Here is a 57,671-nt window from a genome sequence, read left to right on the forward strand (position 1 = left end):
TTGCCGGCTTCCTCGCCGCCATCGCCGAGACCGCCCCGCCCGACTGGCAGCTCGACGCCCACCAAGCCCTCGCCGCCATCACGCTCGCCGACCTCGCCACCCGCCTCGCCGGACACACCCCGCACGACACCACCAACGACGGCGAGCTCGAGCTGTTCTAGGCAAATAGCGAGTTGGTCTATTTCAGAGCGGATAGATTTATTCGGCTCACAATTACGTGCTCGAAGCAGAAGTTCCCGCTTCCACCGGAAAATTCCGAGCGTCGACTGTACCTGCAAGCTGCAGAAGCCGAGGCGCCACGCAGCCCGCAAGTGACGTCGCCCTTCGGTGAAATATTGTGCCCGAAAAACCGGAATTAATCGCCGATTAACGCTTTGTTATGTACGATATAGTTCATTCGTTACCGTACATATAGGTTTCCGAGTCCAGCAGACCGGAACCGTCAGCCACAGCTGGCTGCCGCGCGCAACACGTGTTTTCGCGTCAGGCCGGGTGCGGGTCGTCTGCGCGGCCGCGAATGGATGACTTGAGGGGGGATCTGCGGCCGGCTTAACGGGTGGCGTGTTTCTGCACCGCTCCCATGGGGCTGGGCAACGGTAGGGGTGAACAAGCAGGGTTGCGTCGCGAGCCCGGCAAGCAGTGCCAAAAATATCGCATCGATAAGCAGTCTGTCCGCGAAGGGACGCTCCCGGGAGCGGGCGCAATGTGGGGGAATTTTGATGACGGATTCGGCACGCCGCCAAAGCTCTTTGAACGAGCGGCTCAATTTTATCGGAATGGACCAGAAGGCGCGTACTGCGCTGAGCAAGCTGCAGCCTCTTCTCAGGCAGTCGCTCGGACCGGCACTGGCCACCTTTTATGAAAAGGTGAAGGCAACGCCCGAAACGCGAAAGTTCTTCGGTGACGACCGGCACATGGCGGGTGCCAAGGGCCGCCAGGAGGAGCATTGGCAGATCATCGCGTCGGCCACCTACGATGACGCCTACGTGGATGCAGTCCTCAAGATCGGGCAGACCCATGCGCGAATTGGCCTCGAGCCCAGATGGTATATTGGCGGCTACGCGCTGGTGATCGAGCAACTGATCCACGCAATCGTGAAAGAGCAGTGGCCCAGCCTGTTGCAGATGAACAGGTCGCGCTCCGAAAGCGTGGCGGAATCGTTGTCGTGCCTGGTCAAGGCAGCCATGCTGGACATGGACCTGGCCATTTCCGTCTATCTCGAAACCTTGGACGAGCAACGCCGCAAGGCAGAGGAGGCGGGACAGGAGGGAATCAGGCAGGAGCGGACGATCGTGGCCAACTCGATCGGCGTCGGCCTGGCCAAGCTTGCGGACAAGGACCTGACCTATCGGATCGAAGCGGAGATGCCCGAGGCCTATCACCAGCTGCAAGGCGACTTCAACGCGGCGATCGAGCAGCTCGAGGCAGCCATGCAAAGCGTCTCCAGCCGGACAAATGCCATCCAGTCGGGAACCCAGGAAATGGCGACGGCAGCCAAAAACCTGTCACACCGGACCGAGCAGCAGGCTGCGAGCCTCGAAGAGACGGCCGCTGCCCTCGATCAGATCACGGCAACGGTCAAGACGTCGGCGGAAGGGGCGGCGCATGCACGCGAAGTCGTGATTGCCGCAGATCAGGACGCCAAGCAGAGCGCCCTTATCGTGCGCCAGGCCGTCGAAGCCATGGACGAGATCATGAAGTCGGCCCGACAGATCAACCAGATCATCGGGGTCATCGACGAAATCGCCTTCCAGACCAATCTTCTCGCGCTAAACGCTGGCGTCGAGGCCGCGCGGGCCGGCGACGCGGGCCGCGGCTTTGCGGTCGTGGCTTCGGAGGTGCGAGCCCTGGCCCAGCGTTCGGCGGAAGCGGCCAGGGAGATCAAGGAGCTGATTTCGGCTTCCACCACCAGGGTGGAAGGCGGGGTCAAGCTGGTGATGGAAACGGGCAAGTCGCTCGAACGGATCCTGGAGCAGGTAACCGACATCAACAATGTCGTCACCCAGATAGCCGTCGGGGCGCAGGAGCAGGCGACCGGGCTCGAGCAGGTCAACAGCGCGATCAACCACATGGATCAGGCCACCCAGCAGAATGCGGCGATGGTCGAGGAATCGACGGCGGCGACGCATTCGCTGTCGCAGGAGACCGAGCAACTGTCGGAACTGATTGGCCAATTCCAGGTCGGTCGGGCGAACGACAGCGATTACATTCGTCGCGAGTTGAGGAGAGTTGCACCGCACGCCTTCCGATCGGCAGCCACAAGGGCGATCCAAAGCTGATGCCGAGGGTGCTCACCCCACCGAAGATTGCCGACATTTAGGAAGAGCGCGGGAGCACGTCCGGACCGACGCGACCCGCGCTGCCCAATGATTGCCTTTTTCATCCGGCTTGTGACCCGGCCTCGTCGACCGGCGCCAAAAGCCGAGGCGCCGCCTCTATGCCATGGCGCGTCCTTCGTGATATGCCGCGCGCGAGTCAGGGGCCGAAGTAAGCTCGTCGTAGGGTGTGACATGCCGACTTTCAGACAGCTATACGACCGTTTGGGTGTCGGTCTTTGGGCTTTGGGTTTTTCGGTCGCTGCGATTCAGGCGGCCGTGACCCAGTCACGCGCCGTGGTACCTGTCTACCGACGTAGCGTGGACACCTTCTTCGCCCATCAACCGCTCTACAATGTCGAGCAGTCGATGGGCTTTCTCTATGCGCCAGCCTTCGCCGTGCTCTACACGCCCTTCATGGAGCTTGGGCCGGTCTTCGGCGACTTCCTGTGGCGGCTTCTCGGCTTCGCCGTGCTGACCGCTGCTGCCGTCAAGCAGGTGCGCAAGATCGAGGGACCGAACAGGATCTGGCTGCTGTCCTACGGCCTGTTCCTGGCCTTGCCTTTGTCGCTCGGCGCAATGCGCAACGGCCAGGCGACCGTTCTACTGACCGGCGCCTGCTGGCTGCTGACATTTGCGACGCTGGAAGGCCGCCGCGCCGAAGCGTTTCTGTGGGCATCGGTCGCGATAATCGCCAAGCCCACGGCGATCGTCATGATCCTGTTGTGCGGCGCCTTGCGTCCCCGGCTGATCCCGGTGCTGATATTGTCGCTGCTGTTCGTGTTTGCGATTCCCTACGCCTTCGCGCCCGTCGACTACGTCAACGCCCAGCATCACGAATTCATCCGTATGCTGACATCCATGGGCGTGGACAAGTCGGGGCCGTTCCGCACGGCCGACTTTACGGCCCCGTTCACGGCCATTGGCATGCCCCTCGCCGAATCCACCGCTACGGTGTTGCGCATCGTGGCCGCCGCGCTGACATTGGCGGCCGTCATCTGGTTCGACCGCCAGGCCGAGAAAAGCCTCGCCGCGCTGGCAATCTTCCTGGCTGGCGCGTTCTACATGACCGTGCTCAACCCCCGCGTCGAGACCAACACCTATGTCATGCTGGCGGTGCCGGCCGCAATCACGATTGCCTATCTGTGGCGGGAAGAGCAGAGCGGCGCGCTGCGCGTGGTCCTGTCGGCCGCGATTTTCCTTTGCGGCTTCAGCGGCGTGGAGCGGCATGTCCTGGAATTCCTGGACCTGTGGTTCAGGCCGATCGCCATGAGCCTCATTGCCCTGCCGCTGCTGTGGCGGCTGTGGGACAGGACCCGAAAGCGCACGGTTTCTGTCAGCTCCCGCGCCTATGGGTGAGCTGCGCTAGGGGTTGGGCATCCGCCTCCGCAGCGCTCACCCGCCAACGCAACCGAGCCGGATCAGCCGGCCAGATGGCAGCCGGGCTTGCGCTTCGAGGCGAGATATTCGTCGATGAGCTGGCGGTAGCGCGTGGCGCCGAAGCTCGGGAAATGCCCCCCATGGACGACCGACACGGGAAGCCCGTGCATGCGCTCCAGCGTCGCGACATAGTCGTCCACCAGCGAGTGATAGGCGTCGTCGATCAGCGGGCCGTCATAGACGATGTCGCCGGACAACAGGATGCCGGTCTTCTTCTCGAACAGCGCGATGCCACCCGGCGAATGGCCCGGCGTATGGATCACCTCGAAGGCCCGGTCGCCGAGATCGACGACATCGCCATGTTCCAAAACGCGGCCCGCCGGCGCCGGCAAAATGGCGTAGCGCGAGGCGTCCCAGCCTTCCGGCATGCGGTCGAACATCTCGTCGGTCGCGTAGCGGTCGGCGAGCGTCCATTCGTTTCTCGGATCGGCGAGGATTTTCGCCTCGGCGCGATGCACGCAGCGCTCGGGAAATTCATGGTGGCAGCCGATATGGTCGAAATGTGTGTGGCTCGCCACGCAAACCAGCTTGTGCTCGCTGACCAGCGAAACATGATCGCGCAGGCTGAAATGACCGAGCCCACTGTCGAAAAGAAGATCGCGGTCGCGCCCGCGCACATGCCAGATGTTGCAGCGGAAGAAGGGTTTTATCCAGGGCTCATGGATCAGCGTGACGCCGTCCCCCATGCGGATCGTCTCATACCATTCTTCCGCGCCGACCGTTGCGATCTCGGCCATGGATCAATCCTTGAGGCGAATGATGTGTTCGGGCCGGCAGGATACAGCAACCGTATCGCCCGACGCCACCGGAGAGCCCGTCGCCAGCCTGGCCAGGAAGGCGATGCCGGGATCGCGTTTCGAGGTTGCAAGCACGCGGCGGAAACTGCCTTGGAAGACGACGTCACCGACGACTGCCTCGCCCAGGCCCAAACTTCCCGCCGGCTCGCCGAGCAGCAGATGCTCCGGCCGGACAGCGAGCGAAAAGGTAGAGCCGGGTGTCGCCTCGCCCGGCAGGCTAATATCCCCGACCGGTGTGCGGAGAGTGATAATGCCGGAACGAGAGCCTGCGACCGTGCCGGAAATCACCGTGCTTTCGCCCATGAAAGTCGCAGAAAAACGCGTCGCCGGCTGCGAATAGACGCGCTCGGGCGCCCCTTCGTCCTCGATGCGGCCATCGTTCATCACCACGCAATGATCGGCGAGCGCCATGGCCTCTTCCTGATCGTGCGTAACATGGACGAAGGCTGTGCCCACGCTCTTTTGCAGCGCCTTCAGCTCGTCCTGCATCTGCCGCCTGAGTTTCAGGTCGAGCGCGCCGAGCGGCTCGTCGAGCAGCAGCACCGCCGGCTCCACCACCAGCGCACGCGCTAGCGCAACGCGCTGGCGCTGGCCGCCCGAAAGCTGGTGCGGCCTGCGGTCGAAGGCGTCAGCGAGGCCGACGAGCTTCAGCGCCGAGCGGGCGCGTTGGGCCCGGGTCGCCCCGTCCACGCCGCGCATCCTGAGGCCGAAGGCGACGTTCTTGCCGATGCTCATATGCGGAAAGAGCGCATAGTCCTGAAAAACGGTCGTGGTCGGCCGCTTCGCTGGTGGCACTGCAGTGCAATCCTCGCCGCGGATGAAGACATTGCCCTCGGTCGGAACGACGAAGCCGCCGAGGATGGAGAGCAGCGTGGTCTTCCCCGAGCCCGACGGGCCGAGCAACACCGTGTAGCTGCCGGCCTCGATGCGCAGCGAAACATTGTGCAGCACGCTTGCCTGCCCGAAGCGATGCGAGACGTTGCGGACATCGACCAGGGGCGCGTTCATGACTGTTTCCTGCGGAAGAGCAAAAGTTCGAACGCCACGACGAGCACGATCGAAACACCGAAGACGAGCGAGCCGACCGCATTGGTCTTGGGGTTGAGGCCGGAACGCAGGAGATTCCAGATCTCTACGGGAAGCGTGGTTTCGAAACGGGTCAGGAGGAAGGAAATCACGAACTCGTCCCAGGAGAAGGTCATCGACAGGAAGAAGCTGGCGAAGATCGCCGGCGCCATGACCGGCACGGTGACCAGAAGCAGCACCTTCCACTCGGAAGCGCCGAGATCGCGCGCGGCCCGTTCGATATTGATCTGGTGATCGCCCATCTGGCTGTAGATGATGGCAAAGCAGAGCGGCAGGTTGACCACGACATGGCCGATGCCCGCGGCCGCGAGCGACTTGGGAATGCCCACCCTGTTGAACAGCACCAGCAGGCCCATGCCGATGATCAGGTAGCTCACCGTCAGCGGCAGGGTGATCAGCCCGCGCAAGAAGGCCGAGCCCGGCAGGTAAAAGCGCGCAAAGCCCCAGGCACTCAGAAAGCCGAGCGTGACCGCCACCAGCGACGATCCAACGGCGACCAGAATGGAGTGCAGGAGGCCGGTGGTGAGCCGCGTATCCGCCAGCACCGCCGCATACCAGCGCGTCGAAGGCCCAGTGAAGGGTGGGATCGGGAACTGCGTCGCCTGCAGCGAAAACAGCACCAGCACCACGACGGGCAGGAAGATGAAGCCGTAGAGCAACAGCGCGTAGACCGTTGCCAGGATTTTTGCGAATGCCCGCATCGTCAGGCCCGCTCGATCTTCAGCCAGCGCGCCGAGGCGAGGTAAGCCACCGTCACGACCGCCATCAGTATGATCGCCAGCGCCGAGGCGAGCGGGAAATCGCCGCGCCGGCCGATCTGCATCATGATGAGCTGCGGCATCAAAAGCTCGTTGTTGCCGCCCAGGATCTGCGGCGTGATGTAGTCGCCGATCGCCAGCACGAAGGTAAGGAACGCCCCCACCACGATGCCCGGCAGGGTCAGCGGCAGGATGACATGGATGAAGGTGCGGACCGGTCCCGCGCCGAGATCGGCTGCGGCCTTGCGGTAGCTCGGGCTGAGCTGCTTGAGATTGGCGAAGATCGTCAGCGTCAGCAGCATGACGAAGAAATGCACGAAGCCGATCACCGTGGCGAGCCGCGTATTGGCGAGCTGGACCGGATCGGCAAACAGGCCGGACCCGGTGAGCACCCGGTTCACTACCCCGTTTTGCGCCAACACCAGAAGCCAGCTGTAGGAGCGCACCACATAGGAGGTCCAGAACGGCAGCACGGCCAGCATCAGCGCCAGCCGCTGGAAGCGCTCGGGCACCTGCTCTGCCAGAATCCAAGCCAGCGGATAGGCGAGCAGCACTGAAACCACGGTGACGATCGCGGTGACCTGCAGAGAATTCACCATCGCCCGCCAGTAGGAGGGGTTCTCGAAGAACTGCGCATAGTTGGAGAGCGTGAAGCTGCCATCCTTGGCCGTCACGCTCGTCAGCGCCATGGCCGCGAAGGGCAGGACGAAGAAGCAAAGCGTCCACAGGAGCGCCGGCGTAACCAGCGCCCAGGGCGTTGCTCTTTCCGAAGCAGGCTTTGTGCTCACGATGGCCGCCGGCTTATTGCGCCTGCAGCATTTCGGTCCACATGTCCTGCATCTTCTTGTCGAGATCGGCGTTCGGCGCGGGATAGGCCTGGGCGCGCGCCAGGAAGGCCGGCTGCTCGTCGAAGCGCAGCGTCTTCTTCTCGTTGTCGGTCAAAGCCGCCTTCTTGTTGGACGGCATGCCCCAATAGCAGGAGGAGGTGGCCAGCCGCGCCTGCCCTTCCGGGCTCAGCACATACTGGATGAACTTCAGCGCGAGATCCTTGTTCTTGGAATCCTTGAACATGGCCAGCGACTGGCTCCACAGGACGCCGCCTTCCTTCGGAATGGAAAAGTCGAGTGCGGGGTTTTCCTTGGCGAGACCCGCCGTCACCCACTCGCCGCCGCCGACCAGAATATCGACCTCGCCGGTCGCGAGAGCGGTCTGGCTGGCCGTCACCTCGCCCACGAGCTTGGCGTTGGCCTTCATCTTGAGCAGCTCTTCCTTGATCGCCGGCAGGTCGGCCTCGGTGAGGTCCGCGGTCTTCTTGCCGATCGCAAGGGCGGCCATCCCGATCACGGGGAGATAGTAATCGTAGATCGCGAGGCGGCCCTTGTACTTGTCGCCCGTCAGCGAGGACAGCGTATCCATGTCGGCCGGGTCGACCTTGGTCTTGTTGAAGCTGATCGTGTTGTAGCCGAACTTTTCCGTAATCGCGTAGCGCTTGCCGTTGACAACGGTCTTGTTGTCCATCTTCACTTCAGGGAACAGGTCGGCGAAGGGCAGCTTGTCTTCCGGCAGCGGCTCGAACAGCCCCTTCTCCACACCGCGCGGCACGTCGATGGAATCGATCACCATCACGTCCCAGTCGCCCGGCTGGGACTGGTCGACGATGGCAAAGCCGGCGCCGGTGCCTTCAAACTCCTTGACGTTGACCTTGACCCCGTTAGCTTCTTCGAAAGGTTGCAGAAGAGCGGGATCGGCATGGTCGCACCAGATCAGCGCGTTCAATTCCTGCGCAGACAGGGGGCTGGTCCCGGCCAGCATTGCGAGGGTTGATGCGGCTGCAGCAACGCGCATGCCACGCTTCAATGCAGATCGCAGATTGTTGGTCATTTAGAGTGTTCCTTCCTGCCTTCATGGCTTGTTGCAAGAAAATTGAAGCAATTCCAAAATTGAGTCAATTCTGAATTCGTGCCAGAGTGGGCCTGCGGGTCAGGTGAATATATGAGCGGATTGAGGGCCAAGCACAGGGCAGACCGGCACCGTCGCATTCTCGAGGCGGCGGCGGAGCTGTTTCGCGAAGCCGGATATGAGCGCGCCAAGATCGAGACGATCGCCGCGCAGGCCGAGGTTTCGGTCGGCACGATCTACAACTACTACAAGAACAAGGGCGACATACTGGTCGCCATCGTTTCGATGGAGGTCAACGAGGTCCTCCATGCCGGCCACGGCGTCGTCGCCAACCCGCCCGCCGATGTGCATGACGCGGTCGACACGCTGGTCGGCATCTATATCGAGCATTCGCTGATCTATCTCAGCAAGGAGATGTGGCGGCAGGCGATGGCGATTTCGACCCAGCAGCCCGAAAGCCCCTTCGGCCGCACCTACACCGCGCTCGACCATGCGCTGATCGACCAGGTCTGCGCGCTCATCGAGCGCCTGCAGGAACTGAAACTCATCGCCCGGGAGATCGACGGCCGCTCGGTCGGCGAGCTCATATTCAACAACGTGAACATGATGTTCATCGATTTCGTGAAGAACGACCCGGCAACCATAAGCGGCTTGCGCGCAGCACTTCGGCGCCAGAACCGCGTGCTGCTCAACGCGATTTCCCGCTGAATTCTGCCTATTGAATCCCGGATATGCTTCTCGGCACCACGGTTGCGGTTTGGTCCAGGTCTGGAGCCAAAAGGGCGTGACCTACGGCGTCATCCCTGCAGCTGGCTGACGGCAACACCAGACCGGCCGATCTCGCCCCCCACATCTCGGGCTCCGCCTGATAGACGGTGTCGACGGCGTTCTCGACCTTGTCCGCCGGCATGCGAAAGCCTCGGTTCAGGCGGACTTCCCTCGGCGACTTGCCGAAATGCAGCTTGATCTGGCGCGAGAAATGGAACGGGTTCTTGTAGCCGCAGCGATAGGCGATGTCGGATATGGTCAGGCCGGTGTGCAGGAGCAGAAAGTGCCCATGCTCGGCCCGCTTCTGCCAAAGGTAGCGGATCGGCGTCTCGCCGACATATCTGCGAAACAGCACGATCAGATGCTGCGGGGTCATGGCGATCGCATGAGCCAGACTGCCGACGCTGATCGGCAGCTGGAAATTCTCGTCGATGTGCTGCTTTGCGAGCAAGACCGGACGCGGCACGTCGAGCCCCGCTTCCAGCATGTGCGCTTCGTGGAAGAAGGCCATGAACAGCGACTGCCCCAGGGCGTTGCGCAGCATGTTGAGGCTGGTGCCAGACCCCGTTCCCAACTCAAGGCCGAACCGCTGCAGCGCCGCGATGCGCTCCGAAATCGCGATCCGCGTCGGCAGGTCGCGCAGGCGCAAGGCGACCGACTCCGGCAAGATCGCGGGCGACGCCTCGCACCATGACACCCGGTCGCGCCGGCCCCGTTCATACTCCGCCAGGTAGAAGCGCTCGTTGCGGAAGATGCCGCATTGCCCTGCCTCGAGCCTGATGACCGTGTCGTCGCAGGTGATCCGGGCTGCACCCTCGTGCACCATGACCAGACACACATAGCTTTTGGTGAGCGGTCCGAACATCCCGCCGGACTGGTAGCTGGCCTCGCCGAAGGCAAAACCGTGCTGGGCGTCGACGATCGCATGCATGGCCGGCTCCGCGTGGCTGCAACGCGATCCTACCCGGCTGCAGTCCCGTTTCAAGGGACGCTCGGCCGCCGTTCTTAATTCTGGATATGTTTTGAATTGGGGCCGACATTCCGGGCGCCAAAACCTTGCCGCATAGTCTTTAGTCGCGGACGCTCGACACCGAACCAAATGCTTGAGCGGCTTGCACTCGAGGCATCGAATTCAAAAGCAATAAATCTGCCAGATTCAGGTCAGCGAGCAGAGGGAACAATGAAAAAGACTAGCAGACGCGACTTTCTCAAATATGGCGGTGCCCTTGGCGCCGCCATGACTTTTCCGGCCCTCAGCAAGGCGCAAGCGGGCGAGGTGTTGAAGATCGGCGTCGTCAACGCCTCGCCGGCCGCCGAGATCGGCTGGAGCAAGCAGCATGCCCTCGCCCTGGATGCGGTGAAGGCCGAGATGGGCGACAAGGTCTCCGTCACCGTGCTCGACAGCATTTTCCTCCCGCAGGACGCCGAGCGCGTGTTCCGCGAGCTTGCCTCCTCGGGCAACAAGCTCATCTTCGGAACCAGCTTCTCGCTCGGCACGCCGATGCAGAAAGTGGCGCCGCGCTTTCCCAACGTGGCGTTCGAACACTGCTCGGGCATCGTCCACACCGCCAATATTGGAACGTTCGAGGCGAAATATTACGAAGGCGCCTTCGTGGCAGGTGCCGCATCGGGCCATATGTCGAAGTCGAAGAAGATCGGCTTTGTTGGCAGCTTCCCGATCCCCGACGTGGTTGGCCCGGCCAATGCGCTTCTGCTTGGCGCGCAGAGCGTCGATCCTGCCATCACCTGCAATGCCATCTTCCTCAACTCGTGGTTCGACCCGGGCAAGGAAAAGGAGGCGGCCAAGGTGCTCATTTCGCAGGGCTGCGATGTCATCTGCGCGATGACCGACACCGGCGCCAGCGTTCAGGTTGCCGGCGAGCAGGGCGCCTATTCGATCGGCTATGCCAGCGATCTGACAAGCTTTGCCCCCAAACATCATCTCACCGCCTTCATGCTCGACTGGTCGAGCGATTATCTGCGCGCGGTCAAGGGCGTCGTGGACGGCAATTGGAAGCCGGAGGTTCATTGGGACGGCCTGGGCGGCGGCGTGGTCAAGATGGCGCCGTACAACGCAGCCATCCCGGCCGATATTCAAGCCAAGCTCAAGCAGCTCGAAGTCGACATCGGCTCCGGCAAGCTCCATCCCTATTCCGGCGAGCTGAAGGACCAGGACGGCAACGTCAAGGTTCTGGCCGGCGCGGTCCTGCCCGATGCCGACATCCGCGGCATGAACTGGTTCGTCAAGGGCATGATCGGCAAGCTGGCTTGATGCTCCAAAAGCCGCAAGCCGAGGCTGAGAAAACAGCCTCGGCTTGCGATCTTAGCTGCACGCGGACGGCGTGGTCCGCCTATTCCGCCGCCAGTGCGGGCCGCTGGACGATTTCGGCAACGCTGTCGCGGGTCTCTTCCTGCGGCTCTGCCGGCTTCCTCTTTTCCCTGCCGAAGAACAGCGCATAGCCGGCCGGCAGCACCAGGATCGTCAGCACCGTGGCGACCAGGATGCCGCCCATCATGGAGTAGGCCAGCGGACCCCAGAACACGCCGCGCGAGATCGGGATCAGCGCCAGGACCGCCGTAAGCGCAGTCAGCATGATCGGCCGGAAGCGGCGCACCGCAGCTCCGATGATCGCTTCCGAGCGTTCCATCCCCGCCGCGATGTCCTGGTCGATCTGGTCGATCAAAATGATCGAGTTGCGGATGATGATGCCGAGCAGCGCAATCACACCTAGGATCGCGACGAAGCCGAAGGGTGCGCCGCTGATCAGGAGTGCGGTCGCAGCACCGATGATGCCGAGCGGACCGGTGGCCAGCACCAGCATCGCCTTGCCGAAGTGCTGCAGTTGCACCATCAGCAGCACCACGATCACCACCAGCATGATCGGCACCTTGGCGGCGATTGAATCCTGGCTCTGGGCGCTGTCCTCGGCGCCGCCCTGCACCTCGATCTTGTAGCCGGCGCCGAGGCTGTCGCGCAGCGGCTTGAGATCGCTGAAGAGCTTGGCGGTCACGTCGTTCGACTGCACCCCGTCGGGCAGCGTCGCGCGGACCGTGATGGTCGGCAGACGGTCGCGGCGCCATTCGATGCCCTGCTCCATGACGGGCACCACCTTGGCCACCTGCGACAGCGGCACGAAGCCGCCGAAGTCGGTCGGAATGTAGACCGAGTTGACCGCCGACAGCAGGTGCCGGTTGGCCTCCGGCTCGCGGGCCACGATCGACACCGTCTCTTCGCCATCGCGGAAATCGTCCAGCGGCGCGCCCGACATGGTGGCCTGCAGCATCTGGCGAATGCGCTGCGAGGAAACGCCCAGCGCGCGCGCCCGGTCCTGGTCCACCACCAGCTTCATCGCCGGCACCTGTTCCAGCCAGTCGTCATGGATCGCGCCGAGCCGCGGGTCCTCGGCGAACTTGGCCTTCACCTGATCGGCGATGCGGCGCACCTCGGCGCGGTCCGGCCCCATCACGCGCAGCTGCACCGGCCAGCCGGTCGGCGGCCCAAGGAACAGGCGGTCCACCTTGGCGCGGATCGAGGGGAAATCATCGGCCAGGATCTTGCGCATCTTGGCGATCAGGCGCTCGCGGGCCGGCTCGTCATTGGCCATCACCAGCAGCTGGGCGAAGTTGGGATTGCGCAGCTGCTGGTCGAGCGGCAGGAAGAAGCGCGGCGCGCCCTCGCCGATATAGGTGGCGATGAAGCGCTTGTCCGGATCGTCCATAATTCGCGCTTCCAGCGCCTCGGCCTGCTTCTCGACTTCCTTGATGCTGGTTCCCTCAGGCAACCAGAGATCGACCAGGATTTCCGGCCGCGACGACTGCGGGAAGAAGTTCTGCGGGATGAACTGGAAGGCGTAGAGGCTGCCGAAGAAAGCCGCCAGCGTCATGGCAAGCACCATGATCCTGTGCCGCACGGCCCAGCCCACGGTCGCGCGCAGACGGCGGTAGAACCGCGTGTCGAACACGTCGTGATGGCTGCCGGCATGCTGCCTCTGCCTGAGGATCATGTTGCCGAGCCACGGCGTGAAATAGACCGCCACGAACCAGGACGTGATCAGCGCGATGCCGACGACATAGAACAGCGAGCGCACATATTCGCCCGCCGTCGAGGCGGCAAAGCCCACGGGAATGAAGCCGGCGGTGGTGATCAGCGTGCCGGTCAGCATCGGGAAGGCGGTCGAGGTGTAGGCGAAGCTTGCCGCATCCACCTTCACCAGGCCCTCCTCCAGCTTTCGCTCCATCAGCTCGACGACGATCATGGCATCGTCGACCAGAAGCCCGAGCGCGATGATCAGCGCCCCGAGCGAAATGCGCTGCAGGTCGATGCCGAGCTCGTACATGATGGCGAAAGTGGCGGCGAGCACCAGCGGAATGGCGATGGCGATGACCAGGCCCGAGCGCCAGCCGATCGACAGGAACGAAACCACCAGCACGATCAGCAGGGCCTCGATCAGCGCGCGCATGAACTCGCCGATGGCGTCTGTCACCACTTCGGGTTGGTTGGAGATCTGGTCGACGGAAACGCCATAGGGCAGCGATGAGCTGAAGCGCTCGTAGGTCGCCTCCACATCCTTGCCGACGTCGGTAACCTTGAAGCCCTTGGCCATCACCACGCCGATCTGGACGCTGTCATGGCCGTTGTAGCGGTACTTTCGCGAGAAGGGATCTTCCAGGCCCGACGTAACGGTTGCGATGTCGCCCAGCCGCGTCACCTGGTTGCCGGCGCGCAGGCGCAGTTCACGGATGTCGTCGGCGCGGTTGACGTCGCCCTCCACCGAAATACGTACCGAATGCGTACCGGTGTCGACCGAGCCTGCCGGGTCGACATTGTTCTGGCCGGCAATCGCATTGCGCAGGTCGTTCAGCGTCAGGCCGCGCTCGGCCAGCACCTTTGACGAGACGTCGATATAGATGCGCTGCGGCTGGTCGCCGATGATGACGGCCTTTTCGACGCCCGGCGTCGCCAAGAGCATGTCGCGCGCCTGGATCGCGAACTTCTTCAGCTCGGGATAGCTGTAGCCGTCGCCGCTGATCGAATGCAGCGTGATGAAGGTGTCGCCGAACTCGTCGTTGAAATAGGGACCGTACAGGCCCTGCGGCAGCTCGTTCGATATGTCGCCGACCTTCTTGCGCACCTGGTAGAAGGCGTCCTTCACGTCGGCGGCGTTGGTGTCGCCCTTCACCTGCACGGTGATGATGGCGCTGCCCGCCCGCGTATAGGACTTCACCCAGTCGAGATGCGGCGTTTCCTGGAGCTTGCGCTCGATCTTGTTGACGACCTGGTCCTGCATCTCCTGGATGGAGGCGCCGGGCCACACGGCCTGCACGACCATCACGCGGAAGGTGAATTCGGGGTCCTCGCGCTGGCCCATGCGCATCAGGCCGAGCACGCCGGTGATGAGGATCAGCGCAAACAGGAAGCGGGCAATGCTCGGATGCCCGATCGCCCAGCGCGACAGGTTGAAAGGCTTTTTGTCCGGGCTGGAGCTATCCATGGCCGTGGTTCCGCGCTTTTTTCGGAGGGCTTTGGGTGTTTAGCGAACGACCTTGTCCGTTTCGCTCGCGGCCGAGCGCTGCTCGGCGTCCGGCAGCTTGACCTTCAGGTTCTCGGTCATGAACTGCGTTCCGGCGGCCACCACGAGATCGCCGGGCTGCAGCCCTTCGGCGATCTGCACGCCATCGTCGACGAAGCCCGCGACCTTGATGTCGCGCGCATGGACGGTGGACTGGTCCTGATTGACCACCCAGACGATCTGCTTGCCATCCTGCATGGCCAGCGCGCTGAGCGGAACCAATACGAAGCTCTGGCCGCCGGCGACGGCAGCCTCGATCCGCGCGGTCATGCCAAGCAGCACGCGCTTGTCCTCGGGCAGGCTGACGCGAACGGAAAATGTGCGCGACTGCTGGTCGGCGCTGCCGGCCACTTCCCGCACCTTGCCGTCGAGCAACAGCCCGTCATGCGACCAGAAGCTCACCTTCACCTGCTTGCCCGGCTGGAACTGGGCGATTTCCAGTTCCGGCACGGCGATCTGCACTTCCTTGTCGCCATCCACGGCAACCGCCGCCACCGGCGTGCCGGCGCCGACGACCTGACCGGTGTCGGCATTGATGGCGGTGACGATGCCCTTGCGGTCTGAGCGCAGCTCCGTGTAGCCGACCTGGTTCTGCGCCTGCTGCAGGCTGGAGATTGCGGCATCGCGCTGCGACACCGCCTGCTTGTAGGCAAGTGCGGCCTGGTCGCGTTGCGCCTCGGAGGCGAACTGCTTGGCAAACAGCTGCTCGGCGCGCTTGTTGGCCAGGCTTGCCGTCTCGACCTGCTTCTGGGCCGCTTCGAGATTGGCTTCGGCCGAGGTCACCCCAAGCTGGTAGTCGGTGGGGTCGATGCGCGCCAGAACATCGCCGGGCTTCACCTTGTCGCCGATATTGACGATGCGCTCGGTGATCTTGCCGGCGACGCGGAAGCCGAGGTTCATCTCCGTTCGCGCTCTCACCGCGCCCGAATATTCGAGCTCCCGCGTCTCGCCCGTCCTGGCGATCTCGACGACCTTGACCGGCCGCACGAGCTCGGTGGCGGATTCGGTCTTGGCCTCGGAACAGGCCGCAACGGCAGCACCGATGAGGACGACTGAAGCTATGCGCGCAAAGGGACGCACCTTCGCATTGAAGGTCTTGAACGAATACATCGTTCGCACTCCTGACTGTGTTCGGCTATCGAATGGCGGCCCCGCGGGCCGGTTCTATTTCTTCAGTGCCCTGATCACGAATTCGATCAGTTCGTCGGATGTCGCGCGATTTTCCTTCGCGAGACACTGGGCCACCATCTGCGGGTGGCAAAGCGAGGCCGTGGCCGCTCCTATGCAGCGTGCGGCCACCGCGGGGTCCTGTTCCCTGAACTCGCCCGCCTCGATGCCGTCCTTGATCATCTCGGCGACCAGTTCGTGGAGGCGGTCGATGTGCTTTTCGATGACGTGCCAGTCGCGCTCGATGGCCACGACGACCATCTCGTGCACCTTCTCCTGGTCGAGCATGGTTTCGAGGGTCAGGCGATGCTGCTCGCTCACGAAAAGGCGGATGCGGTCCTCCGCGCTGATCGGCTGCTTCGAGATGTCGAGCGCCATCTGGTAGAACTGGCCAAGCATGCGCCCGCAGATCGCCTGATGGATTTCCACCTTCGAGGCGAAGAAGCGGTAGATGTTGGCGGGAGACATTCCGAGATCACGCGCGATGTCGGCCACGTTGGTCTTGGCGTAGCCATAGTGCCGGAACAGGCGCTCGGCAGCATCAAGGATGCGCTCGACATTTTCCTGCCGGGCGGAGTCCATCTGGCTTTCAGCGATTTCGTTCATTTCAGGCGCTCGATTTACGACTGACGATTTTCTATTTTCGTCAGTGGTAATCCTTAAACCGTCCTTCGTCAAGCATTTGTGCAATGCAAAATCAATCAACAGCTAATCCAAAGCGCTTTGGATCCGCGGACGCTTTGGCAAGACTCCGCTGGACAAGGGTCCCGAGATCAAACGGTCAGGACGAGTGAACCCGTGCTGCGACGGGATTCAAGATCGCGATGGGCATCCGCTGCCTGGGCGAGCGGATAGCGTCGCGGTGGTTCGATCCGCACGATGCCTTGCCGCAGTGCCGAGAAGAAGCGGTTCACATGCGGCGCAAGCTTCTCCTGCGTATCGGTGAAATGCCCGTAGTTGGGACGCGACACGGTGATCGACTTCGACGAGAAGCGGCCGATGTCCCAATTGCCGACCGGACCCGATGCCTGGCCGAAGCTGACGAGATGGCCGCGCACGCCAAGTGCTGCGAGCGAGCCGGCGAAGGTGTCGTTGCCGACGGCGTCATAGACGACATCAGCGCCGCGCCCGCCGGTGATCTCCATCACAGCGTCGGCAAAATTCTCGCTCGTGTAGACGATCACATGATGGGCGCCGAGCCGCTCGACCAGCCGCGCCTTATCGTCGTTGGAGACGGTGGCGATGACGGTCGCGCCCAGATGCCGTGCCCACTGCACCAGTACCTGCCCAATGCCACCGGCCGCTGCATGGACGAGCACGACGCTGCCCGGCCGCACGGGTTGCACATCATGCAGCAGGAAGCTCGCCGCGACGCCTTTTAACAGCGCGCCGGCAGCGATCTCGTCGGAAATGTCGTCCGGCAGGCGCACCAGCAATTCCGGCAACATGTTGCGTCGCTCGCTATAGGCGCCGACCGGCGGACAGGCATAGGCCACGCGCTCGCCCACCGAAACGCCCGACACCCCCGGTCCAATGGCCTCGATGACGCCGGCCGCCTCCATGCCGGGCACGCCCGGCGGGCTGAGGAGGTCGAAATAGCCGGTGCGGCAATAGACGTCGATGAAGTTCACGCCGATCACCGTATGGCGGATACGCACCTCGCCGTAAGCCGGCTCGGACAGCCCGATCTCGCGGAACTCCAGCACCTCCGGCCCACCGTACTTCGCCACGACGATGGCCCGCGTGCGATCGGAGACTGCCGCTGAGACCGGCTCAACCGGCTTCGGCATGGCACGCGCGACGGCCGGTGCATCGACTGCCCTTGCGACGATCGGAACCTGCCGCTGCCCTACCGACAGCAGCTTGCGGATGGCGGCAAAGCCAGCGCGGTAGATGCCATCGGTCACCAGCCGGACCAGTTCATCGCGCCGGTTGGCGGGCGGATGGAATTCGGAGCGCCACTCCCAGAAGGTTCGGTTGCCATCGGTCACCGGTTTCAGCCGGATCGAGGCAACATAGCCCATCAGCGGCAGCGGCGATTCCAGCAGGCAATAGGTCAGCCGGCATTCTTCGTCGGAGAGCGACAGCAGTTGCTCACGCAGTTCGCCGCCGTCCGCGAGACGAAAGCGCCGCACCGAGCCGACCGCATCCACGGGCTCGCCGTTTTCGATGACGCTCGACGCAATCGCCGGATGCCAGCGGTCATGCCCGTTGAAATCGCGCAGCACGCGCCAGACCTCGTCGATCGGCGCGTCGATGATCGTGCTCTGACAGACCTGAACCATCTGGCGGTCTTCAGCGCGCGAACCGCTTCTTCAGCGCAGTGAATGCCGCCTGAAAAACACCCGTCCCGATCTGCTGGATCAGCGCGGCCTCCCGCTCCGGCGCACAGTCGAACTCCGCCTCCCATTCGCAGAAGGTGGCGTTGCCGTCGGTGATCGGCGTCAGCGCCAGCTTGGCGACGTAGTTCTCAACCCCCATCGGGCTTTCGAGGATCGAATAGGTGCACGAGAGATCGTAGTCCGAAAGCGCCAAAAGCCGCTCGCGGATCCGCCCGCCATCCTTCAGCGTGAAGTTTCGGATGCAGCCGATCTGGTCGGGCTGGGCGTTCTGCTCGATGCGGCTTTCGGCCACGAAGGGCGTCCAGTCGGGCAGGCCGTTGAAGTTGCGCACCACCTGCCAGACATCGGCCGCTGGCGCGTTCACCACCGAGGAGACATAGACTTTCGGCATTGGATTATCCCCCGATCACCTGGCGCCGCATCAACGATCGCGATCGTCGTCGCTGTCGTCCTTGCCGTTCTTGGTCTTGCCCTTCTTGTCGCGCGTCAGGCTGGAAATGTCCTTGGCGTCGCGCAGTACATCGGTCATGCGGCCGAGCGACCCGCCCTCGATGCCGATCTCCTTCATGAGATTGTCGATCATCGGCGCCTGCACGCGATAGCGGAGCGCGGAGTCGATCACCTCGTCGGTGACGTTGCGGTTGCCGCCGCCGGGACCGCCATGGATGCCGTCGACATGCAGGATCTTGATGCCGTCGATCTTCTCCATCGGCTTGACGCTTTCGCGCACGATGCCTTCGAGCCGTTCCAGGAGCTTGCCGCGCAGGCGGCCGGCGCGCGCCTCGTCGGTGAGCAGGTTTTCCGCCTCGTTGAGCAGGCGCTGACCCGCAGCATCGACCTCGTAGCGCTGGGCGGCGGCAAGAGCCTGGATTTTTTCGGCCTCCGCAGCCGCATTCGCGGCGATCTTCTGGGCCTCGGCAAGGCTCTTGGCGGCCTTCATCTCGGCTTCGGCAGCAGCCGTCACCCGCATCGCTTCGCGCTCGGCTTCGCGTGCTGCGGCGATCAGGTCGGTCACCTTGCGGCGCTCGGCGATTTCCTTCTCCCGAGCGGTCAGTGCCTGCTCCTCGGCCTGGATGGCTTTGGCGCGCACGGACTCGGCGGCGGCAATCGCGGAAGAACGCTCCTGCGTCTTCTTGGCGATGTCGATGGCCTTCTGGATTTCCGCCATCTCCACCTTCTGGTCGCGGTCGACAGCCAGCTGGCGCAGCTCGCGCTCCTTGACCAGCTTGGCTTCCTCGACGCCACGCTCGGTGGTGATGCGTGCCCGCTCGACCTCCTCGGCCGCCGCGATCTCTGCTTCCTCGAAGGCCTGGCGCTTGGCGATCTGCAGCGCTTCCAGATGCCGTTCTCGTTCGATCCTGATCTGGTCTAGCGCGCGCTCCTGGCCGATCCGTTCGGCTTCGGTCTGCTGGTTGGCGACGATCTCGCCGCGCCGCTTCTCGGCTTCCGCTTTGGTCACGTCGAGCGCTTTCTTGGCAAGCGCGATCTGGCGTTCGAGCTCGACCAGTTCCAGCGCCTTCTGGCGTTCGATCTCCATCTCGCTCTGGGCGCGCTCGCGCCCGATGCGGGCAGTTTCGAGCGAAAGCTCCAGAGCGATCTGCTCGCGCTCGGTCATCTCGCGCATCTTGAGCTCGGCCTCGTCGAGCGCGCGCCGGCGTGCGATCTCGCGGCGCTGGGTCTCTTCCTCGCTGCGGATGCGCTCTTCGGTGATGCTGCGCTCCTGCGCCAGGCGCGACTTCTCCACCGCCTCGCGCGCCAGAAGCTGCGCCTGCTCGGCCTCCTGGTCGCGCACCGCTCGCTCGCGGGCGAGCTCGGCGCGTTGGGCGGCGCGGCGGATTTCCACCTCGCGCTCCTGCTCCAGCCGCGCATATTCGGTCTCGCGGTCGATCTCCAGCACCTTGCGCTGGGTGTCGAGGTTCTGGTTGCGGATATCGACCAGCGTGCGCTGCTCGATCTCGTTGCGCATCCGGCGGCGGGTCTCGATGGACTCGGTCAGCTGCGTCAGGCCTTCGGCGTCGAAGGCATTGGACGGGTCGAAGAATTCGAGGCTGGTCTGGTCGAGATCGACGATGGCGACGCTTTCGAGCTCAAGACCGTTGGCGGCGAGCGATTCAGCCGCCAGCTCGCGCACCTTCGCAGCATAGTCGCGCCGCAGCTCGTGCATTTCCTCGAGCGTCATCTGGGCCGCAACCGTACGCATGGCGGCGGCGAACTTGCCTTCCAGCAGTTCCCGCAAGCCGCCCTCCTGCATGGTACGCCGGCCGAGCGTCTGGGCGGCTGCCGCCACGAGGTCCCGGCTCGCCCCAACGCGCACGAAGAACTCGGCGATCAGGTCGACTCGCATGCGGTTCTTGGTGATCAGCGCCGCCTGGTTCTCGCGCCGCACCTCGATGCGCATGACGTTCATGTTCACCGGGGTGATCTCGTGCAGCACAGGAATGACGAAGGCGCCGCCATTCACCACCACCTTTTCACCCAGGAAGCCGGTGCGCACGAAAGCCGTTTCCTTGGTCGAGCGCCGGTAGAGCCATCTCAGAATGTAGACGGCCACCACCACGGCGATGACCAAAATGATGAGCCACAGTAGCAAAGTGCCAAACGTCTGCGCGGCCATGTCCCTGTCCTCCCCGGATAGTCTGCGGTCAGCCGAAGGCGACCGACTTGAATTTTCTTGTCTGCTCGGTCAGCGCCCGCTCGGTGGGCAGCCGCTCCATCGACGACGCGCCATAGAAGCCGTGGCAGTTGGCCGTGTTCTTAAGCACGAACTCGGCATCCTCCGGCTCGGCCACTGGGCCGCCATGCACCAGCACGATGATGTCCTTGTTGACCTTCAGCGCGGCCTCGGACCACTCGTCGACCAGCGCAGGGCAATCCTTCAGCTTCAGCGCGGTTTCCGCCCCGATAGAGCCGCCGGTGGTCAGGCCGAAATGGCACACCACAATGTCCGCTCCCGCTTGGGCCATGGCTTTTGCTTCGTCGGCGTTGAACACGTAAGGCGTGGTCAGAAGGTCCTTCTCACGAGCCTTGCGGATCATGTCGATCTCCAGCCCGTAGGACATTCCGGTCTCTTCGAGATTGGCACGGAAGGTGCCGTCGATCAGGCCGACAGTGGGAAAATTCTGGACGCCGGCAAAGCCTATCGCCTTCACCTGGTCAAGGAAGTGGTCGAGGATGAGGAACGGATCGGTCCCATTGACGCCCGCCAGAACCGGCGTGCGCTGCACCACCGGCAGGATCTCGCGCGCCATCTCCATCACCACCTCATTGGCGTTGCCATAGGCGAGCAGGCCCGACAGCGAACCGCGGCCGGCCATGCGGTAGCGGCCGGAATTGTAGATGACGATGAGGTCGATGCCGCCGGCCTCCTCGCATTTGGCCGAAAGCCCGGTTCCGGCGCCACCGCCGACGATCGGCACGCGGCGGCGTTTCATCTCCTGGAATCTTTCGACCAGCGCGGATCGTTCGAAACGCGGCATTACGCTCTCCTCTGAAGCTTCGGCATCGTCGACTGGAATGCCTCTATGACCGCGTCCACGAAGGCCGCGTCGTTGATGTTGGCGCGCACGCGCTGGATGCGGCGCTGCGGCGACTGGCGCACCGTGCGCTCGATTGCCTCGAACAAAGCGTTGTCGGCCTCGGGATCGTGGAACGCGCCGCCCGCCGCATCGAGCATCGACACCCCGCCCTCGGGCAGCAGGAAGCGCACCGGCCCGCTCATTTGGTTGACCCGCGCGCCGATCCATTCGCCGAAAGCGCGGTTCTCGTCCCGCGTCGTGCGCATCAGCGTCACGTTCGGATTGTGGATCACAAATTTGCGGCTTTTGAACTTGTCGGGAACGCTTTCGCGCGAGCCGAAATTGACCATGTCGAGTGCGCCGACCGAGCCGATATAGGGCAGCCCGGTGCGGATCGCGGCACCGAAGCGGTCCTGGTCGGCCGGGAACACGCCGCCCACGATCATGTCGGCGACTTCTGTCGTGGTGAGATCGAGAAAGCCGGCGAGAAGCCGGGAGTCGCCCAGGCTTTCCATGGCGCGTCCGCCGGTGCCGGTGGCGTGGAAGACCAGGCAGTCATAGTCGGCTTCGAGCCGTTTTGTCACGGCCTGCACGGCAGGCGTCGTCACGCCGAACATGGTGATGCCGACCGCGGGACGCGCCAGCTTGCGCTTTTCTTCCCACGCCTGCGCATCGGGCAGCTGCGCCACCATGCCGGCCATCGCGTGCGCTGCATTGCCCAGCACCTGCTCGGTGATGGAGTTCAGCCCCTGAACGTCGGCCACGGAGTGGAACATCATGATGTCGGCGCCGCCGACATATTTGCCGACGTCGCCAGCCGCCACGGTCGAGACCATGATCTTCGGGATGCCGACCGGCAGCGCACGCATGCCGGCTGTCGCAAGCGTCGTGCCGCCCGAGCCGCCTGCGGAAATGATGCCGCCGAGGCGCGGCTCGCGCCCCACCCAGCGGGCGAAGGCCTCGGCCATGGCCGTGACCGACTTGCCGCGGTCGCCCGACATGACCTCGGAGGCACCATAGGGATGCATGCTCGCCACCTGCATGGCCGTCACGTCGACGCTCGACGGCTTGCCCGAAGTGGAGAGATCGACGGTGCGGGCCGGAATACCGAGCGACTTCAGCCGGTCGGCGATGAAGCGCAACTCCTTGCCCTTGGTATCGAAGGTTCCGGCGACCAGCACGGTTCGCCCGATGCGCTCGGAGAAGGGAATGGCGAAGACCTTCTTCAGGTCATCCTGCGGCGCGGCCTTCTCCACCGCCGCCTGCCGCATGGCCGTCACCGGCAGGTTCCAGCGGTTGGGCAGGCTGGTCACGGGGCGGTAGACGCCGTTCACCGACTGGTCGCCCTGCCCGTCTTCGCCGCCGCGCTCGATGCGGTAGACCTCGGCCAGTTGCTCCTGAACCTGCGCTGCCACGGCAGGCGAAACCGTTTCCTCGTCCGAATGCCGGCCGACGCCCAGCAGCCGCTGCTGCAGGTCGCGGTCGGCGGCTAGCGCCTTGGCGTCCATGATGCGGTTGATGCGACCGTTGACCATGATTGCAACGCTGTCGGAAACCGCGGTCGCCACGCCGATATTCTGCTCGATGACGAGGATCGCCATCTCACCTTCCTGGGCGAGCGTGATCAGCATCTGCTCGACCTGTTCGACGATGACCGGCGCAAGGCCCTCGGTCGGCTCGTCCATGACGAGCAGTTTGGGGTCACTCAGCAGCGCGCGGGAGATCGCCAGCATCTGCTGCTCGCCACCGGAAAGCTGCGAGCCGCCATTGCTGCGGCGTTCAGCAAGGCGCGGAAAAGTCTGGTAAACGCGCTCAACGGTCCAGCTCGCATCGCGGCGGCTGCCGGCGGCGAGCCGCAGATGCTCGTCCACGGTCAGGCTCGGCCATACCCGCCGGCCCTGCGGCACATAGCCGACGCCGAGGCGGTGGATCTCATGCGGCTCCAGCGAGGAGATCTCGCGGCCATTGACGCGGATCGAACCGGAGCGGGCGCGCTTCAAGCCGGCGATGGTGTTGCAGAGCGTCGTCTTGCCCATGCCGTTTCGGCCGACGACCGACAGCACGCCGCTTTCAAGCGTCAGCGACACGCCCTGTATGGCGTGACTTTCGCCATAGTAGACCTGCAGGTCGTCGATACGCAGGACGGCCTTGCCCGAAGAAGTGGCGCGCTCAGCCATGCTTGCCCCCGAGATAGATCTCCTGCACTTCCGGGTCGGCCTCGATCTCCTGCGGCGTGCCCTCCTTGAACAGCCGCCCATTGTGCATCATCGACACATATTCCGAGACGCGCAGCGCGACATCAAGGTCGTGCTCGATGATGATGTAGCCGATGTGCTTGGGCAGCGCGTTGAGGATGGCGACGAGGTCGCGCCGCTCAGTTGGTGAAAGCCCCGCGGCCGGTTCGTCGAACAGGATGAAGCGCGGCGCGCCCGCAAGCGCCAGCGCGATTTCGAGCTGGCGCTGCTGGCCATGCGAAAGCGTCGCCACCAGCACGTCGCGGTCGCTCTCGAGATGCACGGCGTTGAGGATCGATTCCGCCTGCACCATGTTCACGTCGTTGATCGAGGGGCGAAGCAGCGAAAAGCGGCGCCGCGAGACGCCCCGGCAGGCGAGGAAGATCGAGTCGAGAACCGTCAGCCCCTTGAAGAGCTGCGAAATCTGGTAGGTCCGGCGCAGACCGCGTCGGATGCGCTCATGCGGCGGCAGGTCGGTGATGTCCTCGCCGAAGAAGCGGATGCGTCCAGCGGTTGGCAGGAAGTCGCCGGTGATGGCATTGAACAGCGTCGTCTTGCCGGCACCGTTGGAGCCGAGGACCGCGCGCCGCTCGCCGGCCGCGATCCTCATATTGATGCCCGATAGCGCCACCAGCGCACCGAAATGGCGTGCAATGCCGTCCAGCTCCAGCGCGTAAGCGCCGGAGCCTTGCAGGCGGGATGCAACTGAAATCTCGGCCACTGGCGGTCGCCTTATGCTTCTGTTCTTACGGGCAGGACGGGTTGTCGCGGCCGACGACGCCGAGCTTCAGAAACTCGTCTTCAGCCATGCCAAGCGTCTGGTTCACCTGCGGCACGACCTTCACCAGCTTGTTGTAAAGATTGCCGTCGGTGCCTTCGGACACTTCCGTCAGGTACATGTCGGCGATGGCGTTGCGGTTCTTGTCGAGCGAGACCTTGCCGGTCGGTCCGTCGAAGGAAACTTTCGCCAGCGTCTCCTGCAGCTTCTTGCCGCCGTCCGAGACGTCGCCGCCAACGTCATTGAGCGCCATCAGCAGGGCCTTCATGTCGAGATAGTAGGCGTGGGCGAACAGCGAGGGCGACGGGAAAGCATTCGGCTGCTTCTTGTAAGCATCGACAAAAGCCTTCCACTGCGGCGTGTCGTTGGTGTCGGCGATCGGGCCGGCCGATGGCGTGCCGACCAAGACGTCGCGGATCTTGCCCTTCGAGGTCAGAACGGTCTGGTCGACCGTGATCGAGCCGCCGATCAGCGGCGCGCTGCCGCCGGCCTGCTGGTACTGCGTCAGGAAGTTCACGCCATCGGCGCCGCCGAGCGCGACATAGATGGCGTCGACATCGTCCGGGATCGCGGCGATGACCGAGGAATAGTCCTTGTTGCCGATCGGCACCCAGGACTTCGATGGCACCGTGCCGCCCGCCTTGCAGAACTCGGCCATGAAGCCGAACACCTGCGTGTAGGGGAAGGAGTAGTCTTCCGCGACGGTCGCGACCTTCTTGTAGCCCTTTTCGTTATAGGCATAGGTGCCGAGACCGGCCATCCACTGGGCGCCGTCGGTGCCGAAGCGGAAGAAGTTCGCGGCCGGGTCGCGCAGCGTGGTGTCCTGAGCGGCCGAAGAGCCGTTGACGAAGGTCACTTCGGGATGGGTCTTGGCATAGTCCTTGACGGCAATACCCTCGTCGCCGGAAAGCGGACCGACCAGAACCTTGACGCCATCCTGCTCGACCAGCTTGCGGGCTGCGCGCACGGCGCTGTCGGGCGAGGCATCGGACGAGCCCTTCACGATCTCGACCTTTTTGCCCGCGACCACGCCGCCGACTTCCTCCAGGGCCGTCATGGCGCCGCGCTCGCCGTCTTCGCCCAGCACGGTGAAGGGGCCTTCGAAGGTCGCCAGAAGGCCGATCTTGATCGAGTCTTCCGCGAATGCGAGCGACGGAGCGGTCAGCCCGGTGGCCAGCGCCAGCGCCAAAAGTGTTCGCCGATGGATCCTCATGATTACTTCCCTCCCTGGTTGTCTTTGGATCAATCTGAAGCCGCCCGTCCCCTCATGGACCCGAGCGTAAGGATTCCTGGGCCAGATGTGGTTTGATCCTCCCCCACAACCCAAGAAGACCGTCCGGCGACACGAAAACGATCACCAGAAAGAACAGGCCGATGAGCGTGTTGAACCGCTCCGCGCCGACGATATCGATGGCAAAGGTCTGCATCAACACCACCACCACCGCGCCCAGGAACGGGCCGATCGGGTGGCGCATGCCGCCGATCACGGCGATGATCAGCACATTGATGGCGGCGCTGACATTGATGGTGCCGGGCGAGATGCGGCCGTTGAACCAGACCAGTAGCACGCCAGCGAGGCCCGCGATGATGCCGGCATAGAAATAGGCGACCACCTTGTGTGCGGTGACGTTGAAGCCCAGCGCCCGCATGCGGCGGGGATTGTCGCGCACGGCCTGCACCGTCAGCCCATAGGTCGAGCGCGAACCGTAGAGCACGGCCGCATAGGCGACCACCGCAAAGCCGAGGCACAGATAGTAGAACGGCATCGGATCGCGCCAATTGACGCCCCAGAACTCCGGCGCGCGAATGCCCGTGTAGCCGGGAAAGCCGTTGAACAGCGAATAGTTCTGCTGGGTGAAGTAGAAGAAGGCCGTCGCGATCGCGAGCGTGATCATGATCGTGTAGATGCCTTCGGTGCGATTGGAAATCACACCGATCAGCGCCGAGGCCCCTGCCGCAACCAGCGTCGCGATGGGCACCACGATCCAGAACGGCCAGCCGAAGCCGTGCACGCCCGAATTGTTGAGTCCAAAAATGGCGACCGTGTAGCCGGCTATGCCGGCCACCGAGATCTGTGCCAGGCTGACCATGCCGCCATAGCCGGCAAGCAGCATGAGCGACAGCGAGATCATGCCGAGGATCAGCGAATAGGCGCCGATCTGGGTGAGGAAAAAGTCCGAGGCCACCGCCGGATAAAGCGCCAGCAGCACCAGGACAACGATATTACCGGCGCCGATCTTCTCCAGGATCGACTGCGCGGCCGGCTTGTCGGTCGGGGCAAGAGCCGTCATCGTGCCTTCCCCATGATGCCCTGCGGCCGCACGGCCAAAACCACCACCATGATGACGAAGGTGAGCACGATTCCGTAGGTCGGGAAGTAGACGAGGCCGATCTGCTCAGCGAGGCCGATCAGCAGCGCCCCGATGGCCGCCCCGGTGATCGAGCCCATACCGCCCACGATCACCACGACGAGCGAGGCGAGCAGGTAGCGCACGTCTTCGCCAGGCGCCACCGACAGCGCTGAGCCGCCGACGACCCCTGCAAAGCCGGCCAGCCCCGCGCCGATAGCAAAGACTATGGCGAACACGGCATGCACATTTATGCCGGAGGCCGAGAGCATGGCGCGGTCGTCGACGCCGGCGCGGATCATCATGCCGACGCGCGTGCGGTTGAGCATCAGCCAGAGCCCGACGCCGATGACGATCGCCACACCCAGCACCACGAGCCGGTAGAATGGATAGCGGAGGAAGACGGCCTCGCCATTGGACTTCACAGCCGTGATGATGGGCAGGCCAACTGCTCCATCCAGCCAGGCCGGCGTGACGATCTGGTAGGTCGTGCCGGTCCATACGGCGAGCATCAGGTCGGCCGCGACGATAGATATGCCGATCGTGACAAGCGTTTGGCGCAGGTCATCGCCCTCGAGGCGCCGAAACACCAGCACCTGCATGACGAGGCCGACCAGTGCCAGCACGACGAAACCGGCAGCAACACCCAGCAGCCAGTAGCCGCTGCGGGTGGCGACCTCGTAGCCGATATAGGCGCCCAAGAGATAGAGTGATCCATGCGCAAGATTGACGTTGCGCATCAGGCCGAAGACGAGCGTGAAGCCGCTCGCCACGAGGAAATAGAGCCCGGCCAGCGTCAGCCCGTTCAGCACGGCGCTGGCAAAGGCCTTCTTCGAAGTCAGGATGGCGTTCACCCAATCCGGCCAGACGCCCAGCATCAGCCAGGCAAACAGCGCCGCGGCAAGGAGCCAGACGATGCCCCATGCCTGTCGCTTCGTGATCCCCCCGCCGCCCGACAAGCCGGCGGAAGCGCCTGGCCGTTCGAGCGTGCTCATGCGGTCAGCCGCCGGCGCTGCTCATTCATGCGCGGTGCCTTGTGGAACTTGCCGTCCTTCATGATGGCGAGGATGCGGTTCTTGTCCTGCAGGATGCGCACGTCGGCGGTCGGGTCGCCGTCGATAAGCAGAACGTCGGCGAGATAGCCTTCCTTGATCATGCCGAGCTCGTCGCCCAGGTTCATGATCTGCCCGCCATACTTGGTTCCAGCCATGATCGCTTCCATCGGCGAGAAGCCGAGCATGTCGACGAAGGTCTGGATGTCCTTGGCGTTGGTGCCCTGCGGCGTCCAGGCGAAGCCGTAGTCGCCGCCGATGCAGATGCGGATGCCGCGCCGGTGCATCTTCTTCATCGTGTCGATGCACATTTCGAGCTCGCGCTCATATTCCATGGCAAGCCGCGAACCGGGCTTGATGCCCCACTGTTCGGCGTGCCGCGCCGTGTTGATGAGCCACGCCATGCCGGGCGCAACGAAGTGCTTGTCCTTAGCGGCTTCCAGCAGGTCGAGCGCTTCTTCGTCGGCAAAGGAGGCGTGGTAGATGTTCTGGATGCCGTGGCGAATGCACTGCTTGACCGAACCCGAAGAGCGGGCGTGGGCGGAGAGCACCTTGTTGCGGCAGCGCGCTTCCTGCGCGGCCATCGCCACCTCTTCCTCCGACATCGGCGTTTCCTCGGCACCCATGCCGGTGATGGATTCGCCAGAGAGGTTGAGCTTGATCGAGTCGACGCCGTATTTGATCAGCGTGCGCACCGTGCGGCGGATTTCCTCTGGTCCCGAAACGACGAGGCCGAGGTTCAGGCCCTCATGCGGAATGTGCGAAGGCGCGGAATCGCCAAGACCGCCGACGGTGGTGATCTCCGGCCCCGCCGCCAGATAGCGCGGACCGGGGAAGCGGCCCTGGTTGATGAATTTCTTGGCCACCACGTCGAGGCGCGGCTTTGCGGCAGCCGCCCCCCGACCGGCGGTAAAGCCGGCATCCAGCACCAGCTTCGCCATCTCCATGGTCACCAGCATGTGCTCCTCGGTCTCCATCATCTGGATGGGATCGATGCCGGGCGCGTTGTTCCAGGAGAGATGCAGATGCGCGTCGATCATGCCGGGCATCAGCGTCGCGCCCATGCCGTCGATGACGGTCATGCCGCCATAGGCCGACGACGAGCCGAAGCGCGACGAGCCCCTCGTGATCTGCTTGATGCGATTGCCCTGCACCAGGACCTCGCCGGTGTAAGGATAGTCGCCGGTGGCATCGAGAATGCGCACGTTGGTGAACAGCGTGCCACCCGAGCCGTTTCCGCTCCAGCTATCGTCTGCCATCTCTTCCTCCCAAAAGTGGCAAGGCGCCCTCCCGCGCCGGTGTTTTTCGTCCTCAGATCACCGGTCTGCGCGCCTTAGAAATTCCGTCAGTTTCTGGTTGCACTCGCGTGGATGCTCAACCGTAGCCCAATGGCCGCATCTGTCTATGGTAGAAAGCGCGGCGCCCTTGATCTTGTCGGCCAGGGCCTGCGCCACGCCCACCGGATTGACCGCATCGGCATCGCCCGTCACCAGAAGCGTCGGCGCCGTGATCCGGCGCGGATCGACAGCATTTGCGTTGGCCAGCGCCTCGCAGGTGCGGGCATAGGATTCAGGGTCCTGGCGAGTGATCGACTCCCGCACGAAGGCGACCGCCGCCGGCGAATTCTCGCGCGTATGGGCCGAAATCGCATTGGCCGCGATCTGGTCGGCGATGTCGGATATCCCGCCCGAGCGGGCAAGCTTGGCCCGGTTTGCGAGGCCTGTCCGCGTCGCATCCGCCGGCTCGGCGAGCGCGCCAAACAGGCAGAGCGAAGCCACCAGCTCCGGCTTGTTGGCGGCGATCTGCTGGCAGACGATGGTTCCCATGGAATGGCCGACGAAATGCGCCCGGCTCACCCCCACTCCATCCATGGCGCGGATGACCGCCTCGCTCATCATCTCGATGGTGAGGGGATCGAGCGGCCGAGCCGAGCGGCCCGAACCCGGAAGATCGACGCGGATGACGCGATAGCCCGACAGCGCCTGCAACTGCGGTTGGAACATGTTGGACGTTCCGCCGAGGCCGTGGATCATCACCACGGGGAACCCTTCCCCGGCGACTTCCACGACGGTCTGGCCGACGGTCACCGTGGTCATTGCGCCCACTCCGAGAACCGGTTTTCGAGCGCGCCGATGCCGTCGATCTCGACGCGCACCACGTCGCCTGCTTTCAGATATTTCGGCGGATTGAAGCCGATGCCGACACCGGCCGGCGTGCCGGTGGCGATGATGTCGCCGGGCTTCAGCGTAAGGCCCTGCGACAGCGTCGAAATGATCGTCGGAATGTCGAAGATCAGCAGCGAGATCTTGGAGTTCTGCCGCATGTCGCCATTGACGAAGCAGCGGATGCCGGCCGTCTCCAGGTCGAACTCATCCTTTGTTACCGCCCAAGGCCCCATCGGGCAGAACGTGTCCTGCGACTTGCCGATCAGCCACTGGCTGTACTTGCCCTGCAGGTCGCGCGCGGTCACGTCGTTGACGATGGTGTAGCCCCACACATGGTCGAGCGCATCTTCCTTGGAAATGCCGCGCCCTTCCTTGCCGATGATGACGGCAAGCTCGGCCTCGTAATCGATGGCTGACGAGACCTTGGTGTCGATCAACACCTTCGAGTGCGTCGCGACCACCGATTCCGGCACCTTGGAAAAGATGATCGGATCCTTCGGGATCGCACCGGCCGCCGCGCTCGAGTCAAAACCGCTGCGCGCGAATTCATGCGCATGCTCGTAATAATTCTTGCCGACGCAGAAGATGTTGCGGCGTGGATGCGGGATTGGCGCCTCAAGTTCGACGCTGGAAAGCGGCAGTGGCGAGAGCGTGCGCGGCAGCGCGCCGTTGCGCTCGATCAGGCCGAGAATGCCACCCTTGGCGGCCTCGACGGAAAGATCGAAGGGGGCGATCGTTTCACCCTCGGCATCGACAAGGCCTACGCGGCGCTCGCCGGCGATGGAAAATGTCGCAACCCTCATTCGCTTCCCCCCTCATGAACCATTGGTGAGCCAATTCGGCTTCTTTTTGCTACGCTAGCGTCGATTGGTTCAGCTCGCAAGCGGATTCTGTTGGCAAACGAATCGAAAAATGCCACGGTCGATCGCCGATCGTGTGAAGAAGTGGGGAAATTTTACGCCGAATTGCCGGATTTCCGCAGCTTTGCTGTGGACGCCGGCTCGAACTGCCATTATGAATGGTGCAAAATTGGATCAAATAAAGGTGCTTGCTCATGCCTAGGCTTGTCGCCACCGATATTGCCGCAGAACTCAGGAAACGGATTTCCGCCGGCGAATGGACCGATATTGGCCGCATCCCACCCGAGCGCGACCTTGCCGAAGCCTTCGGTGTCGCCCGCAACACGGTGCGGCGCGCGGTGAATTTGCTCGAAGTCGACGGCACGGTGGTGCGGCAGGTCGGGCGCGGCACCTTCCTGGCCGACCCCGATCCCAATTCGCTCGCATCCGTGGTGGCGCGCATGGAAGGCACCAGCCCGGCCGACATGATGGAAATCCGCCAGCTTCTCGAACCGGCCGCCGCCTCTTTTGCCGCCACCAATGCCAGCAACAGCGAACTCAACGCCGTGCGCGAGGCGCATCAGACGGCTTGCGACAGCGCCGACATGCCGACCTTCGAGCATTGGGACGCGGAGTTCCACCACCGCATCTTCGCCTGCTCGCGCAACGATTTCCTGAAGGAAATCCATAACCTCATGCGCATCCTGCGCAACCAGTCGCCCTGGTTCGAGATGAAGAAGCGCTCCTTCTCCGAAGAGCGGCGCCAGACCTATTGCCGCGAACACCAGGCCATCGTCGACGCGCTGATCGAGCGCAATCCCGATGGCGCGAAGCAGGCCATGCTGGCTCACCTCCAGACGGTGCAGCGTAACCTTCTGGGACGTTGATACGGCCTTTGCTCGCCAATGGCCCAAAGACCCGAACTGTCGAATGTATCGGCCGCAAATTCCCCCAATTGATGCTCGACAGGCATTGCTCAAAAAGACGCGATCCGGCACATTCAGCCGGGACGACGAAAGGACGAGCCATGGATTCGGTCGAAAAGTTTGCGCTCTCGATAATGCTGCTGTTTGGCGCGCTGATCATCGGCGGCCTGATGGCCATCGGCATTGCCTGGAACGACAAGCCGGCCTTTCTCTACGCGCTGGCAGCGGCCATAGTGGTCTGGGCCTCGGCCTTTGCGGTTCTGTTCGGCAAGCCGCCCATCTACGGCGCGCTGCTGTTCGTCGCCGCCCTGCTCATCGCCGCCTCGATCACCACGATCGTGATCTGACGCCGCTCCAGACCCTTAGGCCCGGCGGCGGCCTGGCCGCCTTCAATCCGCTTCGCTAAGCCTATAGCCGACGCCGGTCTCGGTCCGTATGTAGCGCGGCTGCTCCGGATCGGGCTCGATCTTCTGGCGCAGCTGGCGCACATAGACCCTCAGATACTGCACGTCCTGCACCTCGCCCCACACCTGCTTCATCAGGAAATTGTGGGTCAGCACCTTGCCGGCATACTGCACCAGCGTGCGCAATATCTCGTATTCCTTCGGCGACAGTTTCACCTCCGCGCCATCGACCCTGACGATGCGCCGCACCAGGTCGACGGACAGCGCGCCGGTCTGGAACACCGGCTTTTCGCCCTGCTGCTGCAGCCGATGGCGCAGCGCCACGCGGATGCGCGCGATCAGCTCGTTTACGCCGAAGGGCTTTGGCACATAGTCGTCGGCGCCGAGGTCCAGCGCCTCCACGATGCCGGCCTCGTCGGTGCGGCTCGACAGGATGACGATCGGCACCGAATTGCCCTCCGCCCGCCAGCGCTTCAAGAGGTCCTGGCCGGGAATGTCGGGCAGGCCGAGATCAAGCACCACCAGATCGGGCGCGCTGTTGGCCATCTCCTCCAGCGCCGTCCTGCCGTTGGGCGCATCGATGATGACATAGCCCTGCGTCGCCAGCCCCGCCCGCAACAGCTTGCGGATCGGCTGCTCGTCGTCGACGACAAGGATTTTTATCGCGGGCGCGTTCATGGGAGATCCCTGCTTGCCGCCTGTGCCGACGGCAGTCTCATGCGGATGGTGAAGATGGCGCCCTTGCGGTCGGTGCGGTTGCCGGCTGTGATGGTTCCGCCCATGGCTTCCACGAAGCCGCGGCAGATGGCAAGGCCGAGCCCCGTGCCAGCCGGCACGCTGTCGCCCTTCCGGGCGCGGGTGAACTTGCCGAATATGTCCTCGAGCTCGTCCGGCGGGATGCCCGGCCCCTCGTCCAGCACCTGCAAGGTCACGGCGCGTTCCCCGGCGAAGGCCTGCACGCGGATACGCGAGTTGGCCGGCGAATATTTCGCGGCATTGTCGAACAGGTTGAACAGCACCTGCTCGAACAGCACCGGGTCGACGCGCAGCATCGGAAGGTTGGCCGGCAGGTCGACCTCGATCTGATGCCCGGCGAGGATTTTCTTGGCCCGCGACAGCGCGCTGCCGATGATCTCGTTGAGATCGTGCATGCCGCAATTGGGAGCGATCGCCCCCGATTCCAGCCGGGTCATGTCGAGCAAATTGGCGATGAAGCGATTGAGCCGCTCGGCCTCGTCCAGCACGGTGCCGAGCAGGTCCTCCTTGGTCGGCTTGTCGAGCGCGGGCGCAAACTCCTTCAGCGTTCCGGCGGCCCCCATGATGGCAGCCAGCGGCGTCTTCAGATCGTGCGAGATCGAGGTCAGCAGCGCCTGCCGCAGCCGGTCGGCCTCCACCGCCAGCCGCGCATTGTCGAGATCCTCGACCAGATGCACCCGCTCGATGGCGAGCGCGGCCTGGTCGGTCAGCGCATCCATCAGCCGCCGGCTCTCGGGCGTCAGGATCGGTCCCTGCCGGTCGTCGTCGATGCCGACGACACCGATCGCGCCGCGCGCGGTCCGCAGCGGCAGGAACAAGCGCCTGGCGCCCGGAAGCGTGTCCGCCCCGCGCCCGGCCGGGCGGTCGTTCTCCCAGGTCCATTTGGCCGCCGCGAGGTCCGCCTCGTCGAGCGTGTCCTCGGGCGGATAGCCGGCCTTCACCGTAATCCGCCCCTGCTCGGGCAGCAGCAGCACAACCCGCACCTTGAGCATCGAGGCAATCTGGAACGCGGTCGCCCAGAGCACGTCGTCCAGCGTCGCGGTGCCGGCCAGCTTCTTCGAGAACATATAGAGGTTCTCGGTCATGCGCGCCCGCTGGCGCGCGGCCATGGCCTGCGCCCGCACGCGTGAGGTGAGATCGCTGGCGACCACCGAGACGATCAGGAAAAAGATGAAGGTGACGATGCTTTCCGGGTCGCCGATGGTGAAAGTGTAGAGCGGCGGCAGGAAGAAAAAGTTGAATGCCAGCGCGCTGATCACGCTGGTGAAGATGCCCGGCCCGAGGCCGAAACGAAGCGCGCTGATCAGCACGCCCATCAGGAACACCACGCCGATATTGGACACGTCCAGCGTCTGCTGCAGCGCTTCACCGAGCGCCAGCGCGCCGGCGATGATCGCGAGGCTGGCGAGGTAGGGCCGCAGCGAAAGCCCATTGACCGTGGCGTCCTCGACCGCGCCGCGCGGCGGCTTGGGCACAGGCTCGCGCCCCGACACCACGTTGATGCTGACATCGCCGGCCATGCGGATCAGGTCATTCGCGACCGAGCCCTCCAGCCATTCGCGCCAGCGCGCCTTGTCGGAGCGGCCGACGACGATCTGGGTGACGTTCTTCTCGCGCGCATGGCGCATGATCTCTTCGGCGACGGTGCGACCGGGCAGCGTCATGGTCTCGGCGCCGAGCGATTCGGCCAGCCGCATCGTGTTTGCAATCCGGTCGCGATCGGCTTCCGAAAGCCGCGCGGTGCGCGTCGTCTCCACCGTCACCACCGACCAGGGCGCACGCAGCCGTTCGGCCAGCCGCCGTCCATAGCGGACGATGGCCGCCGAGCGCGGCGCCTCGTCGACGCAGACCAGCACGCGATCGCCCGCCGCCCACGGCCCGGGGATCGCGTTCTCACGCATATGGCTGACGAGCTGCTCGTCCACGCGCTGCGCGGTGCAGCGCAGCGAGAGCTCACGCAGCGCGGTGAGATTGCCCGGCGTGAAATAGTTCTCGATCGCCGCACGCGCCGTCTGCGGCATGTAGACCTTGCCCTGCTTCAGCCGCTCGATCAGGTCGCCCGGCGTCAGGTCGACCACCTCGATGTCGTCGGCACGGTCGATGATGGAATCGGGCACCGTCTCGCGCACGCGGATACGCGTAATCTGGGCGACGATGTCGTTCAGGCTTTCGAGATGCTGGATGTTGACGGTGGTGTAGACGTCGATGCCTGCTGCCAGCAGTTCCTCGATGTCGATATAGCGTTTCGGGTGGCGGCTGCCCGGCGCATTGGTGTGGGCAAGCTCGTCGACCAGCACAAGGTCCGGCCGCCGCGCCAGTATGGCATCGAGATCCATCTCCGTCAGCGTGCGCCCGTGATAGGGCACCTCGACGCGCGGCACGATCTCAAAACCCTGCAGCAAGGCTTCGGTCTCGGCGCGGCCGTGGGTCTCGACCACGCCGATGATGACGTCGACGCCCTCGGCCTTGCGCGCGCGCGCCGACAACAGCATCTCGAACGTCTTGCCCACGCCCGGAGCCGCACCCAGGAAAATACGCAATTTGCCGCGCAGCTCCCGCTCCGCGGCTTCCAGAAGCGCATCCGGCGATGGACGCCTGTCGGTGTCGTCAACCATGAACACCACTCGGTCCCGGGCAAAACCCGCCCGTTTGATTCCTCGTGCAAAGGCGCGCCGAAATCAATCGGCACGCCATGAGCCTACTTCTTTGCCAGCGCGTCGAGCGCCCGGTTCAGCGCCAGCACATTGACATGCGGCTCGCCGATGACTCCGAAGACCGGCTGCTGCACGTTCTGGGCAACGAGGTCGTGCAGGTCATTTTCCGACATCCCCCGCGCCTTGGCCACGCGCGGCACCTGGAAATAGGCGGCGGCCGGCGAGATGTCCGGGTCGAGCCCGCTGCCGCTTGTGGTCACCAGGTCGATCGGCACCGGCTGGCCGGGATTTTCCGCCTTCAGCTTGTCCATGTCGCCCTTCACGCGCGCGATCAGCGCCGGGTTCGACGGGCCGAGATTGGAGCCGCCGGAGTTTGCGGCATTGTACGGCTCGGGGATCGACTTCGACGGATCGGATGGATCGGCCCCCGTCGTCGCCGACGGACGGCCGTGGAAATAGCGGTCGCTGGTAAAATTCTGGCCGATCAGCCGGGAACCGATCACCTTGCCATTCTCGGTGACCAGGCTGCCTGCCGCCTGCTTGGGAAACAGCATGCCGGCAATGCCGGTCATGGCCAGCGGATAGGCAAGCCCGGTCAGGACGGTGAACACCACGATCATCACCAGCGCGGGACGAAGTTGCTTCAGCATGATTGCCTTCCTTATGCGAGGCCGAGCGCGGAGACGACGAGGTCGATCGCCTTGATGCCGACGAAGGGCACGACGATGCCGCCGAGGCCGTAGATGACGAGGTTGCGGCGCAGGAGCGAAGCCGCACCCACCGCCCGGTATTTGACGCCGCGCAGCGCCAGCGGGATCAGCGCGATGATGATCAGCGCGTTGAAGATGATCGCCGAAAGAATCGCCGATTGCGGCGTCGAAAGCCTCATCACGTTCAACACCTGCAGTTGCGGATAGAAGGCCAGGAACATCGCCGGGATGATCGCGAAATATTTGGCAATGTCGTTGGCGATGGAAAATGTGGTTAGCGCGCCGCGCGTCATCAAGAGCTGCTTGCCGATCTCGACGATCTCGATGAGTTTGGTCGGGTCGGAATCGAGGTCGACCATGTTGCCGGCCTCGCGCGCCGCAACCGTGCCGGTGTTCATCGCCACGCCCACATCGGCCTGCGCAAGTGCTGGCGCGTCGTTGGTGCCGTCGCCGCACATCGCCACCAGCTTGCCCTTCGCCTGCTCCTCGCGGATCAGCTGCAGCTTGTTCTCGGGCGTTGCCTGGGCGAGGAAATCGTCCACGCCGGCTTCTGCCGCGATCGCTGCCGCCGTCACCGGGTTGTCGCCAGTGATCATGACGGTGCGGATGCCCATGCGCCTCAGTTCGGCGAAGCGTTCGCGGATGCCGCCCTTGACGATGTCCTTGAGGTGGATCACGCCGAGCAGCTTGCCGTCGCGCATGACGGCGAGCGGAGTGCCGCCGGACTTGGCGACCTGATCGGCGAGCGCGCGGATCTCCTCGGCGCGCGCGCCGGAGCTGCGTCCATGCACGGCGGGCGAGGCGCTGGCCACCGCCATGGCCGGGGTCCTCGCGAGCTGGGCGAGAATGGCGTCCACCGCGCCCTTGCGGATAGAGCTGCCGTCGACATCGACGCCGCTCATGCGGGTCTGGGCGGTGAAGGGCACGAAATGAGCGTGCAGCGACTGCATATCGCGGCCGCGAATGCCGTATTTTTCCTTGGCGAGCACGACGATCGAGCGGCCTTCGGGCGTCTCGTCGGCAAGCGAGGCCAGCTGCGCGGCATCGGCCAGTTCCTGCTCGCTGACACCGCTCAGCGGCAGGAATTCGCTGGCCTGCCGATTGCCGAGCGTGATCGTGCCGGTCTTGTCGAGCAGGAGCGTGTCGACGTCGCCGGCGGCCTCGACCGCGCGGCCGGACATGGCGAGCACATTGAAGCGCACCAGCCGGTCCATGCCGGCAATGCCGATGGCCGACAGAAGCGCGCCGATGGTGGTGGGGATCAGCGTCACGAACAGCGCCACCAGCACCACGACGGGAATCGAGCCACCGGCGTAGGTGGCAAAGCTCGGGATGGTGACGGTCGCGAGCACGAAGATCAGCGTCAGGCCGGCAAGCAGGATGTTGAGCGCGATCTCGTTCGGCGTCTTCTGGCGTTCGGCGCCCTCCACCAGCGAGATCATGCGGTCGAGGAAGGTCGAGCCGGCCGCAGCGGTGATCCGCACGCGGATCCAGTCGGAGAGCACCTGCGTGCCGCCGGTGACGGCCGAGCGGTCGCCGCCCGATTCGCGGATCACCGGTGCCGATTCCCCGGTAATCGCCGCCTCGTTGACAGAGGCGACGCCCTCGACCACCTCGCCGTCGGAGGGAATGATGTCGCCTGCCTCGACCAGCACCACGTCGCCCACCTTGAGGCTGGCGCCGGGCACCATGGTGTAGTTGCCGCGGTCTTCGCCCGTCAGCAGCTTGGCCTGGGTTTCGGTGCGGGTGCGGCGCAGCGAATCCGCCTGCGCCTTGCCGCGCCCTTCGGCCACGGCTTCCGCGAAATTGGCGAACAGCACCGTGAACCACAGCCAGATGATGATCTGGAAGGTGAAGGCGAGGTGCTGCCCGCCGGTGAAGATGTCCTTGAGGAACAGGACGGTCGTCAGCAGCGAAACGGCGGCGACCACGAACATCACCGGGTTTCTGGCAAGCGCTCGCGGATCGAGCTTCAGGAAAGCTCCGCGGATGGCGGGAACTATGATCTTGGCATCTAGGATACTGGCCGGTTTCATATGGCTCATTGTCGTAATCCCGAATTAAAACGTCTGGCCGGCGGCGATGGCGAAATGCTCGACGATGGGACCCAGCGCCAGGGCCGGCAGGAAGGTAAGGCCGCCGACGATCAGGATGACGCCGACCAGAAGGCCGACGAACAACCCTCCATCGGTGGGAAACGTGCCGGCCGAGGCCGGAACCGTCTTCTTCGCCGCCAGCGAACCGGCGATGGCGAGCGCCGGCACGATGACCAGGAAGCGCCCCATAAGCATCGCCATGCCGATGGTCAGATTGAACCAGGGCGTGTTGCCGTTAAGTCCGGCGAAGGCCGAACCGTTATTGGCGGTGGCAGACGTGAAGGCGTAGAGGATTTCAGAAAAGCCGTGCGGGCCGGGATTGGCGACCGACGACACGGCCGAAGGCAGCACGACGCTGACGGCGGCGAAGCCGAGCATGGCAAGCGGCAGGCAGAGCATCGCCAGCATTGCCATCTTCACCTCCTTGGCCTCGATCTTCTTGCCGAGATATTCGGGCGTGCGGCCGACCATCAGGCCGGAGACGAAGATGGCAACGATGACGAAGACGAAGATGCCATAGAGGCCCGCGCCGACGCCGCCGACGATGATTTCGCCGAGCTGCATGTTGATCATCGGGATCATGCCGCCGAGCGCGGTGAAGCTGTCATGCATGGCATTGACCGCGCCGCAGGAGGCGTCTGTCGTGACCACGGCAAACAGCGCCGACAGCGGAATGCCGAAGCGGACCTCCTTGCCCTCCATATTGCCGCCGGTGAGCCCCAGCTGGTTGAGCAGCGGATTGCCGGCAGCTTCCGCCCAATAGGCGACGATGACGCCGGCGATGAACAGCACGCCCATGGCGGCGAGGATCGCCCAGCCCTGGCGCTGGTTGCCCACCATGCGGCCGAAGACGTTGGTGAGCGCAGCACCAATGGCGAAGATGGTAACCATCTGCACAAGGTTGGAGATGGCGTCGGGGTTCTCGAAGGGATGGGCGGAGTTGGCGTTGAAGAAGCCGCCGCCATTGGTACCGAGCATCTTGATCGCAAGCTGCGACGCCACGGGACCGACCGCGATCGTTTGGCGCGCGCCTTCAAGCGTGGTGGCCTCGACATAGGCACCGAGCGTCTGGGGCACGCCGCGGAAGACGTAGAAGATCGTCAGCACCACGCAGAGCGGCAGAAGCACGTAAAGCGTCGACCTTGTGAGATCGACCCAGAAATTGCCGACCGATTTCACCGAATGACGCGCAAAGCCGCGCACCAGTGCAATCGCCAGCGCCATGCCGGTGGCTGCCGACATGAAGTTCTGCACCGTCAGCCCGGCCATCTGCACCAGATAGGACATGGTGCTTTCACCGGCATAGTTCTGCCAGTTGGTGTTGGTGATGAAGCTTGCCGCCGTGTTGAAGGCGAGCTGCGGATCGACCGCGCTCATGCCGGCGGGATTGAAGGGCAGGCTCGCCTGGAAGCGCTGCAGCGCGTAGAGGATGAGCATTCCCACAAGGTTGAAGGCAAGCATTGCCGCGGCATAGCCGACCCAGTGCTGCTCTTCCTTTTCGCTCGTGCCGGCCAGCCTGTAGAGCAGGCGCTCGAAGGGTCCGAGCAGGAAGGAGAGGAAGGTGCGCTCGCCCTGGTAGACGCGCGTCATGTAGCCACCGAGCGGGTTGACGAGAAGAACGATGATCCCGCAGAAAATCAGGATCTGGAGCCAGCCGGCGAAGGTCATGGTCTTACAGCTTTCAACATGAGGTTTCGGTCAAAAGCGCTCGGGGCGCAGAAGCGCGAAAATCAGATAGGCGGTGATCAGCAGGCTGACCCCGCCGCCGAGCAGATAGTCGATCAACATGGCTCGCTTCTCCTAAAGCCGGTCGCAGCCCAGCGTGTAGGCATAGAACAACCCGAAGGAGACGACGCCGATCGCAACGACAATGAAATCCCACATAGGCTTCCCTTTGCACGCAACAATGCGCCTGCGCCCGAAGCGCGGCTGTGGTCTGATTGTGGAAGACACCGCGCCGGCAGAGAGACGAAAACAGAGCCGCGGCGGTCGTCAAATACCGGTCGAAAATGGCACCGGGGGCATAAAGGTTCGAGACAACCGCCCAGGCAAAGAAATAGGAATTTTATAGTGATGTAGGGCCCGCACGCAGGGCGACAACGGCATGGCCAGGTCTGCGGCGGCAGCGACAGTTCACCGAAAGAGCCGAGCAGATTGGAGCGTGGCGCCCCAAGCCGAAAAAACCAAAGAAAAAGGCGGGTGTCGCCACCCGCCTTGGTTCGTTCATCGCATTCAGCCGCTCATCAGGCCGGCAGGATCGCGCCTTCCAGCGTGGTGAGCTGGGCCAGGAAAGCCTCGGCGCGGGTCTTGGCCTCGTCGTCCTTGGCGTCGGCGGCGTCTTCACGCGCTTCCTGGATGCGGCGGGCGAGCTCGGCGCGGTCGATGTCCTTCACGGACGTCGCCGATTCGGCGAGCAGCGTGCAGCCGGAGGGCAGGATGTCGGCAAAGCCGCCGAACACCACATAGCGCTCTTCCTGGCCGTTGACCGACTTCACCGTGACGACGCCCGGCTTGATCGTGGTCATCACCGGCGCATGCTGGGCCAGAACCGTCATTTCGCCTTCCGCACCCGGAATGACGACGGACTGAACCTCTTCCGAGACGAGCAGGCGCTCGGGCGAGACCAGTTCGAATTTGAAAGCTTCAGCCATGATGTCTCACAAAATTCGGGAGCGTGGTGGGCATGGTTCCCGCCACTGTGGGGAAAACCATGCCACGAAAGCGCGGGCTTATTCGCCCGCGCTGCGCAGTTTCTCGTCTTATGCCGCTTCGGCAGCCAGACGCTGAGCCTTCTCGATGGCCATATCGATCGAGCCGACCATGTAGAACGCCGCTTCCGGCAGGTGGTCGTATTCGCCTTCGACCAGACCCTTGAAGCTCTTGATGGTGTCTTCGAGCGGCACCAGCTGGCCCGGCGAACCGGTGAACACTTCGGCCACGAAGAACGGCTGCGACAGGAAGCGCTCGACCTTACGGGCGCGGGCAACCGTCACCTTGTCCTCTTCCGACAGCTCGTCCATGCCCAGGATGGCGATGATGTCCTGCAGCGACTTATAGCGCTGGAGGATTTCCTGCACGCGGCGAGCGACGTTGTAGTGCTCTTCGCCGACGATCAGCGGGTCGAGCATACGCGAGGTGGAGTCCAGCGGATCCACGGCCGGGTAGATGCCCTTTTCCGAGATCGCGCGGTTAAGCACGGTCGTCGCGTCCAAGTGGGCGAACGAGGTTGCGGGCGCCGGGTCGGTCAAGTCGTCGGCCGGCACGTAAATGGCCTGCACGGACGTGATCGAGCCCTTGTTCGTGGTCGTGATGCGTTCCTGCATCGCGCCCATGTCGGTGGCGAGCGTCGGCTGATAGCCCACGGCCGAAGGAATACGGCCCAGCAGAGCGGACACTTCCGAGCCGGCCTGCGTGAAGCGGAAGATGTTGTCCACGAAGAACAGCACGTCCTGGCCCTGGTCGCGGAAGTGCTCGGCGATGGTCAGGCCGGAGAGGGCGACGCGGGCGCGCGCACCGGGCGGCTCGTTCATCTGGCCGAACACCAAGGCGCACTTGGAACCTTCGGTCGAGCCGTTGTTCTCGTGCGGGTCCTTGTTCACGCCCGATTCGATCATTTCGTGGTAGAGGTCGTTGCCCTCGCGGGTACGCTCGCCCACGCCGGCGAACACGGAGTAACCGCCGTGCGCCTTGGCGACGTTGTTGATCAGTTCCTGGATCAGAACGGTCTTGCCGACGCCGGCGCCGCCGAACAGGCCGATCTTACCACCGCGGGCATAAGGCGCGAGCAGGTCGACGACCTTGATGCCGGTGACGAGGATCTGGGCTTCCGTCGACTGGTCGACATATTCCGGGGCCGGCTGGTGGATGGCGCGCTTTGCCTTGGTCTTGACCGGGCCGGCTTCGTCCACCGGCTCGCCGATGACGTTCATGATGCGGCCGAGCGTCTCGTCGCCCACCGGAACCATGATCGGGGACCCGGTGTCATACACGGCCTGGCCGCGAACCAGACCTTCCGAAATGTCCATGGCGATGCAGCGCACGGTGTTTTCGCCGAGGTGCTGGGCCACTTCGAGGATGAGGCGGTGACCGCCGTTATCGGTCTCGAGCGCGTTCAGGATCGGCGGCAGTTCGCCATCGAACTGAACGTCGACGACGGCGCCGATGACCTGCGCGATGCGGCCGGCCGAACCCTTGCTCTGCACTGCGGCCGAAGCCTTCGCAGCAGCCGCCTTGGCGGGCGCTGCCTTCTTTGCTGCCGGGGCCTTTTCGGCCGCCGGAGCCGCTTTAGGTGTAGCTGCTTTAGCCATGCTGTAACCTCTTGGTCAGTTTCCGTTTCCACGTGAGCCGCCGGGACGTTTGTCCCCGGGCTCTCGTGCTAGAGCGCTTCCGCGCCCGAAATGATTTCGATGAGTTCCTTGGTGATCTGCGCCTGGCGCTGGCGGTTGTACGTGATCGTCAGCTTGTTGATCATGTCACCAGCGTTGCGCGTCGCATTGTCCATCGCGCTCATCTTGGCGCCCATCTCACCGGCAGCGTTTTCGAGCAGCGCCCGGAAAATCTGCACCGAGATGTTGCGCGGAATGAGATCGCTCAGGATTTCACCCGGCTCCGGCTCGTATTCGTAGACGGCGCCGCCCGAAACATCCTCTTCACCGGCGGCCGGAGCCGCGGCCGGGATGAGTTGCTGCGCAGTCGGAACCTGGCTGATCACCGACTTGAACTCGGAATAGAACAGCGTGCAGACGTCGAAGCCACCCTGGTTGAACAGGGCAATCACCTTCTTGGCGATGGCGTCGGCATTGGCGAAGCCGATCTGCTTGACCTCACGCAGCTCGATCTTATCGATGATCAGCGAGCTGAAATCGCGGCGAAGGATGTCGTTGCCCTTCTTGCCGACCGTGATGATCTTGACCGTCTTGCCGTCGGCCCGGAGCTTGCGAACATGCTCGCGGGCCAGACGCGCGATCTGGCTGTTGAAGCCGCCGCACAGGCCGCGCTCGGCCGTGCAGACGACGAGCAGATGCACGTCGTCCCTGCCGGTGCCGGCCATCAGGGCAGGCGCGTCGCCATTGCTGCCGACCGCCTTGGTGATGTTGGCCAGAACCGCACCCATGCGCTGCGAATACGGCCTGGCTGCTTCCGCCGCCTCCTGGGCGCGGCGCAGCTTCGCCGCGGCGACCATCTGCATCGCCTTGGTGATTTTCTGCGTCGCCTTGACCGAGGCGATACGGTTTCGGAGGTCCTTTAGAGAAGCCATGCCTTATCCATCAGCCTCAGGCGAAGTTCTTCGCGAAAGCGTCGATGTGAGCCTTGAGCTTGGCCTTGAGGTCGTCGCTCAGCGCCTTCTCCTTGCGGATGCCCTCGAGGACGTCCTTGCCCTCGGCCCGCAGGTAGGAAAGCAGACCCTGCTCGAACTTGCCGACCTGGTTGAGGGCCAGCTTGTCGAGGTAGCCGTTGACGCCGGCGTAGATCACCGCGACCTGCTCTTCCGTCTTCAGCGGCGAGAACTGCGGCTGCTTCAGGAGTTCGGTCAGGCGCGCACCGCGGTTCAGCAGGCGCTGCGTGGCGGCGTCGAGGTCGGAGCCGAACTGCGCGAAGGCCGCCATTTCGCGGTACTGCGCGAGCTCGCCCTTGATCGAGCCTGCAACCTGCTTCATCGCCTTGATCTGAGCCGACGAGCCGACGCGCGACACCGACAGACCCACGTTCACGGCCGGACGGATACCCTGGAAGAACAGGTTCGTCTCGAGGAAGATCTGGCCGTCGGTGATCGAGATCACGTTGGTCGGAATGTAGGCCGACACGTCGTTGGCCTGGGTTTCGATGACCGGCAGAGCCGTCAGCGAGCCGTTGCCATTCTCGTCGTTGAGCTTGGCGGCGCGCTCGAGCAGACGCGAGTGCAGGTAGAAAACGTCGCCCGGGTAGGCTTCACGGCCCGGCGGACGGCGGAGCAGCAGCGACATCTGGCGATAGGCGACCGCCTGCTTGGACAGGTCGTCATAGCCGATCAGCGCGTGCTGGCCGTTGTCGCGGAAGTATTCGCCCATGGCGCAGCCGGCGAACGGAGCCAGGAACTGCATCGGGGCCGGATCCGAAGCGGTCGCGGCGATGATGATCGAGTATTCGAGCGCGCCGCGCTCTTCGAGCACCTTCACGAACTGCGCGACGGTCGAGCGCTTCTGGCCGACGGCGACGTAGACGCAGAACAGCTTCTCGGAGTCCGGGCCGCTCTGGTGAATGGCCTTCTGGTTGAGAATGGTGTCGAGGATGATCGCGGTCTTGCCGGTCTGACGGTCACCGATGACCAGCTCGCGCTGGCCGCGGCCGACCGGGATGAGCGCGTCGATGGCCTTGAGGCCGGTCGACATCGGCTCGTGCACCGACTTGCGGGGGATGATGCCGGGAGCCTTGACGTCGACGCGGCGACGCTCGGCGGCCTTGATCGGGCCCTTGCCGTCGATCGGGTTGCCGAGGGCGTCGACGACGCGGCCGAGCAGACCCGGACCGACGGGGACGTCCACGATGGCGCCCGTACGCTTGACGGTGTCGCCTTCCTTAATGTCGCGGTCGTTACCGAAGATAACCACGCCGACATTGTCGCTTTCGAGGTTCAGCGCCATGCCGCGGATGCCGCCGGGGAACTCGACCATTTCGCCCGCCTGGACGTTGTCGAGACCGTACACGCGAGCAATACCGTCGCCGACGGACAGAACCTGACCGACCTCGGAGACCTCAGCCTCCTTGCCGAAATTCTTGATCTGATCTTTTAGGATTGCGGATATTTCCGCGGCGCGGATGTCCATCAGCCGACCTCTTTCAGTGCAAGCTTGAGCGAATTGAGTTTGGTTTTGAGCGATGTGTCGATCTGGCGCGAGCCCAGCTTCACGACGAGGCCGCCCAGAAGCGACGGGTCGACGGTGACCGTGATCGAGACATCCTTGCCGGCAACGCTCTTCAGCGCGGCCTTCAGTTCGGTTTGCTGGGCAGCGTTCAGTTCGTGCGCCGAGGCAACCTCGGCCGAAACCTCGCCGCGCTGCTCAGCGGCAATGGCGCGGAACGCCTTGATCATTCCCGGAAGCGCGAAGAGGCGACGGTTCTGCGCCACCACGCGGAGGAAATTGCCGACGAGACCGTCGATCTTCGCCTTGGCGGCGATGGCCTCGATGGCCTTCGCCTGTTCCTCGGCGGAGAACACGGGGCTCTTGATCATACGGGAGAGATCTTCGCTGCCTTCGAGCAGAGCCTCGAAGCGGCCGAGGTCGGATTCGACCTTGGCAACCTGCTTGGCGTCAGCCGCGAGGTCGTACAGCGAGGCCGCATAACGTTCAGCAACTGCGGAGATCGGCGAGCTAGACTGTGCCACGGTCCGTCTTTTCTCTTGTCTGACAGGCCGGAAGATTCTGGGCGCGAGTCGGTAACTCTGGCTAAATCTTTGACCTTGCTGCGTTTTATCAATCGCAGAGACACAGCTGTCGTATCCCCCGATCGAAAGTCGATTGCCGTCTAGCACAGGCCTTTCAGAGTCGCAACACGTTGAAGATGCGGCTTTCAGGCAGATTTGTCGCATCCTGGGGACATATGTCCCCGACGCGAAGCTCCGTTCAGGGGACCAAGCCGAAAGTGAAGGTCAACGGCAGGGCCCCGAGCACCAGCGCCACAAGCAGCCAAATCCAATTGTAAGGCTTGTTTCCATGATCGGAAAGCATGGAGATCATGCGGCCGAACGCCGTCAGAATCCACGAGAAGCCGAGCGCCATATAGAGCAGCGGTTGGGCCAGCAGGATGCAGCATAGGCCCAGGCCGAGATAGAAGCCGGACATGGTGGAGCGGGCTTCGGCAACCGCCTCGGGCTTTGTCTCGAAGGGCTGCAGGCGCAGGATGCGCAGCGAGATCCGTGGCAGGAACATGAGTATCAAGCCAAACAGCACGGTCACCACGGCGGAGGACCATGCCAGCCACTCACCCTGGCTCATCGGCCAGGGAAATTCGAATTCCATTTCGCCCCTCCAGAATCGCTAGCGGATCGCCGCGCGCATTCTATCGGCCAGCGGCCCGCGCGCCAGATGGAAAGCGTGCCCGGCGAAGCGAAATCTCACTCGGCCTTGCACGACTCTTTCTCGTTGGGGAGGCTCCCCAGGCAGCGACTGCGCGATTCTTTTCCTCGGCTCCATCACTTCGGCCAGGACGCGCCGGATAACGACGGTCTCCACGTCGGCTGAGTCGATGCAACCTGCCGGCCGAGATCGAAAAATTTGCTAATCACAAGAAGCTCTGCGGGTCGATGTCCACTTGCACCCGAATGGAGCCACGCACTTTCGGCCCTGCCGCCAGCATGGCCCGGATGAAGCCCTGCATGTCGCTGCGCCGTTCGCCCTGCACCAGGAGGCGGAAGCGGTGGCGACCTGCCACCAGCGCCAGCGGCGCTTCGGCCGGGCCGAGCACGTGGATGTCCTTGGCGTCCGGCGCGGCACGGCGCAGCTGGCGCGCATGACCTTCGGCCTCCGGTCGCGTGTCGGCGCTGACGATGATGCCGGCGAGCCGGCCGAAGGGCGGCAGGCCGCCGCGCTCGCGCTCCAGAATTTCGCGGTCGTAAAAGGCTTCGGCGTCGCCCGAGATGATCGCCTGCATCACCGGATGGCCGGGCTGATAGGTCTGCAGCAGGCCAAGAGATTTCTTGCCGGTTCGGCCGGCACGGCCCGTCACCTGGCTGAGCAGCTGGAAGGTCCGCTCGGCGGCGCGCGGGTCGCCATTGGCAAGGCCAAGGTCGGAATCGACCACTCCCACCAACGTCATGTTGGGAAAGTTGTGGCCCTTGGCCACCAGCTGCGTGCCGATGACGATATCGGCCTCGCCCTTGGCGATGGCTTCCAGCTCCAGCCTGAGTCGCTTGACGCCGCCCAGCATGTCGGACGACAGCACGATGGTGCGCGCATCAGGAAAATGCCCGACGACCTCTTCGGCGATTCGCTCCACGCCCGGGCCGCAGGCGACGAGATGGTCGAGCGTTCCGCATTCAGGGCAGGCTTCCGGCCGCTTCTCGTTGTGGCCGCAGTGATGGCAGATCAGCTGCCCGCGAAACCGGTGCTCCACCAGCCAGGCCGAGCAGGACGGGCACTGGAAGCGATGGCCGCACACGCGGCAGAGCGTCAAAGGCGCATAGCCGCGCCGATTGAGGAACAGCAGCGACTGCTCTCCCCTCTCCAACGTCTTCTGCATCTCCTCTATCAGCGCCGGAGACAAAAAGCCGCCGCGCGCAGGCGGGGCGCGGCGCAGGTCGATGGCCTTGATGTCGGGCAGCGCGGCTTCCGCGAAACGCGCCGCCAGCACCGAACGGGCGTAGCGCCCCTGCTCCGCGTTGACCCGGCTTTCCACCGAAGGCGTGGCCGAGGCCAGCACCACCGGAAAGCCGCCGATATGGCCGCGCACCACCGCCATGTCGCGGGCATTGTAGAAGACGCGGTCTTCCTGCTTGTAGGCAGGGTCGTGCTCTTCGTCGACGACGATCAGGCCGAGATCCTGGAACGGCAGGAACAGCGCTGAGCGCGCACCGGCCACCACGCGCACGCCGCCCTCGGCCACCTGCCGCCAGACGCGCTCGCGCTTGCGTGGCGCAAGATCGGAGTGCCACTCGCCCGGCTTCGCGCCGAAACGGTTCTGGAAGCGCTCGAGAAAAGCCTGGGTCAGCGCGATTTCCGGCAGCAGGATCAGCACCTGCTTGCCCCTTTCCAGCGCAGCAGCAACGGCCTCGAAATAGACTTCGGTCTTGCCCGAGCCGGTGACGCCGTCGAGCAGCGTGACGCTAAAGCTGTCGGCTTCTACCTTTTCGCGCAGCGTCTCGGCTGCGGCCTGCTGGTCTCCGGTGAGATCGGCCCGCGCAAATTCCGGATCGGGCGGCGCCACCACCGGGCGCGGCGGGATCATCACCGTCTCGAACACGCCCTGCGCCTTCATCCCGTCGATCACGGTGGAGGACACGCCGGCCGCATGCGCCAGGCCAGATCGCGTCCAGGCCATGCCGTCGGACGCCATTTCCAGCACGCGCCGGCGCGCATCGGTCACGCGGTCTGGCTCCGACCCGGTCAGCTGCAGGCCCTCCACCCAGGGCTCGGGATCGAAGGCTTCCGGCGCGCGCAGGATCATCCGCGCCACCATGCCGGGCGGCGACAGCGTGTAGGAGGCGATCCAGTCGACGAAGCGGCGCATGGCCTCATCGACCGGCGGGCAGTCGAAGACATGCGAAATCTGCCGAAGCTTGCGTGCGTCCACCGCCTCGCCCGGCCCGTCCCAGACGATGCCTGCCACCTCGCGCGGCCCCAACGGCACACGGACGATGGAACCCGGAACCACGTTCATGTCTTCCGGTACGGCATAGCTGTAAGCGCGCTCGGCCGGCATCGGTACCAGCACGGGCACGATTGCAGCGGGTTTGAACAGGGCTATGGTTTCGGGCGAATCTTGCTTCATGGCGCGTGACCTTGCCCTGAGATTAAGTTAGAGCAAAGGCCGAACAGGAAAGCGCCTCCCACGACGCGAAAATTGCCAAGGAGACATACAATGAAGTTCTTCGTCGATACAGCCGACGTCAAGGAGATCCGAGAGCTCAACGATCTCGGCCTGCTCGACGGCGTCACCACCAATCCGTCGCTGATTCTCAAGTCCGGCCGCAACATCGCCGACGTCACCAAGGAAATCTGCGACATCGTCGACGGCCCGGTTTCGGCCGAGGTCACCGCCACCGAATTCTCCGAGATGATGAAGGAAGCGGCCGTCCTCTCCGAAATCGCCGACAACATCTGCATCAAGGTGCCGCTGACGCTCGACGGCCTCAAGGCCTGCAAGGCGCTGACCTCGCAAGGCCGCATGGTCAATGTCACGCTGTGCTTCTCCGCCAACCAGGCGCTGCTGGCCGCCAAGGCCGGTGCCACCTTCATCTCGCCCTTCATCGGCCGTCTAGACGACATGGGCTTCGACGGCATGGAAGTGATCGCCGAGATCCGCCAGATCTATGACAATTACGGCTTCGACACCGAGATCCTGGCGGCCTCGATCCGCACCGTCGACCACGTCAAGCGCGCGGCCCTGATCGGCGCCGACGTCGCCACCATTCCGCCGGCAACGCTGAAGGCGCTGGTCAAGCACCCGCTGACCGACAAGGGCCTTGAAATGTTCCTGGCCGACTGGGCCAAGACCGGTCAGAAGATCGCCTGATCAATCATCTCGGCCGGCGGGATAAAGCCCCGTCGGCCGCATGCCCTCGATCGTCGTCGCCCCGTCGACACGAATGACGGTCAGGGCCCGCGCCCCGGTGCGCTCCCTGCCAACCCCGCCAGATCGCGCGAATGCGTCACCACCCATAGCTGGGTGCGCTCGGCAGCCTTCGCAATCATGTCCGCCAGCGCCGGCAGCATCTGCGGATGCAGGCTGGCTTCCGGCTCGTTGAGCGCAATGAGCCTCGGCAGGCGATAGGACATCAGCGCGCCCGCAAGCGCCAGGAAGCGTATCTGCCCGTCAGACAATTCCTCCGGCCGGAACAGGCGCTGCGGAAATTCCGGTATCCTCAGCCCATAGCCCGCCGCTTCGCCGGGAACCGGCACTTCAAGCCTGGCACCACCCAACGCATCCGCGATCGAACGGTCGAGATCGACCGTGTCCCGCCGGATATGGACAAGCGTCGCGAACACCGCGGCGAGATTGCCGCCATCCTCGTCGAGCAGTGGCGAGGTCACCGCGAGCGCTGGCCGGCGGGCTGGCGAATCGCGGTCGGTTCGGAAACCGTGATAGAACCGCCAGCTCTGCACGGCCGCGCGCATGTCGCCGGCTTCCGGATAGCGGCCGGACGCGCCGAGCGCCGCGAGCGCCGTTTCCGAGTTCAGCATGCGCACCGGATGCTCCACGCGCCGCCCGTCGTCGTCGCGCGCAAACACTGCCGGGCCCCGCCGCGTCATCATCTCCACCGGCCGCCGGCCGGCTTCCAGAACAAGCGTCTCTTCCTTGATGTGCGGCTCGAAGGCAAAGCCTGCCGAGGCGGGCGGCGGCAGACCAATCTCGATCTCATAGGAGGACTTTATCGCCGTCTCGTCGTCCTCGAAATCGGCGCGCAGGATGACACGCACCGGCTGGCCGGCGCGGCGGGTGCCCGACCAGAGTGCGGACTGCATGCCGCCCTCGCGCGCGATCTCGTTGGCGAGCGTGCCGTCGGCAGCTGCCTTGATGAGTTGCAGGGCGCGGTAGAGGTTGGATTTGCCGACGCCGTTTTCGCCGACGAACAACCCGACCTGGCCGAGGTCGAGCCGGATCGATTTCAGCGAGCGATAGCCGGCAGCGGTGAGGGAAGTCAGTCGCATGGCGCGACCATAGAGCGATTCCGGCCCCGCGTCAGGGCCGGATCGCGGGGGATCAGTGCGGCCGCGACAGGTCCTGCGCGATCGCAAGCCTCAAGAGTTCGGCCAGTTCGCGCGCGGCGCGATCCTCGGCATTGATACGGGCGCGCAAGGCAGCGAACTCCTGGCGCGGAATGTCGAAGGCGGAAGCGATTTCGCGCTTGCCGATGGAAACGACCTTGTCGGTGCCGATCTCCTTCAGCGTGTAGTGCGAGGTGATCGCGATGGTCGCCGCCGTCGGCTCGTCCTCGGTCACACGCTGCACGATCGCCGAAGCCGTCTCACGCTCGGTAATGTCCAGATCGAGCGAATAGAGCGGATTTGCCGGCTGGCCGGCCCCGCCATTGAGCCCGAAGATCAGGTGATTGCGCACCTGCTGGGCATACCGCGTCTTCACCGGCTTGATCTCGATCGCGCGCAGCCCCGTCGTTGCCACGGCGGGCACGCCCGGCGCCACCGGCGCGGTGGAATAGAGCGGACGCACGGTGCAGGCGGAAGCGGCGGCCGCGGCCAGCAGGACGCCGGCCAGGGCAAGGTTGCGAGAGCGTTGGAACCGGGACTTCCGCGTCTGGTCAGGCAACGACATTGACGATCCTTTGCGGCACGACGATCACCTTGCGCGGCGCCTTCCCTTCGAGGGCCTTCTGGACGGACTCGAGCGCCAGTGCCGCCTTTTCGACGGCAACTTGATCTGCGTCGCGGGCGATTGTCAAATCCCCGCGCTTCTTGCCGTTGACCTGCACCGGATAGGTGAACTCGTTGTCCACTACCAGCGCCGGGTCGAACTGCGGCCACGGCCGCTCGGCCACCAGATCGGTACCGCCAAGCGTCGCCCAGCCTTCCTCGGCCAGGTGCGGCATGAAGGGGCCGACGAGATGCACGAGGATCTCGACCGCTTCGCGGGTCGCACCCTTCAGCGCGTCGTCACCCTTGCCCTCGGCGATCTCGCCCACCGGGCCCGACAGCGCGTTGGAAAGCTCGTAGATGCGGGCAATCGCACGGTTGAAGGCGAGCTTCTCGATGTCCTCGCCGACCGCCTTCAGCGCCTTGTGCGCTGCCTTCGACACGGCTCCCGCCGCGCCTTCGCCGGAGGATGCAGGCTTCACGCCAGCCAGCGATTCGCCTGCCATGGAGATGATGCGCCACACGCGCTGCACGAAGCGATGCGCGCCGGCGGCGCCGTCGTCGGTCCATTCCACGTCGCGCTCGGGCGGCGAGTCAGACAGCATGAACCAGCGCGCGGTGTCGGCGCCGTAGCCGTCGGTGATCTCTTCCGGGCTCACCGTGTTCTTCTTGGACTTCGACATCTTCTCGAGCGCGCCGATCGAAGCCGGCTTGCCGGTCGCGATCTCGATGGCGGTGCGCTCCGTGCCGTCGGTGTCCAGACGCACCTCGGTCGGTGCCAGCCAGCGGCCGTCGGCGGCCTTGTAGGTCTCGTGAACCACCATGCCCTGCGTGAACAGGCCCTTGAACGGCTCGGCGAGGTCGAGGTGGCCGGTCTCGCGCATGGCGCGGGTGAAGAAGCGCGAATAGAGCAGGTGCAGGATCGCGTGCTCGATGCCGCCGATATACTGGTCCACAGGCAGCCAGTCATTGGCGGCCTTGGGGTCGGTCGGCTCGTTTTCCCACGGCGCGGTGAAGCGGGCGAAATACCACGACGAATCGACGAAAGTGTCCATCGTGTCGGTCTCGCGGCGCGCATCCTTGCCGCATTTCGGGCACGTCACATGGCGCCAGCTGGCATGGCGGTCGAGCGGGTTGCCCGGCTTGTCGAAGTCGATGTCGTCGGGCAGCTTCACCGGCAGGTCGGCACGCGGCACCGGCACGGTGCCGCAGTCGTCGCAGTGGATCATCGGGATCGGGCAGCCCCAGTAGCGCTGGCGCGAAATGCCCCAGTCGCGCAGGCGGAACTGCACCTTGCGCTCGCCCACCGGGCGGTTGCCGATGGTCTGCTCGCCGAGACGGTTGGCGACATCCTCGAACGCCTGCTTGGGCGTCATGCCGTCGAGAAAGCGCGAATTGATCATCACGCCGTCGTCGGTATAGGCCTCTTCGGTGACCTGGAAGGTGGCCGCATCCGCGCCTTCCGGCATCACCACCGGCACGACCGGCAGGCCGTATTTGTTGGCGAAGTCGAGGTCGCGCTGGTCGCCCGAAGGGCAGCCGAAGATCGCGCCCGTGCCGTATTCCATCAGCACGAAGTTGGCGACATAGACCGGCAGCGTCCAGCTGTCGTCGAAGGGGTGGACGACGCGGATGCCGGTGTCAAAACCCTTCTTCTCGGCGGTTTCGAGAACCGCCACCGAGGTGCCCATGTGGTGCACTTCCTCGATGAAGGCGGCAAGCTCGGGGTTCTTCTCGGCGGCCTTCTTGGCCAGCGGGTGGTCGGCGGCAACCGCCATGAAGGAAGCGCCGAAGATCGTGTCCGGGCGCGTCGTATAGACTTCCAGCTCGGTCTCGCCGTTCGGCGCGGTGCCGTCGGCAATCGCCCAGCGGAGCAGCAGGCCCTCGGAGCGGCCGATCCAGTTGGACTGCATGGTGCGGACCTTCTCGGGCCACTCGGTCAGTCCTTCGAGCGAATCGAGCAGATCCTGCGCGAAGTCTGTGATCTTGAAGAACCACTGGGTCAGCTCGCGCTGTTCGACCAGCGCGCCCGAGCGCCAGCCGCGACCGTCGATGACCTGCTCGTTGGCAAGCACCGTCATGTCGACCGGATCCCAGTTGACCTTGGACGACTTGCGCGTGACCAGCCCCTTCTCGACCATGTCGAGGAACAGCATCTGCTGGCGGTGGTAGTAGTCGACGTCGCAGGTGGCGAATTCGCGGCTCCAGTCGATCGACAGGCCCATCACCTTCAGCTGCGCGCGCATCGTGGCGATGTTGTCGTAAGTCCAGTCCTTGGGGTGGACCTTGTTCTGCATCGCGGCGTTCTCGGCCGGCATGCCGAAGGCGTCCCAGCCCATCGGGTGCAGAACGTTGAAACCCTTGGCGCGCTTGTAGCGGGCCACCACGTCGCCCATCGTGTAGTTGCGGGTATGACCGATGTGGATGCGTCCCGACGGATAGGGGAACATCTCAAGCACGTAGTACTTCGGGCGCGGGTCGTCGTTCTTCGTTTCGAAGAGCTTCTTTGCATCCCAGGCCTTCTGCCATTTGGGCTCGGATGCGCGCGGATTGTATCGTTCGGTTGCCATCGGATGTTTTTCACTTAAAAGCGTGCATGGAACCGGGGCGAAAACCCGCGGTTCAGGAAATCGTCGTGGGTGTTCATCATGGATTCCCCAACCCGTCAACACCAGCAGGCGTCGGGCGGGCAAAAAGCAGCAGGGCCAGGGCATGGAAAAGTCGGTCGAACAGCTTCTTGAGGTCAGGCGCAAGATCGCCGCTGCCGAGCTTGAGGCGGACCGCCCGGAAGGCGCGGCAACGCTGGTCGCGGTGTCGAAAACCTTCGAGGCAGACGCCATCCGCCCGGTGCTCGAGGCCGGCCAGCGCGTCTTCGGCGAGAACCGCGTGCAGGAGGCGCAGGGCAAGTGGCCAGCGCTGAAGCAGGAATTTGCTGGCATCGAGCTGCATCTCATCGGCCCGCTGCAGTCCAACAAGGCCAAGGAAGCGGTTCAGCTGTTCGACGTCATCGAGACGGTCGACCGCGAGAAGATCGCCGCCGAGCTGGCCAAGGAGATTGTCAGGCAAGGCCGCGCACCAAAGCTCTATGTGCAGGTGAATACCGGCTCCGAGCCGCAGAAGGCTGGCATCGAGCCGCGCGAGGCGGTGGCGTTCGTCAAGCGCTGCCGCGAGGTTCACAATCTCGCGATTGAGGGCCTCATGTGCATCCCGCCGGTGGACGAAAACCCCGGCCCGCATTTCGCGCTGCTCGAAAAGCTGGCGCGGCAGGCTGGCGTCGAAAAGCTGTCGATGGGCATGTCGAGCGATTACGAGACGGCGGTCGCCTTCGGCGCAACCAGCGTTCGCGTCGGCTCGGCGATCTTCGGGGCGCGGTGACGCCCCTCAGCCCAGCGTAACGTTCTCAGACAGAAAATCGAGGAACGCGCGCACCCGCGCCGGCAAATATTTACCCTGGCCGACATAGATCGCGTGGGTGGCTTCCTCGTCGCCCGGATTGAACTCCTCCAGGATCGGCACCAGCCGGCCGGCGGCGATGTCGGGGTCGACATGCCAGCGCGCCAGGCGGGCGATGCCCGCGCCGGCAATCGCCATGCGCCGCATCGCTTCGCCATCGCTAACCACCACATTGCCGTTCGTCGGCACAATGACGCTCGCGCCGTTCGTATCCACGAAGGGCCAGCCATTGACGTGGCGCAGAAAGCCGAACTCCAGGCGCTCATGCGCGTCCAGATCGGCCGGAACCTTTGGAATGCCGCGGCGCTCCAGATAATCGGGTGCCGCCACCAGGACCATGCGGCTTTGCCCGAGCTTGCGCGCGACCAGGCTCGAATCGCTCAGCGGACCTGCCCGAATGGCCACGTCGGCGCGTTCCTCCATCAGGTCGATCACGTCGTCCGTCAGCACCACGTCGACGGATATCTCCGGATAGAGCTCAAAGAACCGCGCCACCAAACCGATCAGGCGGTGCTGGCCGAACGGCACATAGCTGTTGACCCGCAGCCTTCCACGCGGTGCCGCCCCGGACGCCGCCTCACGTTCCGCAGCCGACATGTCGGCCAGGATGCGCACGGCACTTGCATGGAACGCCACGCCTTCGGGCGTCAGCATGATCTTGCGCGTGGAGCGGCTGAGCAGCCGGGCTCCCAGCCGCGCCTCAAGCCGGGCGACGAGCTTGCTCACCGCCGAGGGCGTCATGCGCAGCGCCCGGGCGGCGGCCGAGAAGCTGCCCGCCTCGATCACGCGGACGAACACTTCCATCTCGCCGGAGCGGTTGATATCGGGCCTCGCCATTCGTGAATCTATTTCACAGAAAATGTTCCTTCCGCAAGGCTGGTTCACAATGGTTCGGCTGACGATCTATACCCACGGCGCCGGCTAGTGGCGTCGATCATCGCTGGAGCAATCATGCCTATCGCCCTTTATGCACTCGCCGCCGGCGCCTTCGGAATCGGCGTCACCGAATTCGTCATCATGGGCCTGCTGCTCGATGTCAGCGCCGATCTCGGCGTGTCGATCTCGGCGGCGGGCATGCTCATTTCCGGCTACGCCCTTGGCGTCGTCGTCGGCGCGCCACTGCTTGGTGCCATCGGCGGGCGCTGGTCGCACAAGACGCTGCTGATGGCGCTGATGGCGATCTTCACCATCGGCAATCTCGCCTGTGCGCTTGCGCCGGACTACTGGACGCTGATGGCCGCGCGCGTGCTTACCGCCTTTGCGCATGCCTCCTTCTTCGGCGTCGGCTCCGTGGTCGCCACAGGGCTGGTCGCATCCGACCGCAAGGCCTCGGCCATCGCCGTCATGTTCACCGGCCTTACGCTCGCCAACATCCTTGGCGTTCCCTTCGGCACCTGGCTCGGCCAGGCCTATGGCTGGCGCTCCACCTTCTGGGCGGTGACGCTGATCGGCATCGTCGCCTTGGCCGTCATCGCGCTTCTGGTCCCGGCCGACCGCAAGGGCGAGGAGCAGGACGAAGGCGGCGATAGCGCGCTCGCCGTGCTGACCCGCCGGCCCGTCCTGCTCGGCCTGCTGACCACCGTGCTGAGCTGGGTGGGTGTCTTTGCCGGCTTCACCTACATTGCGCCCATCCTGACCCGCATCACCGGCTTTTCCGAAGCGGCCGTTTCGCCGATCCTGCTGGTGTTCGGCGCGGGCCTGGTGGCCGGTAACCTGCTTGGCGGACGGCTGGCCGACCGGCGGCTGGTGCCCACCGTGATCGGCAGCCTGCTTGCGCTCTCGGCCGCGCTGTTCGTCCTGACCCTTGCGATCCATAGTCAGGTCCTGGCGGTCGTGGCGATCGGCCTCTTCGGCGCCGCCGCCTTCGCCACCGTCGCTCCGCTGCAGATGTGGGTGCTCAGCAAGGCCGCCGGCGCGGGCCAGGGGCTCGCATCCTCCTTCAACATCGCCGCCTTCAACCTCGGCAACGCCATCGGCGCCTGGCTCGGCGGCTACGTCATCGACCACGGACCGGGCCTCGGCTCGGTGACCTTCGTCGCCGGGCTGGTCCCGCTTTTGGCGCTGGCGGTGGCCTTTGGCGCCCTACGCCTCGAAAGGAGCGATGGCCGCCTTGCAACTGTCGGCGGCCCCAATGCGGCCGGGTAGCCGCCCTCACCCGCGGGCACTTAGTCGCCCGCGCCCTACCTCTCTCAACGCATGCACGGAGTACTGACCATGGAATACAGACGACTTGGCGCATCCGGCCTGAAGGTGCCGGCTCTTTCCTTTGGCACGGGCACTTTCGGTGGGTCCGGCCCGCTGTTCGGCCCCTGGGGTACCAGCGATGAGACTGAAGCGCGGCGGCTGGTCGACATCTGCCTCGAGGCCGGCGTCAACCTCTTCGACACCGCCGACGTCTATTCGGACGGCGCCTCGGAAGCGGTGCTTGGCGCGGCCATCAAGGGGCGCCGCGATCAGGTACTGATCTCCACCAAGACCTCCTTGCCCATGGGCGATGGACCCAGTGATGCCGGTTCCTCCCGCTCGCGGCTGATCAAGGCGGTCGAGGATGCGCTGCGGCGGCTTGGCACCGACTACATCGACCTTCTGCAACTC

47 protein-coding genes and 1 pseudogene (1 of these 48 running past the window's edge) are annotated in these 57,671 nt (G+C 64.3%); 10 read left to right on the plus strand and 38 right to left on the minus strand.

The window, feature by feature from the left end; genetic code table 11:
- Window positions 1-719 precede the first annotated feature (719 nt).
- Window positions 720-2,279 carry a globin-coupled sensor protein gene (locus C7I85_RS06215; RefSeq protein WP_106723110.1) on the plus strand — a complete coding sequence of 520 codons (1,560 nt, stop codon included), beginning with the start codon at window positions 720-722 and terminating at the stop codon, window positions 2,277-2,279.
- Window positions 2,280-2,510: 231 nt separating this feature from the next.
- Window positions 2,511-3,674, plus strand: a complete 1,164-nt coding sequence (locus C7I85_RS06220) for a glycosyltransferase family 87 protein (RefSeq protein WP_106723111.1) — start codon at window positions 2,511-2,513, stop codon at window positions 3,672-3,674.
- Between the two features lie 62 nt (window positions 3,675-3,736).
- Here the strand turns inward: C7I85_RS06220 and C7I85_RS06225 are convergent, their stop codons facing one another.
- Genes C7I85_RS06225 through C7I85_RS06245 form a run of 5 tightly spaced genes read right to left on the minus strand, consistent with a single transcriptional unit; the run spans window position 3,737 to window position 8,277 of the window.
- Window positions 3,737-4,492, minus strand: a complete 756-nt coding sequence (locus C7I85_RS06225) for an MBL fold metallo-hydrolase (RefSeq protein ID WP_106723112.1) — start codon at window positions 4,490-4,492, stop codon at window positions 3,737-3,739.
- 3 nt (window positions 4,493-4,495) lie between these two features.
- Entirely contained in the window at window positions 4,496-5,560 is a 1,065-nt protein-coding gene (locus C7I85_RS06230; RefSeq protein WP_106723113.1) for an ABC transporter ATP-binding protein, read from the minus strand.
- Window positions 5,557-6,339, minus strand: a complete 783-nt coding sequence (locus C7I85_RS06235) for an ABC transporter permease (protein ID WP_106723114.1) — start codon at window positions 6,337-6,339, stop codon at window positions 5,557-5,559. The genes C7I85_RS06230 and C7I85_RS06235 overlap by 4 nt, the downstream gene beginning before the upstream one ends.
- 2 nt (window positions 6,340-6,341) lie before the next feature.
- Window positions 6,342-7,184, minus strand: a complete 843-nt coding sequence (locus tag C7I85_RS06240; RefSeq protein WP_106723115.1) for an ABC transporter permease — start codon at window positions 7,182-7,184, stop codon at window positions 6,342-6,344.
- 13 nt (window positions 7,185-7,197) lie between these two features.
- Entirely contained in the window at window positions 7,198-8,277 is a 1,080-nt protein-coding gene (locus C7I85_RS06245; RefSeq protein ID WP_106723116.1) for a polyamine ABC transporter substrate-binding protein, read from the minus strand.
- Window positions 8,278-8,388: 111 nt separating this feature from the next.
- On the opposite strand from C7I85_RS06245, the gene C7I85_RS06250 reads away from it, so the two are divergent.
- Window positions 8,389-9,003: a TetR/AcrR family transcriptional regulator gene (locus tag C7I85_RS06250; RefSeq protein ID WP_106723117.1), complete on the plus strand. Its 615-nt coding sequence runs from the start codon at window positions 8,389-8,391 to the stop codon at window positions 9,001-9,003.
- A gap of 7 nt (window positions 9,004-9,010) precedes the next feature.
- On the opposite strand, the gene C7I85_RS06255 is transcribed toward C7I85_RS06250, so the two are convergent.
- Window positions 9,011-9,994 (minus strand): helix-turn-helix transcriptional regulator, encoded by a 984-nt coding sequence (locus tag C7I85_RS06255; RefSeq protein ID WP_106723118.1) that lies wholly within the window; start codon window positions 9,992-9,994, stop codon window positions 9,011-9,013.
- 249 nt (window positions 9,995-10,243) lie between these two features.
- Between C7I85_RS06255 and C7I85_RS06260 the strand changes: the two genes are divergently transcribed.
- A complete protein-coding gene (locus C7I85_RS06260) occupies window positions 10,244-11,335 on the plus strand; it encodes a BMP family ABC transporter substrate-binding protein (RefSeq protein ID WP_106723119.1) in 1,092 nt (363 codons plus the stop codon).
- 79 nt (window positions 11,336-11,414) lie between these two features.
- On the opposite strand, the gene C7I85_RS06265 is transcribed toward C7I85_RS06260, so the two are convergent.
- From C7I85_RS06265 to C7I85_RS06335, 15 genes are all read right to left on the minus strand, one after another.
- A complete protein-coding gene (locus C7I85_RS06265) occupies window positions 11,415-14,555 on the minus strand; it encodes an efflux RND transporter permease subunit (RefSeq protein WP_106723120.1) in 3,141 nt (1,046 codons plus the stop codon).
- A gap of 39 nt (window positions 14,556-14,594) precedes the next feature.
- Window positions 14,595-15,743: an efflux RND transporter periplasmic adaptor subunit gene (locus C7I85_RS06270; RefSeq protein WP_106723121.1), complete on the minus strand. Its 1,149-nt coding sequence runs from the start codon at window positions 15,741-15,743 to the stop codon at window positions 14,595-14,597.
- A 54-nt stretch (window positions 15,744-15,797) separates the two neighbouring features.
- On the minus strand, window positions 15,798-16,406 hold the full coding sequence (locus C7I85_RS06275) for a TetR family transcriptional regulator (RefSeq protein ID WP_106723122.1): 609 nt from the start codon (window positions 16,404-16,406) through the stop codon (window positions 15,798-15,800).
- Between the two features lie 167 nt (window positions 16,407-16,573).
- Entirely contained in the window at window positions 16,574-18,085 is a 1,512-nt protein-coding gene (locus C7I85_RS06280) for a zinc-binding dehydrogenase (protein ID WP_106723123.1), read from the minus strand.
- Between the two features lie 10 nt (window positions 18,086-18,095).
- A complete protein-coding gene (locus C7I85_RS06285) occupies window positions 18,096-18,533 on the minus strand; it encodes an SRPBCC family protein (RefSeq protein ID WP_106723124.1) in 438 nt (145 codons plus the stop codon).
- 30 nt (window positions 18,534-18,563) lie between these two features.
- A complete protein-coding gene (locus tag C7I85_RS06290; protein WP_106723125.1) occupies window positions 18,564-20,756 on the minus strand; it encodes a flotillin domain-containing protein in 2,193 nt (730 codons plus the stop codon).
- Window positions 20,757-20,784: 28 nt separating this feature from the next.
- A complete protein-coding gene (locus tag C7I85_RS06295; RefSeq protein WP_106723126.1) occupies window positions 20,785-21,618 on the minus strand; it encodes a phosphoenolpyruvate hydrolase family protein in 834 nt (277 codons plus the stop codon).
- Complete coding sequence (locus tag C7I85_RS06300) at window positions 21,618-23,834, minus strand: ABC transporter permease (protein ID WP_106723127.1); 2,217 nt, start codon at window positions 23,832-23,834, stop codon at window positions 21,618-21,620. The genes C7I85_RS06295 and C7I85_RS06300 overlap by 1 nt, the downstream gene beginning before the upstream one ends.
- Window positions 23,827-24,603, minus strand: coding sequence for an ABC transporter ATP-binding protein (locus C7I85_RS06305; protein WP_106723566.1), 777 nt, complete (start codon window positions 24,601-24,603; stop codon window positions 23,827-23,829). Before C7I85_RS06305 ends, C7I85_RS06300 begins: the two co-directional genes overlap by 8 nt.
- Before the next feature lie 34 nt (window positions 24,604-24,637).
- Complete coding sequence (locus tag C7I85_RS06310) at window positions 24,638-25,882, minus strand: ABC transporter substrate-binding protein (RefSeq protein WP_106723128.1); 1,245 nt, start codon at window positions 25,880-25,882, stop codon at window positions 24,638-24,640.
- Window positions 25,883-25,934: 52 nt separating this feature from the next.
- Window positions 25,935-26,960, minus strand: coding sequence for a branched-chain amino acid ABC transporter permease (locus C7I85_RS06315; RefSeq protein ID WP_106723129.1), 1,026 nt, complete (start codon window positions 26,958-26,960; stop codon window positions 25,935-25,937).
- Window positions 26,957-28,012 (minus strand): branched-chain amino acid ABC transporter permease, encoded by a 1,056-nt coding sequence (locus C7I85_RS06320; protein ID WP_106723130.1) that lies wholly within the window; start codon window positions 28,010-28,012, stop codon window positions 26,957-26,959. The genes C7I85_RS06315 and C7I85_RS06320 overlap by 4 nt, the downstream gene beginning before the upstream one ends.
- A complete protein-coding gene (locus tag C7I85_RS06325) occupies window positions 28,009-29,328 on the minus strand; it encodes a metal-dependent hydrolase family protein (RefSeq protein WP_106723131.1) in 1,320 nt (439 codons plus the stop codon). The genes C7I85_RS06320 and C7I85_RS06325 overlap by 4 nt, the downstream gene beginning before the upstream one ends.
- A 57-nt stretch (window positions 29,329-29,385) precedes the next feature.
- Window positions 29,386-30,165 carry an alpha/beta fold hydrolase gene (locus C7I85_RS06330; RefSeq protein ID WP_106723132.1) on the minus strand — a complete coding sequence of 260 codons (780 nt, stop codon included), beginning with the start codon at window positions 30,163-30,165 and terminating at the stop codon, window positions 29,386-29,388.
- A complete protein-coding gene (locus C7I85_RS06335; protein ID WP_106723133.1) occupies window positions 30,162-31,037 on the minus strand; it encodes a fumarylacetoacetate hydrolase family protein in 876 nt (291 codons plus the stop codon). The genes C7I85_RS06330 and C7I85_RS06335 overlap by 4 nt, the downstream gene beginning before the upstream one ends.
- 251 nt (window positions 31,038-31,288) lie before the next feature.
- Here C7I85_RS06335 and C7I85_RS06340 point away from each other — a divergent pair, with 251 nt between their 5' ends.
- Both C7I85_RS06340 and C7I85_RS06345 read left to right on the plus strand, forming a co-directional pair.
- A complete protein-coding gene (locus tag C7I85_RS06340; RefSeq protein ID WP_106723134.1) occupies window positions 31,289-31,960 on the plus strand; it encodes a FadR/GntR family transcriptional regulator in 672 nt (223 codons plus the stop codon).
- A 140-nt stretch (window positions 31,961-32,100) separates the two neighbouring features.
- Window positions 32,101-32,346: a hypothetical protein gene (locus tag C7I85_RS06345; protein WP_106723135.1), complete on the plus strand. Its 246-nt coding sequence runs from the start codon at window positions 32,101-32,103 to the stop codon at window positions 32,344-32,346.
- Between the two features lie 42 nt (window positions 32,347-32,388).
- On the opposite strand, the gene C7I85_RS06350 is transcribed toward C7I85_RS06345, so the two are convergent.
- The 13 genes from C7I85_RS06350 to C7I85_RS06410 all read right to left on the minus strand — a co-directional run bounded on the left by C7I85_RS06350 (window position 32,389) and on the right by C7I85_RS06410 (window position 49,083).
- Window positions 32,389-33,081 carry a response regulator transcription factor gene (locus C7I85_RS06350; RefSeq protein ID WP_106723136.1) on the minus strand — a complete coding sequence of 231 codons (693 nt, stop codon included), beginning with the start codon at window positions 33,079-33,081 and terminating at the stop codon, window positions 32,389-32,391.
- Entirely contained in the window at window positions 33,078-35,774 is a 2,697-nt protein-coding gene (locus C7I85_RS06355; RefSeq protein ID WP_106723567.1) for a sensor histidine kinase, read from the minus strand. Before C7I85_RS06355 ends, C7I85_RS06350 begins: the two co-directional genes overlap by 4 nt.
- An 83-nt stretch (window positions 35,775-35,857) precedes the next feature.
- Window positions 35,858-36,463 carry a K(+)-transporting ATPase subunit C gene (locus C7I85_RS06360; RefSeq protein WP_106723137.1) on the minus strand — a complete coding sequence of 202 codons (606 nt, stop codon included), beginning with the start codon at window positions 36,461-36,463 and terminating at the stop codon, window positions 35,858-35,860.
- An 11-nt stretch (window positions 36,464-36,474) separates the two neighbouring features.
- Window positions 36,475-38,568: a potassium-transporting ATPase subunit KdpB gene (gene kdpB, locus C7I85_RS06365; RefSeq protein ID WP_106723138.1), complete on the minus strand. Its 2,094-nt coding sequence runs from the start codon at window positions 38,566-38,568 to the stop codon at window positions 36,475-36,477.
- Between the two features lie 15 nt (window positions 38,569-38,583).
- Window positions 38,584-40,287: a potassium-transporting ATPase subunit KdpA gene (gene kdpA, locus C7I85_RS06370; protein ID WP_106723139.1), complete on the minus strand. Its 1,704-nt coding sequence runs from the start codon at window positions 40,285-40,287 to the stop codon at window positions 38,584-38,586.
- A gap of 30 nt (window positions 40,288-40,317) precedes the next feature.
- Window positions 40,318-40,407 (minus strand): potassium-transporting ATPase subunit F, encoded by a 90-nt coding sequence (locus tag C7I85_RS06375; protein ID WP_106723140.1) that lies wholly within the window; start codon window positions 40,405-40,407, stop codon window positions 40,318-40,320.
- A gap of 455 nt (window positions 40,408-40,862) precedes the next feature.
- Entirely contained in the window at window positions 40,863-41,270 is a 408-nt protein-coding gene (locus C7I85_RS06380) for a F0F1 ATP synthase subunit epsilon (RefSeq protein WP_106723141.1), read from the minus strand.
- A 108-nt stretch (window positions 41,271-41,378) separates the two neighbouring features.
- Window positions 41,379-42,926, minus strand: coding sequence for a F0F1 ATP synthase subunit beta (atpD, locus tag C7I85_RS06385; RefSeq protein ID WP_106723142.1), 1,548 nt, complete (start codon window positions 42,924-42,926; stop codon window positions 41,379-41,381).
- 68 nt (window positions 42,927-42,994) lie between these two features.
- A complete protein-coding gene (locus C7I85_RS06390; protein WP_106723143.1) occupies window positions 42,995-43,876 on the minus strand; it encodes a F0F1 ATP synthase subunit gamma in 882 nt (293 codons plus the stop codon).
- A gap of 16 nt (window positions 43,877-43,892) precedes the next feature.
- Window positions 43,893-45,422, minus strand: coding sequence for a F0F1 ATP synthase subunit alpha (gene atpA, locus C7I85_RS06395; protein ID WP_106723144.1), 1,530 nt, complete (start codon window positions 45,420-45,422; stop codon window positions 43,893-43,895).
- On the minus strand, window positions 45,422-45,982 hold the full coding sequence (locus C7I85_RS06400) for a F0F1 ATP synthase subunit delta (RefSeq protein ID WP_106723145.1): 561 nt from the start codon (window positions 45,980-45,982) through the stop codon (window positions 45,422-45,424). Before C7I85_RS06400 ends, atpA begins: the two co-directional genes overlap by 1 nt.
- 238 nt (window positions 45,983-46,220) lie before the next feature.
- Window positions 46,221-46,616, minus strand: a complete 396-nt coding sequence (locus C7I85_RS06405) for a DUF4345 family protein (RefSeq protein WP_106723146.1) — start codon at window positions 46,614-46,616, stop codon at window positions 46,221-46,223.
- Between the two features lie 262 nt (window positions 46,617-46,878).
- Entirely contained in the window at window positions 46,879-49,083 is a 2,205-nt protein-coding gene (locus C7I85_RS06410; protein ID WP_106723147.1) for a primosomal protein N', read from the minus strand.
- Window positions 49,084-49,173: 90 nt separating this feature from the next.
- On the opposite strand from C7I85_RS06410, the gene fsa reads away from it, so the two are divergent.
- Window positions 49,174-49,827 carry a fructose-6-phosphate aldolase gene (fsa, locus tag C7I85_RS06415; protein ID WP_106723148.1) on the plus strand — a complete coding sequence of 218 codons (654 nt, stop codon included), beginning with the start codon at window positions 49,174-49,176 and terminating at the stop codon, window positions 49,825-49,827.
- Here the strand turns inward: fsa and C7I85_RS06420 are convergent.
- From C7I85_RS06420 to leuS, 3 genes and pseudogenes are all read right to left on the minus strand, one after another.
- Window positions 49,828-50,963: pseudogene (locus C7I85_RS06420) on the minus strand (AAA family ATPase). It abuts the gene before it with no gap.
- Between the two features lie 52 nt (window positions 50,964-51,015).
- On the minus strand, window positions 51,016-51,585 hold the full coding sequence (locus C7I85_RS06425; RefSeq protein WP_106723149.1) for a hypothetical protein: 570 nt from the start codon (window positions 51,583-51,585) through the stop codon (window positions 51,016-51,018).
- Window positions 51,572-54,193, minus strand: coding sequence for a leucine--tRNA ligase (gene leuS, locus C7I85_RS06430; RefSeq protein WP_106723150.1), 2,622 nt, complete (start codon window positions 54,191-54,193; stop codon window positions 51,572-51,574). Before leuS ends, C7I85_RS06425 begins: the two co-directional genes overlap by 14 nt.
- 142 nt (window positions 54,194-54,335) lie before the next feature.
- Between leuS and C7I85_RS06435 the strand changes: the two genes are divergently transcribed.
- Complete coding sequence (locus tag C7I85_RS06435) at window positions 54,336-54,998, plus strand: YggS family pyridoxal phosphate-dependent enzyme (protein ID WP_106723151.1); 663 nt, start codon at window positions 54,336-54,338, stop codon at window positions 54,996-54,998.
- 6 nt (window positions 54,999-55,004) lie between these two features.
- Here C7I85_RS06435 and C7I85_RS06440 read toward each other — a convergent pair whose 3' ends face one another.
- Entirely contained in the window at window positions 55,005-55,913 is a 909-nt protein-coding gene (locus C7I85_RS06440) for a LysR family transcriptional regulator (RefSeq protein WP_106723152.1), read from the minus strand.
- Between the two features lie 114 nt (window positions 55,914-56,027).
- Here C7I85_RS06440 and C7I85_RS06445 point away from each other — a divergent pair, with 114 nt between their 5' ends.
- Window positions 56,028-57,221 (plus strand): MFS transporter, encoded by a 1,194-nt coding sequence (locus C7I85_RS06445; RefSeq protein ID WP_106723153.1) that lies wholly within the window; start codon window positions 56,028-56,030, stop codon window positions 57,219-57,221.
- 69 nt (window positions 57,222-57,290) lie between these two features.
- A protein-coding gene (locus C7I85_RS06450) for an aldo/keto reductase (protein ID WP_106723154.1) crosses the window boundary here: on the plus strand, window positions 57,291-57,671 show its 5' portion. It continues 654 nt past the right edge of the window; 381 of the gene's 1,035 nt are visible here — the first part of the coding sequence; its start codon is at window positions 57,291-57,293; its stop codon lies off the right edge, out of view.

The sequence above is a fragment of the Pseudaminobacter soli (ex Li et al. 2025) genome, assembly GCF_003012705.1.
GTDB lineage: Bacteria > Pseudomonadota > Alphaproteobacteria > Rhizobiales > Rhizobiaceae > Pseudaminobacter > Pseudaminobacter soli.

What these genes read in the sequence shown, in the direction of transcription:
- C7I85_RS06215 (WP_106723110.1), top strand. Translation starts at nt 720, where the DNA reads ATGACGGATTCGGCACGCCGCCAAAGCTCTTTGAACGAGCGGCTCAAT.
- C7I85_RS06220 (WP_106723111.1), top strand. Translation starts at nt 2,511, where the DNA reads ATGCCGACTTTCAGACAGCTATACGACCGTTTGGGTGTCGGTCTTTGG.
- C7I85_RS06225 (WP_106723112.1), bottom strand. Translation starts at nt 4,492, where the DNA reads ATGGCCGAGATCGCAACGGTCGGCGCGGAAGAATGGTATGAGACGATC.
- C7I85_RS06230 (WP_106723113.1), bottom strand. Translation starts at nt 5,560, where the DNA reads ATGAACGCGCCCCTGGTCGATGTCCGCAACGTCTCGCATCGCTTCGGG.
- C7I85_RS06235 (WP_106723114.1), bottom strand. Translation starts at nt 6,339, where the DNA reads ATGCGGGCATTCGCAAAAATCCTGGCAACGGTCTACGCGCTGTTGCTC.
- C7I85_RS06245 (WP_106723116.1), bottom strand. Translation starts at nt 8,277, where the DNA reads ATGACCAACAATCTGCGATCTGCATTGAAGCGTGGCATGCGCGTTGCT.
- C7I85_RS06250 (WP_106723117.1), top strand. Translation starts at nt 8,389, where the DNA reads ATGAGCGGATTGAGGGCCAAGCACAGGGCAGACCGGCACCGTCGCATT.
- C7I85_RS06255 (WP_106723118.1), bottom strand. Translation starts at nt 9,994, where the DNA reads ATGCATGCGATCGTCGACGCCCAGCACGGTTTTGCCTTCGGCGAGGCC.
- C7I85_RS06260 (WP_106723119.1), top strand. Translation starts at nt 10,244, where the DNA reads ATGAAAAAGACTAGCAGACGCGACTTTCTCAAATATGGCGGTGCCCTT.
- C7I85_RS06265 (WP_106723120.1), bottom strand. Translation starts at nt 14,555, where the DNA reads ATGGATAGCTCCAGCCCGGACAAAAAGCCTTTCAACCTGTCGCGCTGG.
- C7I85_RS06270 (WP_106723121.1), bottom strand. Translation starts at nt 15,743, where the DNA reads ATGTATTCGTTCAAGACCTTCAATGCGAAGGTGCGTCCCTTTGCGCGC.
- C7I85_RS06275 (WP_106723122.1), bottom strand. Translation starts at nt 16,406, where the DNA reads ATGAACGAAATCGCTGAAAGCCAGATGGACTCCGCCCGGCAGGAAAAT.
- C7I85_RS06280 (WP_106723123.1), bottom strand. Translation starts at nt 18,085, where the DNA reads ATGGTTCAGGTCTGTCAGAGCACGATCATCGACGCGCCGATCGACGAG.
- C7I85_RS06285 (WP_106723124.1), bottom strand. Translation starts at nt 18,533, where the DNA reads ATGCCGAAAGTCTATGTCTCCTCGGTGGTGAACGCGCCAGCGGCCGAT.
- C7I85_RS06290 (WP_106723125.1), bottom strand. Translation starts at nt 20,756, where the DNA reads ATGGCCGCGCAGACGTTTGGCACTTTGCTACTGTGGCTCATCATTTTG.
- C7I85_RS06295 (WP_106723126.1), bottom strand. Translation starts at nt 21,618, where the DNA reads ATGCCGCGTTTCGAACGATCCGCGCTGGTCGAAAGATTCCAGGAGATG.
- C7I85_RS06300 (WP_106723127.1), bottom strand. Translation starts at nt 23,834, where the DNA reads ATGGCTGAGCGCGCCACTTCTTCGGGCAAGGCCGTCCTGCGTATCGAC.
- C7I85_RS06310 (WP_106723128.1), bottom strand. Translation starts at nt 25,882, where the DNA reads ATGAGGATCCATCGGCGAACACTTTTGGCGCTGGCGCTGGCCACCGGG.
- C7I85_RS06315 (WP_106723129.1), bottom strand. Translation starts at nt 26,960, where the DNA reads ATGACGGCTCTTGCCCCGACCGACAAGCCGGCCGCGCAGTCGATCCTG.
- C7I85_RS06320 (WP_106723130.1), bottom strand. Translation starts at nt 28,012, where the DNA reads ATGAGCACGCTCGAACGGCCAGGCGCTTCCGCCGGCTTGTCGGGCGGC.
- C7I85_RS06325 (WP_106723131.1), bottom strand. Translation starts at nt 29,328, where the DNA reads ATGGCAGACGATAGCTGGAGCGGAAACGGCTCGGGTGGCACGCTGTTC.
- C7I85_RS06330 (WP_106723132.1), bottom strand. Translation starts at nt 30,165, where the DNA reads ATGACCACGGTGACCGTCGGCCAGACCGTCGTGGAAGTCGCCGGGGAA.
- C7I85_RS06335 (WP_106723133.1), bottom strand. Translation starts at nt 31,037, where the DNA reads ATGAGGGTTGCGACATTTTCCATCGCCGGCGAGCGCCGCGTAGGCCTT.
- C7I85_RS06340 (WP_106723134.1), top strand. Translation starts at nt 31,289, where the DNA reads ATGCCTAGGCTTGTCGCCACCGATATTGCCGCAGAACTCAGGAAACGG.
- C7I85_RS06345 (WP_106723135.1), top strand. Translation starts at nt 32,101, where the DNA reads ATGGATTCGGTCGAAAAGTTTGCGCTCTCGATAATGCTGCTGTTTGGC.
- C7I85_RS06350 (WP_106723136.1), bottom strand. Translation starts at nt 33,081, where the DNA reads ATGAACGCGCCCGCGATAAAAATCCTTGTCGTCGACGACGAGCAGCCG.
- C7I85_RS06355 (WP_106723567.1), bottom strand. Translation starts at nt 35,774, where the DNA reads ATGGTTGACGACACCGACAGGCGTCCATCGCCGGATGCGCTTCTGGAA.
- C7I85_RS06360 (WP_106723137.1), bottom strand. Translation starts at nt 36,463, where the DNA reads ATGCTGAAGCAACTTCGTCCCGCGCTGGTGATGATCGTGGTGTTCACC.
- kdpB (WP_106723138.1), bottom strand. Translation starts at nt 38,568, where the DNA reads ATGAGCCATATGAAACCGGCCAGTATCCTAGATGCCAAGATCATAGTT.
- kdpA (WP_106723139.1), bottom strand. Translation starts at nt 40,287, where the DNA reads ATGACCTTCGCCGGCTGGCTCCAGATCCTGATTTTCTGCGGGATCATC.
- C7I85_RS06375 (WP_106723140.1), bottom strand. Translation starts at nt 40,407, where the DNA reads ATGTTGATCGACTATCTGCTCGGCGGCGGGGTCAGCCTGCTGATCACC.
- C7I85_RS06380 (WP_106723141.1), bottom strand. Translation starts at nt 41,270, where the DNA reads ATGGCTGAAGCTTTCAAATTCGAACTGGTCTCGCCCGAGCGCCTGCTC.
- atpD (WP_106723142.1), bottom strand. Translation starts at nt 42,926, where the DNA reads ATGGCTAAAGCAGCTACACCTAAAGCGGCTCCGGCGGCCGAAAAGGCC.
- C7I85_RS06390 (WP_106723143.1), bottom strand. Translation starts at nt 43,876, where the DNA reads ATGGCTTCTCTAAAGGACCTCCGAAACCGTATCGCCTCGGTCAAGGCG.
- atpA (WP_106723144.1), bottom strand. Translation starts at nt 45,422, where the DNA reads ATGGACATCCGCGCCGCGGAAATATCCGCAATCCTAAAAGATCAGATC.
- C7I85_RS06405 (WP_106723146.1), bottom strand. Translation starts at nt 46,616, where the DNA reads ATGGAATTCGAATTTCCCTGGCCGATGAGCCAGGGTGAGTGGCTGGCA.
- C7I85_RS06410 (WP_106723147.1), bottom strand. Translation starts at nt 49,083, where the DNA reads ATGAAGCAAGATTCGCCCGAAACCATAGCCCTGTTCAAACCCGCTGCA.
- fsa (WP_106723148.1), top strand. Translation starts at nt 49,174, where the DNA reads ATGAAGTTCTTCGTCGATACAGCCGACGTCAAGGAGATCCGAGAGCTC.
- C7I85_RS06425 (WP_106723149.1), bottom strand. Translation starts at nt 51,585, where the DNA reads ATGTCGTTGCCTGACCAGACGCGGAAGTCCCGGTTCCAACGCTCTCGC.
- leuS (WP_106723150.1), bottom strand. Translation starts at nt 54,193, where the DNA reads ATGGCAACCGAACGATACAATCCGCGCGCATCCGAGCCCAAATGGCAG.
- C7I85_RS06435 (WP_106723151.1), top strand. Translation starts at nt 54,336, where the DNA reads ATGGAAAAGTCGGTCGAACAGCTTCTTGAGGTCAGGCGCAAGATCGCC.
- C7I85_RS06440 (WP_106723152.1), bottom strand. Translation starts at nt 55,913, where the DNA reads ATGGCGAGGCCCGATATCAACCGCTCCGGCGAGATGGAAGTGTTCGTC.
- C7I85_RS06445 (WP_106723153.1), top strand. Translation starts at nt 56,028, where the DNA reads ATGCCTATCGCCCTTTATGCACTCGCCGCCGGCGCCTTCGGAATCGGC.